Annotated in this window: 57 protein-coding genes and 1 pseudogene (1 of these 58 running past the window's edge); 20 read left to right on the forward strand and 38 right to left on the reverse strand. The window is 32.3% G+C overall.

The window, feature by feature from the left end; translation table 11 throughout:
• The 9 genes and pseudogenes from BP92_RS17030 to BP92_RS0110235 form a co-directional block, all read right to left on the reverse strand.
• Nucleotides 1–147 (reverse strand): annotated as a pseudogene (locus BP92_RS17030) (IS982 family transposase); the annotation flags it as partial.
• A gap of 485 nt (nt 148–632) precedes the next feature.
• Entirely contained in the window at nt 633–3,971 is a 3,339-nt protein-coding gene (locus tag BP92_RS17460) for a PA domain-containing protein (protein WP_160169124.1), read from the reverse strand.
• Between the two features lie 90 nt (nt 3,972–4,061).
• Nucleotides 4,062–5,402, reverse strand: coding sequence for a dGTP triphosphohydrolase (gene dgt / locus BP92_RS0110205; protein WP_026725981.1), 1,341 nt, complete (start codon nt 5,400–5,402; stop codon nt 4,062–4,064).
• A 72-nt stretch (nt 5,403–5,474) separates the two neighbouring features.
• Nucleotides 5,475–5,987 (reverse strand): RDD family protein, encoded by a 513-nt coding sequence (locus BP92_RS0110210; RefSeq protein WP_026725982.1) that lies wholly within the window; start codon nt 5,985–5,987, stop codon nt 5,475–5,477.
• 5 nt (nt 5,988–5,992) lie between these two features.
• A complete protein-coding gene (locus BP92_RS0110215) occupies nt 5,993–6,217 on the reverse strand; it encodes a hypothetical protein (RefSeq protein WP_026725983.1) in 225 nt (74 codons plus the stop codon).
• 110 nt (nt 6,218–6,327) lie between these two features.
• Nucleotides 6,328–7,230 (reverse strand): hypothetical protein, encoded by a 903-nt coding sequence (locus BP92_RS0110220; RefSeq protein ID WP_150111912.1) that lies wholly within the window; start codon nt 7,228–7,230, stop codon nt 6,328–6,330.
• Nucleotides 7,231–7,615: 385 nt separating this feature from the next.
• Entirely contained in the window at nt 7,616–10,051 is a 2,436-nt protein-coding gene (locus BP92_RS0110225; protein WP_026725985.1) for a ribonucleoside-diphosphate reductase subunit alpha, read from the reverse strand.
• A 123-nt stretch (nt 10,052–10,174) separates the two neighbouring features.
• Entirely contained in the window at nt 10,175–11,152 is a 978-nt protein-coding gene (locus tag BP92_RS0110230; RefSeq protein WP_026725986.1) for a ribonucleotide-diphosphate reductase subunit beta, read from the reverse strand.
• Nucleotides 11,153–11,419: 267 nt separating this feature from the next.
• The gene (locus BP92_RS0110235) at nt 11,420–11,986 is read right to left on the reverse strand and encodes a DUF3109 family protein (protein ID WP_026725987.1); all 567 of its coding nucleotides are present in this window, start codon (nt 11,984–11,986) and stop codon (nt 11,420–11,422) included.
• Between the two features lie 352 nt (nt 11,987–12,338).
• Between BP92_RS0110235 and BP92_RS0110240 the strand changes: the two genes are divergently transcribed.
• From BP92_RS0110240 to BP92_RS0110250, 3 genes are read left to right on the forward strand one after another with little or no spacing between them, the layout of a single operon-like run.
• Nucleotides 12,339–12,920, forward strand: a complete 582-nt coding sequence (locus BP92_RS0110240) for a MarC family protein (RefSeq protein ID WP_026725988.1) — start codon at nt 12,339–12,341, stop codon at nt 12,918–12,920.
• Between the two features lie 12 nt (nt 12,921–12,932).
• Nucleotides 12,933–13,130 (forward strand): hypothetical protein, encoded by a 198-nt coding sequence (locus BP92_RS0110245; RefSeq protein ID WP_026725989.1) that lies wholly within the window; start codon nt 12,933–12,935, stop codon nt 13,128–13,130.
• Nucleotides 13,130–13,738 carry an FAD-dependent oxidoreductase gene (locus BP92_RS0110250; protein ID WP_026725990.1) on the forward strand — a complete coding sequence of 203 codons (609 nt, stop codon included), beginning with the start codon at nt 13,130–13,132 and terminating at the stop codon, nt 13,736–13,738. The genes BP92_RS0110245 and BP92_RS0110250 overlap by 1 nt, the downstream gene beginning before the upstream one ends.
• Before the next feature lie 4 nt (nt 13,739–13,742).
• Here the strand turns inward: BP92_RS0110250 and BP92_RS16105 are convergent, their stop codons facing one another.
• The 4 genes from BP92_RS16105 to BP92_RS0110270 are packed head-to-tail and all read right to left on the reverse strand — an operon-like array spanning nt 13,743 to nt 16,861.
• Nucleotides 13,743–14,258, reverse strand: a complete 516-nt coding sequence (locus tag BP92_RS16105; protein WP_051604442.1) for a hypothetical protein — start codon at nt 14,256–14,258, stop codon at nt 13,743–13,745.
• Nucleotides 14,259–14,270: 12 nt separating this feature from the next.
• Nucleotides 14,271–15,839, reverse strand: a complete 1,569-nt coding sequence (locus BP92_RS0110260) for a S41 family peptidase (RefSeq protein ID WP_026725991.1) — start codon at nt 15,837–15,839, stop codon at nt 14,271–14,273.
• Nucleotides 15,840–16,268 carry a deoxycytidylate deaminase gene (locus tag BP92_RS0110265; RefSeq protein WP_026725992.1) on the reverse strand — a complete coding sequence of 143 codons (429 nt, stop codon included), beginning with the start codon at nt 16,266–16,268 and terminating at the stop codon, nt 15,840–15,842. It lies immediately after the preceding gene.
• Nucleotides 16,268–16,861, reverse strand: a complete 594-nt coding sequence (locus tag BP92_RS0110270) for a HupE/UreJ family protein (protein WP_026725993.1) — start codon at nt 16,859–16,861, stop codon at nt 16,268–16,270. The genes BP92_RS0110265 and BP92_RS0110270 overlap by 1 nt, the downstream gene beginning before the upstream one ends.
• Nucleotides 16,862–17,002: 141 nt before the next feature.
• On the opposite strand from BP92_RS0110270, the gene BP92_RS0110275 reads away from it, so the two are divergent.
• On the forward strand, nt 17,003–17,437 hold the full coding sequence (locus tag BP92_RS0110275) for a tellurite resistance TerB family protein (protein ID WP_026725994.1): 435 nt from the start codon (nt 17,003–17,005) through the stop codon (nt 17,435–17,437).
• Nucleotides 17,438–17,510: 73 nt separating this feature from the next.
• On the opposite strand, the gene BP92_RS0110280 is transcribed toward BP92_RS0110275, so the two are convergent.
• Together BP92_RS0110280 and fbp are read right to left on the reverse strand one after the other, a co-directional pair.
• A complete protein-coding gene (locus tag BP92_RS0110280; protein WP_026725995.1) occupies nt 17,511–18,038 on the reverse strand; it encodes a hypothetical protein in 528 nt (175 codons plus the stop codon).
• Between the two features lie 117 nt (nt 18,039–18,155).
• On the reverse strand, nt 18,156–19,163 hold the full coding sequence (fbp, locus tag BP92_RS0110285; protein ID WP_026725996.1) for a class 1 fructose-bisphosphatase: 1,008 nt from the start codon (nt 19,161–19,163) through the stop codon (nt 18,156–18,158).
• 114 nt (nt 19,164–19,277) lie between these two features.
• Between fbp and BP92_RS0110290 the strand changes: the two genes are divergently transcribed.
• The 7 genes from BP92_RS0110290 (at nt 19,278) to BP92_RS0110320 (ending at nt 29,500) form a co-directional block, all read left to right on the forward strand.
• Nucleotides 19,278–19,754: a GNAT family N-acetyltransferase gene (locus BP92_RS0110290; RefSeq protein WP_026725997.1), complete on the forward strand. Its 477-nt coding sequence runs from the start codon at nt 19,278–19,280 to the stop codon at nt 19,752–19,754.
• A gap of 9 nt (nt 19,755–19,763) precedes the next feature.
• A complete protein-coding gene (locus tag BP92_RS0110295; protein ID WP_026725998.1) occupies nt 19,764–21,017 on the forward strand; it encodes an aspartate kinase in 1,254 nt (417 codons plus the stop codon).
• 167 nt (nt 21,018–21,184) lie between these two features.
• A complete protein-coding gene (locus BP92_RS0110300) occupies nt 21,185–24,589 on the forward strand; it encodes a hypothetical protein (protein WP_026725999.1) in 3,405 nt (1,134 codons plus the stop codon).
• Nucleotides 24,590–24,656: 67 nt separating this feature from the next.
• Nucleotides 24,657–28,106 carry a T9SS type B sorting domain-containing protein gene (locus BP92_RS0110305; protein ID WP_026726000.1) on the forward strand — a complete coding sequence of 1,150 codons (3,450 nt, stop codon included), beginning with the start codon at nt 24,657–24,659 and terminating at the stop codon, nt 28,104–28,106.
• A 2-nt stretch (nt 28,107–28,108) separates the two neighbouring features.
• Nucleotides 28,109–28,864 (forward strand): enoyl-CoA hydratase/isomerase family protein, encoded by a 756-nt coding sequence (locus BP92_RS0110310; RefSeq protein WP_035693284.1) that lies wholly within the window; start codon nt 28,109–28,111, stop codon nt 28,862–28,864.
• Nucleotides 28,861–29,040, forward strand: a complete 180-nt coding sequence (locus tag BP92_RS0110315; protein ID WP_026726002.1) for a hypothetical protein — start codon at nt 28,861–28,863, stop codon at nt 29,038–29,040. Before BP92_RS0110310 ends, BP92_RS0110315 begins: the two co-directional genes overlap by 4 nt.
• Before the next feature lie 7 nt (nt 29,041–29,047).
• On the forward strand, nt 29,048–29,500 hold the full coding sequence (locus BP92_RS0110320) for a 6-pyruvoyl trahydropterin synthase family protein (protein ID WP_026726003.1): 453 nt from the start codon (nt 29,048–29,050) through the stop codon (nt 29,498–29,500).
• Between the two features lie 27 nt (nt 29,501–29,527).
• On the opposite strand, the gene BP92_RS16110 is transcribed toward BP92_RS0110320, so the two are convergent.
• From BP92_RS16110 to BP92_RS0110350, 6 genes are all read right to left on the reverse strand, one after another.
• Nucleotides 29,528–30,001: a hypothetical protein gene (locus BP92_RS16110; RefSeq protein ID WP_051604443.1), complete on the reverse strand. Its 474-nt coding sequence runs from the start codon at nt 29,999–30,001 to the stop codon at nt 29,528–29,530.
• Between the two features lie 78 nt (nt 30,002–30,079).
• Entirely contained in the window at nt 30,080–30,883 is an 804-nt protein-coding gene (locus BP92_RS0110330; protein ID WP_026726004.1) for a TIGR00266 family protein, read from the reverse strand.
• 107 nt (nt 30,884–30,990) lie between these two features.
• Nucleotides 30,991–31,311: a hypothetical protein gene (locus BP92_RS0110335; RefSeq protein WP_150111914.1), complete on the reverse strand. Its 321-nt coding sequence runs from the start codon at nt 31,309–31,311 to the stop codon at nt 30,991–30,993.
• Nucleotides 31,312–31,352: 41 nt separating this feature from the next.
• Complete coding sequence (locus BP92_RS0110340) at nt 31,353–32,177, reverse strand: SDR family oxidoreductase (protein ID WP_026726006.1); 825 nt, start codon at nt 32,175–32,177, stop codon at nt 31,353–31,355.
• Nucleotides 32,178–32,187: 10 nt separating this feature from the next.
• Entirely contained in the window at nt 32,188–32,925 is a 738-nt protein-coding gene (mtgA, locus tag BP92_RS0110345) for a monofunctional biosynthetic peptidoglycan transglycosylase (protein WP_026726007.1), read from the reverse strand.
• Between the two features lies 1 nt (nt 32,926).
• Nucleotides 32,927–34,039 (reverse strand): NAD(P)/FAD-dependent oxidoreductase, encoded by a 1,113-nt coding sequence (locus BP92_RS0110350; RefSeq protein ID WP_026726008.1) that lies wholly within the window; start codon nt 34,037–34,039, stop codon nt 32,927–32,929.
• Between the two features lie 90 nt (nt 34,040–34,129).
• Here BP92_RS0110350 and BP92_RS16770 point away from each other — a divergent pair, with 90 nt between their 5' ends.
• Complete coding sequence (locus BP92_RS16770; RefSeq protein ID WP_051604444.1) at nt 34,130–35,590, forward strand: TlpA family protein disulfide reductase; 1,461 nt, start codon at nt 34,130–34,132, stop codon at nt 35,588–35,590.
• On the opposite strand, the gene BP92_RS0110360 is transcribed toward BP92_RS16770, so the two are convergent.
• On the reverse strand, nt 35,591–36,274 hold the full coding sequence (locus BP92_RS0110360; protein ID WP_026726009.1) for a DedA family protein: 684 nt from the start codon (nt 36,272–36,274) through the stop codon (nt 35,591–35,593).
• Nucleotides 36,267–37,511 carry a dicarboxylate/amino acid:cation symporter gene (locus tag BP92_RS0110365; RefSeq protein WP_035693287.1) on the reverse strand — a complete coding sequence of 415 codons (1,245 nt, stop codon included), beginning with the start codon at nt 37,509–37,511 and terminating at the stop codon, nt 36,267–36,269. Before BP92_RS0110365 ends, BP92_RS0110360 begins: the two co-directional genes overlap by 8 nt.
• Nucleotides 37,512–37,777: 266 nt before the next feature.
• Between BP92_RS0110365 and BP92_RS0110370 the strand changes: the two genes are divergently transcribed.
• From BP92_RS0110370 to BP92_RS0110380, 3 genes are all read left to right on the forward strand, one after another.
• Complete coding sequence (locus tag BP92_RS0110370) at nt 37,778–40,996, forward strand: reprolysin-like metallopeptidase (protein WP_026726011.1); 3,219 nt, start codon at nt 37,778–37,780, stop codon at nt 40,994–40,996.
• Nucleotides 40,997–41,089: 93 nt separating this feature from the next.
• A complete protein-coding gene (locus BP92_RS0110375) occupies nt 41,090–42,994 on the forward strand; it encodes a S9 family peptidase (protein ID WP_026726012.1) in 1,905 nt (634 codons plus the stop codon).
• A gap of 71 nt (nt 42,995–43,065) precedes the next feature.
• Complete coding sequence (locus tag BP92_RS0110380; RefSeq protein ID WP_084329722.1) at nt 43,066–43,581, forward strand: hypothetical protein; 516 nt, start codon at nt 43,066–43,068, stop codon at nt 43,579–43,581.
• A 37-nt stretch (nt 43,582–43,618) separates the two neighbouring features.
• Here BP92_RS0110380 and accC read toward each other — a convergent pair whose 3' ends face one another.
• The 6 genes from accC to pdxA all read right to left on the reverse strand — a co-directional run bounded on the left by accC (nt 43,619) and on the right by pdxA (nt 48,609).
• Entirely contained in the window at nt 43,619–44,968 is a 1,350-nt protein-coding gene (accC, locus tag BP92_RS0110385) for an acetyl-CoA carboxylase biotin carboxylase subunit (RefSeq protein WP_026726014.1), read from the reverse strand.
• An 88-nt stretch (nt 44,969–45,056) separates the two neighbouring features.
• Nucleotides 45,057–45,545 carry an acetyl-CoA carboxylase biotin carboxyl carrier protein gene (gene accB, locus BP92_RS0110390; RefSeq protein ID WP_026726015.1) on the reverse strand — a complete coding sequence of 163 codons (489 nt, stop codon included), beginning with the start codon at nt 45,543–45,545 and terminating at the stop codon, nt 45,057–45,059.
• 27 nt (nt 45,546–45,572) lie between these two features.
• The gene (locus BP92_RS0110395; protein ID WP_026726016.1) at nt 45,573–46,568 is read right to left on the reverse strand and encodes a beta-ketoacyl-ACP synthase III; all 996 of its coding nucleotides are present in this window, start codon (nt 46,566–46,568) and stop codon (nt 45,573–45,575) included.
• A 166-nt stretch (nt 46,569–46,734) separates the two neighbouring features.
• Complete coding sequence (gene rpmF, locus BP92_RS0110400; RefSeq protein WP_008255033.1) at nt 46,735–46,929, reverse strand: 50S ribosomal protein L32; 195 nt, start codon at nt 46,927–46,929, stop codon at nt 46,735–46,737.
• 9 nt (nt 46,930–46,938) lie between these two features.
• A complete protein-coding gene (locus BP92_RS0110405) occupies nt 46,939–47,478 on the reverse strand; it encodes a YceD family protein (RefSeq protein WP_026726017.1) in 540 nt (179 codons plus the stop codon).
• An 81-nt stretch (nt 47,479–47,559) separates the two neighbouring features.
• A complete protein-coding gene (pdxA, locus tag BP92_RS0110410; protein ID WP_026726018.1) occupies nt 47,560–48,609 on the reverse strand; it encodes a 4-hydroxythreonine-4-phosphate dehydrogenase PdxA in 1,050 nt (349 codons plus the stop codon).
• Between the two features lie 58 nt (nt 48,610–48,667).
• Between pdxA and BP92_RS0110415 the strand changes: the two genes are divergently transcribed.
• Nucleotides 48,668–49,258: a riboflavin synthase gene (locus BP92_RS0110415; RefSeq protein WP_026726019.1), complete on the forward strand. Its 591-nt coding sequence runs from the start codon at nt 48,668–48,670 to the stop codon at nt 49,256–49,258.
• Nucleotides 49,259–49,268: 10 nt separating this feature from the next.
• Here the strand turns inward: BP92_RS0110415 and BP92_RS16120 are convergent, their stop codons facing one another.
• The 5 genes from BP92_RS16120 to BP92_RS0110440 all read right to left on the reverse strand — a co-directional run bounded on the left by BP92_RS16120 (nt 49,269) and on the right by BP92_RS0110440 (nt 52,015).
• Nucleotides 49,269–49,478, reverse strand: a complete 210-nt coding sequence (locus BP92_RS16120; protein ID WP_051604446.1) for a hypothetical protein — start codon at nt 49,476–49,478, stop codon at nt 49,269–49,271.
• A 326-nt stretch (nt 49,479–49,804) separates the two neighbouring features.
• Nucleotides 49,805–50,272 carry a hypothetical protein gene (locus tag BP92_RS0110425; protein ID WP_150111915.1) on the reverse strand — a complete coding sequence of 156 codons (468 nt, stop codon included), beginning with the start codon at nt 50,270–50,272 and terminating at the stop codon, nt 49,805–49,807.
• The gene (locus tag BP92_RS0110430) at nt 50,269–50,694 is read right to left on the reverse strand and encodes a hypothetical protein (RefSeq protein WP_026726021.1); all 426 of its coding nucleotides are present in this window, start codon (nt 50,692–50,694) and stop codon (nt 50,269–50,271) included. Before BP92_RS0110430 ends, BP92_RS0110425 begins: the two co-directional genes overlap by 4 nt.
• 10 nt (nt 50,695–50,704) lie before the next feature.
• Nucleotides 50,705–51,208: a hypothetical protein gene (locus tag BP92_RS0110435; protein ID WP_026726022.1), complete on the reverse strand. Its 504-nt coding sequence runs from the start codon at nt 51,206–51,208 to the stop codon at nt 50,705–50,707.
• Between the two features lie 39 nt (nt 51,209–51,247).
• Nucleotides 51,248–52,015, reverse strand: a complete 768-nt coding sequence (locus BP92_RS0110440; protein WP_160169125.1) for a hypothetical protein — start codon at nt 52,013–52,015, stop codon at nt 51,248–51,250.
• Between the two features lie 5 nt (nt 52,016–52,020).
• On the opposite strand from BP92_RS0110440, the gene BP92_RS0110445 reads away from it, so the two are divergent.
• Nucleotides 52,021–52,311: a helix-turn-helix domain-containing protein gene (locus BP92_RS0110445; RefSeq protein WP_245598376.1), complete on the forward strand. Its 291-nt coding sequence runs from the start codon at nt 52,021–52,023 to the stop codon at nt 52,309–52,311.
• Nucleotides 52,312–52,367: 56 nt separating this feature from the next.
• On the opposite strand, the gene BP92_RS17435 is transcribed toward BP92_RS0110445, so the two are convergent.
• The 4 genes from BP92_RS17435 to BP92_RS0110465 form a co-directional block, all read right to left on the reverse strand.
• A complete protein-coding gene (locus tag BP92_RS17435) occupies nt 52,368–52,499 on the reverse strand; it encodes a hypothetical protein (RefSeq protein ID WP_262486609.1) in 132 nt (43 codons plus the stop codon).
• Between the two features lie 262 nt (nt 52,500–52,761).
• On the reverse strand, nt 52,762–52,944 hold the full coding sequence (locus BP92_RS0110455) for a hypothetical protein (protein ID WP_026726024.1): 183 nt from the start codon (nt 52,942–52,944) through the stop codon (nt 52,762–52,764).
• A gap of 92 nt (nt 52,945–53,036) precedes the next feature.
• A complete protein-coding gene (locus BP92_RS0110460) occupies nt 53,037–53,471 on the reverse strand; it encodes a JAB domain-containing protein (RefSeq protein WP_026726025.1) in 435 nt (144 codons plus the stop codon).
• Between the two features lie 77 nt (nt 53,472–53,548).
• Nucleotides 53,549–53,944 carry a hypothetical protein gene (locus BP92_RS0110465; RefSeq protein ID WP_026726026.1) on the reverse strand — a complete coding sequence of 132 codons (396 nt, stop codon included), beginning with the start codon at nt 53,942–53,944 and terminating at the stop codon, nt 53,549–53,551.
• Between the two features lie 302 nt (nt 53,945–54,246).
• On the opposite strand from BP92_RS0110465, the gene BP92_RS0110470 reads away from it, so the two are divergent.
• The 3 genes in view from BP92_RS0110470 to BP92_RS0110480 are tightly spaced (at most 2 nt apart) and all read left to right on the forward strand, a layout consistent with a single transcriptional unit that may run on beyond the window.
• Nucleotides 54,247–57,240 carry an Eco57I restriction-modification methylase domain-containing protein gene (locus tag BP92_RS0110470; RefSeq protein WP_026726027.1) on the forward strand — a complete coding sequence of 998 codons (2,994 nt, stop codon included), beginning with the start codon at nt 54,247–54,249 and terminating at the stop codon, nt 57,238–57,240.
• A gap of 2 nt (nt 57,241–57,242) precedes the next feature.
• Nucleotides 57,243–57,395: a DUF1737 domain-containing protein gene (locus tag BP92_RS17035; RefSeq protein WP_150111917.1), complete on the forward strand. Its 153-nt coding sequence runs from the start codon at nt 57,243–57,245 to the stop codon at nt 57,393–57,395.
• Nucleotides 57,392–57,671, forward strand: the 5' portion of a protein-coding gene (locus BP92_RS0110480; protein WP_026726028.1) for a hypothetical protein. Its footprint extends 2 nt past the window's final position; 280 of the gene's 282 nt are visible here — the first part of the coding sequence; the start codon lies at nt 57,392–57,394; the stop codon is cut by the window's right edge — 1 of its three bases falls inside, at nt 57,671. Before BP92_RS17035 ends, BP92_RS0110480 begins: the two co-directional genes overlap by 4 nt.

Consider the following 57,671-nt stretch of genomic DNA (forward strand, 5'->3'; position numbering starts at 1 on the left):
CATAAATTCTGCTGTCAAACTCAAGGCAACTACTTCTATGTCAGACATTTTTGGCTTTCTGCCAATTCCTGATTTAAAATCCAACTCAAAATTCAAAGAACTTATAACTTCTAATACTCTAAAATAATTTTTAACTATATTTGTCATAAATGTTGGTTGTTTTGCGACTTCAAGATACTGATTTTCAGTATCTTGACCAACATTTTTTCAATTTATTTTACTTCAAATAATTTCACCCAACGGGTTATCTTATTCTAATTTTAGGATTTATTATCTCGAAATATAATAAAACATTTATTTTGGCAACAGTTATGTAAATTGATTTTCAATGCTATAGCTAGTTTATTAAATTTACATTTACACAAGATTGAAATAAACGTTCAATAAAATTAATCTCTTCATACTTTATTCAAAAACAAATGAATTATCATTAATAGTGTTCTGATTTTCGATATTATAATTTTAAAAATATCTTGAGAAATTATAAAAGATGTTTATTTTACCACTATAAAAAATCTATTTATTCAAATAGCTTTTTTTGCAATTAACAAACTCATTCAAAATAAAATTATAAAAAAACGGTTCAAAAAATATTTTTTTGAACCGTTTTAAATGAAATAGAATTAATCTACTCAATTAACAATAATTTTTTGAAAGTAAGATAAATCTTGCCCTTTTAATTTCAAGATATATATACCTGATTGTAAATCACCAATATTTAATGATTTAGTTCCAGAAAAATCAACATCCGTTGTTAAAGCTAATCTACCATTTATATCATATATCTCAATATTTAAATCACCTGTAAAATTAGCAATCCCAATATTTATTGTAGATTTAGCTGGATTTGGATAAATATTGATTCCTTTTAACAAAGCAACATCTTCATTTGAAAGCGTTACACTAGTTAATGCTCCTGAGAAAACTCCTCTACCATAAGTAGCAGCAAAAACATTGTAAGCAGTTGGTGCTGTTGGTGAATTAGGCTGTAAATCAAGATCCGTTACTTTAACGTTCATCATCCCGTTAAAAGAAGATTTCCACGCTAAAGATTGATTAGCATTAGTAGCTGGATTAAAGGTATTTACATACCATACTCCTAAATCAGTTCCAATCATTAACTCAGCTGAATTTAATGGATTTTGTAAAATAGCATGAACAGGCATATCAGGTAAATCACCTTCAATGTTGTACCAGTTAGTACCGCCATTGTTTGTATACCAAATATTAGTTGTACCGTAATTTTTTAAAGTAACAAAAATTTGGCTATCGTCAGCTCCAAATTCAATATCTGAAATGGTTCCTACAAATGAAGCTGTCGCAGAAATATCTGACCATGTCCCAGCTGTATTATTAGCTCCAGTAACTTTTAGAAGTTTTGAATTAGCTGTACCAATGTATAAAGTTGTCTTTGTAACTTTACCAGTATTTAATGCTGTTGGATAAGAAGTCAATAAAGCATTAGACAAATCTGTTCTTGCAGGTGCTGGACCTCCCATGTATGAAGCATATCTTCTAACAACATAAACTCTATTTGCACCATCAGAAAAATCAGAATAAACAATATCATTACTAGAGTCTAATGTCACAGCTGGATAAAACAATCCACGATTTGCAGTACCATCACTAAGTGTTTTTTGTATTGACCCATTTAAACCTCTCTTATTCATGTTATTATTATATACATAATTTGTAACATAATAAGCTGTTGAACTTGATGTTGGATTCTGTTTAAACAAAGGTATTCCACCGTCTCCACCTTGAACTTCAGAGCTACCGCTTATTCCAGCTGCTGCCCCAGTAGTTGTATTTAGAGTTGATGGGAAATAATTTGATCCGTTATCTTGTGCTCCTGCAACAAAAAAGTCTCCAGATAAACCTGTTACACCTAATGGCTGAACCGCAACACCAACAAATTGAGTTACATTAAACCCATTATTTCTAGAAGCAAATGTTGTAGCAGTTGTAGCAGTTGATAAAGCTGCATTGTAATAAATACCTCCGTCGTTACCAACAACAGCAACATCTGGATTATTTGGTTTAAACACCATTGCATGTTGATCAGAGTGAACTAAATTACCACTATTCCATCTAGAAATAGCTGTCCATGCAGCTCCACTATTGGTTGATCTATAAACATTTAAACCACCAATAAATACTTTGGCATCATTTGTTGGATCTGTTTCAATAAATAAATTATAAAATGCTTGTGCACCTGTAAATCCATATGTTCCAATTCTTGAATCTGAAGCATCAGTAGGAAGTGTTAATACTGTAGGAGCTGTTGAAAAACCATTAGTAGTTTTTAACATTTGAACCTCAATATTTGATGGAGATACTGGTGTTATTTGTGATAAGACATAAATAACGTCTGCAGTTGTATTTGAAGCTTCAATCTCTGTTCTCTGACCTCCACTTACAGTGTAAGCTGTTGTGAAAGTTGCACCTTCATCATTTGAGACAAAAATCTTTCCACCACCGTCACCAAATGTAGAACTATCAGTTGAAGACACCCATATTTTACCACCTACAGCTATTTCAATATCCATCGGACACGTTTTATTTCCACTAGGAGCTAAAGGCAATGTTAAAGCCGTCCATGTTGCACCACCATCTGTTGATTTATACATTCCATAATTAGCTGAATTATGATAACCAGCATTATAAGAATCTCCTACTGCAGCATATATGTGAGATACTCCACCAACATTTTTAATTGCAATATCATTAATAAATTGAAATCCAGTTACAGCAGTTCCTGAAAATTGGCCAGGTAGAGCCCCAGCAAAATCACCTGTTAGATTTGTTAAATTAGCTACTAACAAATCACCATCTTCTTTTGAAACACTCACAGTTGGTATTGTTGCTCCTAACGCTGAATCTGCCATACCTACTGGTCCTGCACCTGCAACATTATTCATAATAATAACACCTACTGCTCCAGCAATTTCTGCTGCCAATGTTTTACTTTCAAAAGTACAAGTACCTCTTCTAATCAAAGCTATTTTACCCGTTAAAGACCCTGCTGTTAATCCTGTACAAGCATCATCAGTTGGTGCAACACCATCATTAACAAGCACAATAGGTTTATTACCTCCGAAACTTGCTGGAGGAGCACCAAAACCTGCTAATCCAGTACTATAACCTCTTATTACTCCTGCATTAGAAGGAGCTGTTATATATAAATTAAATAATTGACTTTGTGTTGAGGAAACAGTTCCTCCACCAAAAACTCTAGTCCAAGATAAACCAGCATTTGTAGTTTTCCAAATACCATTACCATTTGCATCACCAGTATAAGATTCTCCAGTCCCCACATACCAAGTACTAGAATTATTAGGATCAACTGTTATATTCTGAACATTTATGTGTTCTGGAAATGTCGATATTCTTGTCCATACAGTAGCACTACTAGTAATGTTCGTATTTTTCCAAAGACCTCCACTTACACCACCAGCAATAACAGTATTAAAAGTTGCATCAGTAGGATCAAAAATGATACCTTTTGTACGACCTCCCACATTGTTAGGCCCTCTTTCAACCCACAAGTTATCTGTAGCATCACCAGGTGTTCTACCTGCAGCTAACATAGCTTGTCTTTCTTGACTTAATCTTTGTCTAATAACCTCCAAATTTTCAGGAGTAGGTGATCCCAAAGCAGGATTCATAGATAAAATCCATTCTTGTTCGTTATACTTATTAGGAGGAATCCCTTCTGATTTTCTTTCTCTTTTAGACATTAAAAATGTCTTTTTGAAAGGATTATTTTCTAAATGCTGTTCATGCTTTTTTCTTAATTCTAAAACCTCCTTAGTTGGTTTAGGATTAACGACTACAACATCAGCAGATGGCTTAGCATCATTTTTTGTTTCTGTATTCTGCTTTTGCTTTTTAGTGTTTTCCTTTTCTTGAGAAAAACCTAATGTTACAAAAAGAAATGAGAATACAACCAATAGTAATTGTTTTTTCATGGTAATCATTGGGTTAATATTATTATAATTTGAACAAAATTAACAATTTACAGATAATTTCAAATTTTTTTACGAATTATTTTTTCATATTCATTTATTTGCCTGAATTGTCTTATATAATTCTAAAGCTTTACCGTCTGTTAGTAAGGATACAAAATGGCAAATGTGTAATAATCTATCGTATAAATTTTCTTTTTGAAATTGAAAACGTTCTGGCAGTAATTTCAGTAATAATTCATCATAGTTAGAAGCTGTTCCGTTTTCTTTTTTATTATAAGCCGTACAAAATCCATCCAATAGATTATTGATGATTTTATATCCCATTACTTCTTTCTGAATTACTTCCTTACTTTGATATACGTTTTTAATACTGATTTGGATAATGTCATTCATTTGCGCTTTGTACTGACTTTTATCCATCAAAGCAAATGGAAATTCTCCTGCCAAAATAGCTTGTTCGTTTTCCATAAAAACTGCTACAGCATCGTTGATTAAACATCCAATAGCTAAGGCACGCAAATAACTAATTCTATCTTCTTTAGTAAGTAACTCGTTATATTTTTTGGTGTCGATTCCGTTTTTGACTAATTTGATTAGGTATTCTAATGCGTATTCTTCCGAAATCCAACCTAAGTTAATACCATCTTCAAAATCAATAATGGTGTAGCAAATATCATCAGCTGCTTCTACTAAATACGCTAGTGGATGACGCTCGAAACCGATATCATTTCCTGATTTATTCGTAATCAAACCTAACTCATTAGCAACCTCAGCAAAAAAAGCTTTGTCTTGCTGAAAGAAACCATATTTTTTATCACAGATTTTTTGCGTTGGTTTTTTAGGCAAACTTTCTTTCGGATATTTCATAAAAGCACCCAAAGTCGCATACGAAATACGCAAACCGCCTTCAATTCCTTCACGGGAAGAAGCTAAAACTGAAAATCCATTGGCATTTCCTTCAAAATCGATTAAATCTTGCCATTGCTTTTCGGTTAATTGGTCTTTGTATTGCAATCCGTTTCCAGTTTTGAAATATTCTCCGATGGCTTTTTCACCCGAATGCCCGAATGGTGGATTTCCAATATCATGAGACAATGCCGCAGCAGCCACAATCGCACCAAAATCATTCGCTTGATAACCGTGAACTTCTTGCAAATGTGGATATTTTGCAATGATTTGCTTTCCAACTAAACGTCCTAGTGAACGTCCAACAACAGAAACCTCCAAACTATGCGTTAGTCGGTTGTGAACGAAATCGGTTTTGGAAAGTGGAATGACTTGCGTTTTATCTTGCAGACTTCTAAAAGCGGCAGAAAAAATAATTCGGTCATAATCGACTTCAAAACCTAAACGGGTGTCGTCTTGCTCTTTTCGTAAACGTTTACTTGTGTCGCCTTGTCTTTTTAAGGACAATAATTGTTCCCATTGCATCATAAAATCATCTGTTTTTGACTGATCATTAATTTTATAGAATCGTGAAAATATTTTCTATTTTTCAATATGTTATTCTTGATTTTTACCAATCTCATCTAATTCATAAAATTGATTTTTTCGCTCGTCTAATAAATCTTTCTTTACTACATACGTATCAGACAGAGAATCATGCCAACCTCTTGTATTTCCTCCCAAAAAAGAAAAATGATTAAACGGAATTAATCTACTGAAAGTACGTTTAAGAATTTTTACACCATCTGGCTTTTCTCCGTTTATATCAACGACAACAGTTTTTGTAATTAACTTGCCTATTGTTCTTGAAAAAAGGGTCTCTGCTGTTAAATAATAGATCACAGTAATAATTATTCCTATTAAATACTCACCTAAACCTCCAATGTTTTCAGCCCAACCAAGAAATGCATCAACACCAAAAAATGCTGCAAAAAGACCTAGAACTAGAGATAACACAAAGATTATAATATACTGAAAAATTAAATCAATGAAATAATTTCCAAGTCGTTGCCCTTGGGAAGCTAACATATTACTAGTTACGACAAATTCTTGCTTTTGATTTTGCTCCATAAATTTTACTCTTTTTCGTTAGCCAAGAAGAAATTTCTTGATTTTTTAGGATACTGATTGTAACTTTTATCACTCGGATTTACGATAACCGATTTGATATTGATTTCGTCTCCTACTTTGAAGTTTTTCTCTGTGTATTGGTAATCTAACAAATATTCACCACAGAAATAATTTCCATCTGCGTCTTTTTCAATGATTCCAGTGTAAACGCCTTTTTTATCTTTTGACATAATTGTATTTTTTTCAAATGTACGAATTGGATTGTAATTATTTAAAAGAAAAACAGCCATCGTGTGATGGCTGTTTAAAAAGCATTTTGTTAAAGTCAACAAAATGGTATCTAAGCTGCTTGATTAATAATTTCTAATGAAACTTCAATTAAAGAAACTAGATTTGGAATTTCATTATCAAAATTAATCAAATTAGAAACATCAATATTCGATCGTATTTTATCTTTCCGTTTTATATAGAAAGTTTTACAAATTCCGTTATAATCTAAAACAAAAGAGATTTCATCAAAATTTCCATAATTCAAAAATGAGATTTTTTGATTATCTTCTATTTTAGTTTGGTATAATTGAAACAAAACCTCTTTTATAACTTTTGAAAAAGCGTCTTCTTTTTTTAATTTAAGAATTCTTTCTTCCTTTTGTAAAGTCATCTCAGTTCTTTCTACATTTTCCCTAATCAATCTCACCTCCTTCACTTCACCTTTATTTAAGAAATTCGACAAGTAATATCTTGGAGGTGCTTGACGTAATTCAATTTTATAATTTGAAACTCCTTTATAAAGCATAAAATTATTAAAAGCCGTTTCGAAAATTGTTTTCACTCCATGATTTTCCTTTTTTTGAATAACCAAAAAACCAAATTTAGACCCTTTTGGAACATAAATTAGATAGAAAAATTCCTTACTAAACAAATCATTTCTGTCTAAATTGTATTTAACTCCATTTGTTTTTCTGTCTTTAATTTTACCGTACTCACCCGTATAAGCTGAATCAAGAAAACCATGTATAATTCTATCGTCTTTTTTAATTATTGGCAAAGTTGCCAAAGTAAAAGTTCTGAATTTACCTTGATTATCTGTATATTTTTTCACATTTTCAAAAATATGAATACAGAAATCATTTAATGTATCAAGTAAGTCTTCTTCTTCATTATAAAAACTTAAAACTTGTTGTTCTTTCGTCTTATTAATTAACGAAAATCTATAAAATTCTAAAATTGTATTATTTTTCATTCCTTTATTATTTAAAATTAACAAATTGAAAATACACTAAAGTCAAGCTGCATAAAGGCCAGACTTTCATCTATTCAATTTTAACATTTTCTACAACAAAAAAACTTGGTGTTACGATTTCGATTTTATACTTTTGAAGTATGAAAAAAGTAGGTGAGGTAACCTCATCATCTTTATAACTTAACAAATAACAGGCCGGCAAGCTTTTATAAATTAAGTTCCAAGTTAGGGATGTTGTAAAGCGTCCCTTTTTTTATTTCTTTTTTTTCCTCAGCATTTATTTTAAAAATATATTCTTGAAAAAGGGCTCTTTAAAGAACCCTTTTTATTTATTACAAAAATAATAGAAAATATCTATTTTATAAAATTAAGTTATCAACAAAGTTTATGATCCACACATTTCACAATCTTCTGGACCTGCGTTTCTAGCCATTTCAATCATTGCTCTGTATTCTTCAGCTGTCATTTCTGCTGGTTCTTCTAAAACTGCGATAGCTTCTACTTTTTTCACTTCAACATGTTGTTCTTTAACTTCAATTGGAGCGGCCACTTTATCGTTATTTAAAGTAAACTTAATCGCATCCACTGCTGCTTTTGTTCTTAAGTAGTACATTCCTGTTTTTAAACCTGATTTCCAAGCATAGAAATGCATCGAAGTTAATTTCGCATAATTTGCATCTTGCATAAACAAGTTCAACGATTGCGATTGGTCAATGAAATATCCTCTTTGACGCGACATATCGATAATATCTTTCATCGACATTTCCCAAACCGTTTTGTACAATTCTTTTAAATCCGCAGGAATTCTTTCAATATGTTGCACCGAACCATTGTGACGCATGATTTCTTGCTTCAATGTTTCGTTCCACAAACCTCTTTCTACTAAATCGTTTAATAAGTGTTTGTTTACCACGATGAATTCTCCCGAAAGTACTCTTCTTGTATAAATATTTGAAGTATAAGGTTCGAAAGCTTCGTTATTTCCTAAAATTTGAGAAGTTGAAGCGGTTGGCATTGGTGCTACTAACAACGAGTTTCTCACTCCGTTTGCCATTACTTCTTTTCTTAAACTTGCCCAATCCCAACGACCAGAAAGCTCTTCGTCTTTTAAGCCCCAAAGGTTGTGTTGGAATTCTCCTTTAGAAATTGGCGAACCTTCAAAAGTTGAATACGGCCCTTCTTCTTTTGCCATTTCCATAGAAGCGGTAACTGCTGCGAAATATAAGGTTTCGAAAATTTCTTGGTTTAATTTTTTCGCTTCGTCACTTGTAAACGGCATTCTCATCATGATAAAAGCATCAGCTAAACCTTGCACTCCTAACCCTACTGGACGGTGGCGCAAGTTTGAATTTTCTGCTTCTTTAACTGGATAGTAATTTCTGTCGATTACTTTATTTAAGTTGCGAGTAACACGTTTTGTTACGTTGAATAACAATTCGTGATTGAATGCTCCGTTTTCAACAAACATTGGTAACGAAATAGACGCTAAGTTACATACCGCAATTTCATCTGGAGACGTGTACTCCATGATTTCAGTACATAAGTTAGACGAACGAATCGTTCCCAAATTCTTTTGGTTCGATTTTCTGTTCGCTGCATCTTTGTACAACATGTATGGCGTTCCTGTCTCAATTTGAGATTCAAGAATTTTTTCCCAAAGTTCACGTGCTTTGATGGTTTTTCTACCTTTTCCTTGTGCTTCGTACGAAATATATAAAGCTTCAAATTCTTCACCATATACTTCATCTAAACCTGGGCACTCGTTTGGACACATTAAAGTCCAAGTCGTATCTTCCTCTACACGTTTCATGAATAAATCAGAAGTCCACATCGCGAAGAATAAATCTCTTGCACGCATTTCTTCTTTACCGGTGTTCTTTTTCAAATCTAAGAATTCGAAAATATCCGCATGCCAAGTTTCTAAATAAATAGCAAAACTTCCTTTGCGTTTTCCTCCACCTTGATCTACGTAACGAGCGGTATCATTGAAAACACGTAACATCGGAACAATTCCGTTTGAAGTTCCGTTTGTTCCACGAATATACGAACCTGTAGCTCTTACATTGTGAATAGCCAAACCAATTCCTCCCGCTGATTGCGAAATTTTTGCTGTTTGTTTTAAGGTATCGTAAATTCCATCAATACTATCATCCTTCATGGTTAATAAGAAACAAGATGACATTTGAGGTTTTGGAGTTCCCGCATTGAATAATGTTGGAGTAGCGTGTGTAAAGAACTTTTTCGACATTAATTCGTAAGTTTCAATTACTGCTTCCATATCATTTAAGTGAATTCCAACTGAAACACGCATTAACATGTGTTGTGGACGCTCCACGATTTTTCCGTTGATTCTTAACAAATACGAACGCTCTAAGGTTTTGAAACCAAAGTAATCGTAATTGAAATCACGGTTGTATATGATGTGAGAATTTAAAAATTCTGCGTTTTCTTTAATTACTTCATAAACCTCATCCGAAATCAAAGGCGCTGCTTGATTCGTTCTTGGGTTTACATAGTGGTACATTTCACTCATCGTTTCCGAGAATGATTTGTTGGTGTTTTTGTGTAGGTTAGAAATTGCTATACGAGCCGCTAATTGAGCATAATCTGGGTGTGTTACGGTCATGGAAGCTGCGGTTTCTGCTGCTAAATTGTCTAATTCAGAAGTGGTAACTCCATCGTATAATCCTTCAATTACACGCATTGCCACTTTCACAGCGTCTACCATGTCATTTAATCCATAACATAATTTTTTAATTCTGTCCGTGATTTTGTCAAACATTACTGGCTCCTTATGGCCATCTCTTTTAACTACATACATAATTTTCTGGTTTTTTGAAATCAGACAATCCCTTATCTGGTTTCTGGTTATTTGTAATCTTTTTTTGAATTGAGTTTTACTTCCTAATTCTAATCGGAACTATATTTAATTTCAGTACACCAATTAAAAATCAGCGTCAAAACTAATTTTGCTTGATTCTGAATCGGAGTTCATTACTCCTGCTTTTTGATATTCTGCTACACGTTTTTCGAAGAAATTCGTTTTTCCTTGTAACGAAATCATGTCCATAAAATCGAATGGATTTGAAGCATTGTACACCCTATCGCATCCTAATTCTACTAATAATCTATCGGTTACGAATTCTAAATATTGTGTCATCAAAGTAGCGTTCATTCCAATTAAACTCACTGGAAGCGACTCGGTAATGAATTTTCTTTCAATGCGTAATGCATCTACAATAATCTCTGTAATTCTTTCTTTTGGCACTTTGTTTACGATGTGATTCGTATGCAAGTGAACCGCAAAATCACAATGCATTCCTTCGTCACGAGAAATTAATTCGTTTGAAAAGGTTAATCCTGGCATTAATCCACGTTTTTTCAACCAATAGATAGAACAAAACGAACCAGAGAAGAAAATTCCTTCAACTGCTGCGAAAGCAATTAATCTTTCTGCGAATGAATCAGATTCAATCCATTTTAAAGCCCAATCCGCTTTTTCTTTAATCGCTGGAAACACTTCAATGGCATGAAACAATTGATTTTTTTCAGCTTCATCTTTTACATACGTATCAATCAACAACGAATAGGTTTCGCTGTGAATGTTCTCCATCATGATTTGGAAACCGTAGAAGAATTTCGCTTCTGGATATTGTACTTCATTAACGAAGTTTTCCGCTAAATTCTCGTTTACAATTCCGTCAGAAGCAGCAAAGAATGCTAAAATATGTTTGATGAAATATTTCTCATCATCGTTTAATTTATTGTTCCAATCATTTAAATCGGTATGTAAATCTATTTCTTCTGCTGTCCAAATACAGGCTTCTTGTTTTTTGTACCATTCCCAGATATCTTGATGTTTGATAGGAAAGATTACAAATCGATCTTTATTTTCTTGCAAAATAGGTTCCACTACAGCCATAGCTATTTGATTTTAAAAATGTTAATGATTGGTTAATTTGACTCATTTGGGGATTACAAAGTTTGTCATTTGAAACGAGAAAAGAAAGTCAAACTTATTCACAATTGGAGCAAGTTTTTAACAAAGCGAATATTTGTCAGTAAAATAACATAGGATTTTAAATTACTGAAAATCAATAACTTAAAAACAAATAAAACAACTGTTAAAACCTTGTAAGTGATTGATAAATCAACGGCTCACACCGATTTTTAAACCTTAAAAAATGAATTATTTTTTCAACTCTTTTGCTACTTTGTCTAATTCATCAAACCATTGTTGTCCGAATTTTCTAACTAGTGCTTCTTTGACGAATTGGTACACTGGAACTCCTAATTCTTGTCCTAACGAACACGCGTCATCGCAAATATGCCATTTGTGATAATTCACCGCTGCGAAATCCGAATATTCTTTAATTCGAATAGGATATAAATGACAAGAAACTGGTTTTTTCCAATCTACAATCCCTTGATTGTAGGCTTGCTCGATTCCACAAAGTGCCGTTTTTCCGTCAAAAATTACGTAGGCGCAGTCTTTTCCGTCGATAAGTGGTGTTTCTAATTCGCCAAAATCAGAAACCACGTGCGTTCCTTGTTCTTCAATGGCTTTTATTCCTTCAGGACGAAGAAAGGGTTTTACTTTTGGAAAAATTTCAGCTAAAATTTTGGTTTCTTCCTCATCTAAAGGAGCACCTGCATCGCCATCCACACAACAAGCACCTTGACAAGCTGACAAATTGCAAACGAATTCTTTTTCTAAGATTTCTTCGGAAACGATGGTTTTATTTAACTGAAACATATTGGGTAAATTTAAAGTGCAAAGATACGATTTTGAATTCAGAATTTAGAAATAAGAATTTAGAAGTTTTGGAACACGGATTTTAGAAATTTGAGAAATTGCTAAAATTCTTTACACAGAGTTTCTCAGAGTATTTTTTGATTTTGATTGTGTTGAAAAGAGATACACGGAGACGTTTTACTTTTCTCATTGCGCTCTTTGCGAAAAAACTTTGCGACTTTGCGTTTAAATCTTCACATTGCTTGAACTTGCTCTTGTTCTTGATTTTTGACCTTGCAATTGATAATGTATCGTTAAATTAGAAACGTTCTTGATTCAATATCCTTATATTTGCACAAATATTCAGCGTTTTATGGAACTAGGAGTCAATTGGAAAGACATTTTTACCATCAGCATGATTTTGTTTGCTGTGATTGATATTGTGGGAAGTATTCCAATTATTGTGGACTTACGCAGTAAAATGGGTCATATTCAATCGGAAAAAGCGACTATTGTTGCAGCGGTGATTATGATTGCCTTTTTATTTGTAGGTGAAGAAATTCTGAAATTAATTGGTATTGATGCGAATTCATTTGCAGTTGCCGGTTCGTTTGTCTTGTTTTTCCTTGCTTTAGAGATGATTTTAGGCATTCGATTATACAAAGAAGACAATCCGAGTACAGCTTCTATTGTTCCTATTGCGTTTCCCTTAATTGCCGGAGCAGGAACTATGACAACAATTTTGTCGTTACGAGCAGTTTATGATAAAATAAACATTATCATTGCAATACTTATTAATGTAATTGTAGTGTATGGCGTATTAAAATCGTCTGGAAAAATCGAACGCTTGTTAGGAGTTAACGGATTAGGAGTTATTCGTAAAATATTTGGCGTTATTTTATTAGCGATTGCTGTAAAATTATTCGCCGCAAATGTTAAAGGATTATTTATTTAGAAATTTATTGAAATGAAAATATTTACTTATGTGGCAGTTGCCATAGCTTTAGTTTTAATTGTTTTTAATCTTTTTCAAATTGATTATAACAATCCGTTTGAAGGAAATAGCACAATTGCCATTATTGGTGTAGTTGCTGGAATTTGCGCAATTCTATTATTAGTACTATTGCGTTTTTCAAAAATGATTGAAGAAAAAACCAAACAATAATGGTAGACGTTTTAATTATTGGCGCTGGAGTTTCAGGTGTTTCGTGTGCTTTGATTTTGGGTTCGGCCCAAAACAAACCGTTTGCAATGGATAAAAAAATTGCAATTGTAGCGCACCAAAAAGCCTCTTCACTACAAAATGCCATTTTTAATAACGCATACGGAATTCCCGCAGGGAAATTAGGCAGTGAATTATTAGAAGAAAGTTTGAAACATTTGACCAACTTGTATCCGCACGTAGAACAAATTCATGGAGAAAAAGTGCTTTCCATTTCAGGAGAAGCAGGAAACTTCACTGTTACCACTAACAAATCAATTCTTCAAGCTAAAATAGTTGTAATTGCAATTGGTGCTGGAAATCCTTTTACCATTGAAGGTTTGGAATCGTTTGTAATTCCGCATCAAAAAGCCGCTCCAGAGAAAAACAGAATCCAATTAAAAAATATTGACCATTTGGTTACCGAAGGTATACACGCAGCAGGTGTTTTAGCCGGTCATAGAAGTCAGTTAAGTATCGCCGCTGGAAGTGGTGCTTCGGTTGCAACGGATATTTTAACGTTGTGGAATAACGGAAATCCGGTACAGGTGCATGATGCTTTGGGAAAATAGCTTTTTATTCTTCTGAATCATCTTCTTCATCATCGAAATTCATTCCTTCTAAAAAATCATCCCAATTGATTGGATCTTGATATTCATTAGGGTCTGGCGGAATAGCTCCCGGCGGATTAAACAATTCCCATTCGTCCCAATAATAATTACTCTTGTCAAAACTAGCTACCCAATTGATAAACAATTCTCTGAATTCGTCGATTTCTTTTCTAATCAACGTAACATAATCGGTATCTTTAAAAGAATCGTGAAATCGTAAACTTCCTACTTGAACATATAAATGCATTGCATGATCTCTGATGATTGCCGCATTTTGCATTCGGATGCTATACATATCTCCGCCTTCAGCACCCGCAATTTTAGCACAAATTATCGCAGCATCATCTCGCATCATATATTTTGTGGCATTCAAATACCCATCTTCTTCACTTATGGCATTTAAAAGACTGTTTACCAAATCTAAAATTAATTCGGCTTTTTTATAAATTGGCAAATCGAATAATTTATCTCTTCTACTCATTTTATAACATTTTTACTTACTCAGCACCTTATTCACCATATCGTCTTTTTTCAAAATCAATTGGTAATATGCTTTTTCATTAAAAAGTTGACGAACAAATTCTGCTTGAAGATAGAATAATACTTTTTCTTTCTGAGTATCTAAATTGAAAAGCAATCCGCCTTTTGCCATGTAGATCTTGAAGTTATTGAAATAATTTCCAGAACGTAATTCTTTTTCTAACGCTTCCATCGAAATTTTGTCAAACTTTTTGCGGTTTTGATCTAATTGTTCAAACACAAAATAATTCACTAATCCCGATTGCATCAACATTGTTAAACCTTCAGCTCCGTGCGAATCTTCTAATGGAACAAAAATATCTGGCATAATTCCGCCACCACCATAAACGATGCGGCCTTTCTTGGTTTTGAATTTTAGACTATCTGCAATTTTGGCTTTATCTTTTTCGTACAATTCACCACTTTCGAAGCGCTTGTCGAATTCATTGAAATAGTTTTCTCCTTTATCTTCATACGGTTTTTGAATCGAACGACCTGATGGTGTGTAATATCTAGCAATGGTTAATCGTACTGCCGAACCGTCACCTAATGGCATTTCGCGTTGCACTAATCCTTTTCCGAAAGAACGTCTTCCGTAAACCAAACCTCTGTCGTTATCTTGAATGGCTCCTGCTAAAATTTCACTTGCCGAAGCACTATTTTCATTGACTAAAACACTGACTTTACCGGTTTCAAAAATCCCTTTTTCAGTGGCTAACGTGCTTTCGATTTTATCTTTTTTGTTTTTCGTTTTAACGATTAACTCTTTGTTTTTCAAGAATTCGTCTGCAATTGCAACGGCTGATTCTAAGTAGCCACCACCGTTATCTCGTAAATCGATGATTATATGTTTAGCACCTTCTTTTTTTAATTGGGTTAAACCCGATAAAAATTCGTCATAGGTTTTTTCGGCAAAGCGATTGATTTTGATATAACCCGTAGTTTTATCCACCATTTGCGAAACATCTACACTCTTAATCGGAATGACATCTCGGGTAACATTTACGGCGAATTTCTTTTTTTCAGACTTTCGATAAACGGTTAGTTTTACATTAGAACCTTGTTCGCCTTTTAAGATGGAAAATAACGAATCGGTTTCTAGTTTTTTATTGTACAATTGTAACTTATCGGCGAAAAGAATTCGGTCGCCCGATTTCAAACCGGCTTTTTCTGAAGGACCGTTCGCAATGGGCTTTATAACAGCTAAGGAATCATTATACATGTAAAAATTAATTCCAATTCCCACAAAATTGCCTCGCATTTCTTGTTCGACTGCTTCTAATTGACTTTTAGGAATATAAACCGAATGCGGATCAAGTTTTTCAAGAATTCCGTTTACCGTTAAATCGACAATAGAATCGGTATTTAAACTATCAACATATTCTTTTTCAATAAAATCGATAAGTTTGTTTAGTTTATTTTTATTGGCGTTTCGGTTTAAAAAAGCTGTTTCTGTAGAAGGATTGAGTTTACTTCCCAATAACAAACCCACCGCAACAGCTACTGCGATTACTATTGGAAAATATACTTTATTCATTTTCATTTAGCTCAAATCTTCGATTAATTCAACCTCAACACCTGCTTTTCTTAAGAAATCAACGCCTGAAGTATCTTTATATTCTTGATGATACACCACTCTTTTAATTCCCGATTGATGAATTAATTTACTACAATCTTTACAAGGTGAAAGGGTAATGTATAATGTTGCTTCTTCACAAGATTGCGTAGAACGTGCTACTTTTAAAATAGCATTCGCTTCGGCATGCAGCACGTACCATTTGGTTACATTATCATCGTCTTCGCAACAATTTTCAAAACCAGATGGTGTTCCGTTGTACCCATCAGAAATAATCATTTTATCTTTAACGATAATAGCTCCAACTTTTTTTCGTTGGCAATAGGATAAATTTCCCCATTCTTTGGCAATTCGCAAATACGCTTTATCGTATTTTTCTTTTTTTTCTTTCTTCATTATCGGTTCCAAATTTCGCTTTCAATAATCATTGGCAAAACTACACCAATTATAAATGCTGACATAACTAAAGCCCAATCTCTTTTTGAAAAACGGAAAAAAGTTTGCACGATATAGGAAATAATTAAAAATACTACAACTACGATTATTTGTGCTGCTTCAATTCCTAATGCGAATTCTAAAAGTGGCAATAATTTATCCGAAGCAGTTCCGGGTAATATGGTTTTAAAGTAATTTGAAAAACCTAATCCGTGAATAATTCCGAAAAACAAAGTTACAATTGCAACAAAGGTGATACTTTCATTTTTTGACGATTTCCCAGCTGTAAAAAGATGAAAAACAGCCGTAATTAAAATGGTAATTGGAATTAAAAACTCAACCAAACTGGCTTGAATTTGAACCACTCCGTAAACCGACAATAGTAAAGCTAACGTATGTCCGATGGTAAAAAGCGACACCAAAACAAAAACATTTTTCCAATCTTTAAAAGCATATGGAATTACCAACGCCATTAAAAATAAAACGTGATCATAAGCATTGATATCCAATACATGTTTAAGACCAATATTAAAATACATCCAAAATTCCGACATAATAATTAAGTTTTATTGGGGGAAATTCAAACTTACGATTTATTTTTAAATGATACCAAATTCTGTATCACAAAAGCAAATAAAATTGTTTCAAAAAAATAGTTTTTTTATGTAATTTTGCAAGAATTAAAAATAAACAACATGTCAATTTCAAATTTATTCGATAGCGGTTTTAGAAACAGAAACAAAGGTCATTTTTCAGCAATTGTAAGAGTAGCTTTGTCTGACGGAATTATTGGTCCAGAAGAAAAATATTTTTTAGACAAATTAGCTATCAAATTAGAAATTTCTCAAGCAGAATATGAGGAAATTTTAGAAAATCCATTAAAATACCCTGTAAATCCGCCTTTATTGCATACACATCGTTTAGAACGTTTATATGATTTATCAAGAATGGTATATGCAGATGAACATGTTTTAGGTGAAAAAGAACACGAATTACTTAAAAAATTCGCTTTAGCATTAGGATTTACTGCAGGAAACGTAGGTTATATAGTAGATAAAGCATTAAAATTAGTAGATATGAACGTAGATTTAGATACGTTCACTTATGAAATGCAACACATGAACAGATAATTCAACCTGTTTTAAAATACAAAAGCACAAATTCTAATGAGTTTGTGCTTTTTGCTTTATTGTATTTACCTACTTATTCTTTCGGATACATTCTAATATCTAAAGCTCCTAAACTATCCGCAATCTTTTCGTTCTTTTCAACACCAATTCCATTTCGATACAATTTTTCTAAAGTTTTAACACATGAAGGAATTCTTTTAGCAGCTCCTTTTTTTAAATAAAACAATGCCAAATCTTTATGAGGTTGTTTCAGGTTTAATAAGAAAGAATCATTATAAATTCCATTATTATATATTTTGATTATGGTTTCATATATCACAATATTTGACTTTAAATTATCATATTTTTCATTAACAATCATCGAGATAGGCAATAATTCATAATATCTAGATTCATTTGCAGAATAATAAACTAATAAATCATCATAAGCATTAGAATTTCCCTTATTTAAAGCTTTATCCTTTAAATCCAAGAATTGGTTATATGAAAAATAATTTGATTCAAAATGTTTGTTTTTTAGTTGTATTTCATTTTCATCTGTCTTGTTATTACAACTCAGAAATAGAAATATTAGAGCTAAAAATAAAATCGTTTTTTTCATATTGAAAACTTAAGAAATTACATTACTATTCAAAACAAATAATTTGAAAACTTATTGTACAAAAAAAGCACAAACTCTTAAAAATTTGTGCTTTTTTGTTTTATATATTTCAGAAATCTACTTCGCTTTCGCCATAAACTCTTCTGCTTTTTCTACCATGTTTTTGCTTCCGCAGAAAAACGGAACGCGTTGATGTAATTCTGTTGGTTGAATTTCCATGATTCTTTTGTAGCCATCTGAAGCTTTTCCTCCTGCTTGTTCAGCAATAAATGCCATTGGATTACATTCGTATAACAAACGTAATTTTCCGTTTGGTGCTTTTGAACTAGTTGGATATAAATAAATTCCGCCTTTAATCATGTTCCTATGAAAATCAGAAACTAAACTTCCAATATAACGAGAGGTATAAGGTCTATCGCCTTCTTCTAACTGGCAATATTTGATATAATCTTTCACACCTTGTGGAAAATGAACGTAATTCCCTTCGTTAATCGAGTAAATTTTTCCGTCTTCCGAATATTTCATATCAGGATGCGACAAATAGAACGTTCCGATGGCTGGATTCAATGTAAATCCGTTTACACCATCACCTGTCGTATATACTAACATGGTTGATGTTCCATAAATTACATAACCTGCTGCTACTTGATTTACACCTGGTTGCAAGAAATCTTCAATAGTTACCGGAGTTCCAACTGGTGTAATTCTTCTGAAAACTGAAAAAATCGTTCCTACCGAAACATTCACATCAATATTTGAAGAACCATCTAAGGGATCCATCAAAACCACGTATTTGTTATTGTGTGAATTATCCGAACCTGCGACAGTAATGAAATCATCATTTTCTTCCGAAGCAATTCCGCAAACAATCTCACGATTGATTAAGGTTTGAATAAAAACTTCGTTGGCGTAAACGTCTAATTTTTGTTGATCTTCTCCTTGAATATTTTGTTCTCCAGCAGCTCCAACAATATCAACCAATCCCGCTTTATTTACTTTGTAATTTACCACTTTTGCGGCTAATCGGATAGAGTTGATGATTCGAGATAATTCTCCTGTTGAGTACTGAAACGAATTTTGATGCTCAATAATAAATTCGCCTAAGGTTCTATTTCTTTCTTCCATTTCGAAAACGATGTAGTTGTGTTTAAGGCACAAATATCGTGTTTTTTGTGAAATCATGTAAAATATTTGAAAAGATGTTTAAGTTAATTTTACTTTTGTAAAAAATTTGAAAAAATGATTATCAGAAAAGCTACAAAAAACGACATGCCTTCGGTTTTAGAATTGATTCAGGAATTAGCCACTTTTGAAAAAGAACCTGATGCTGTTGTGGTTACCGTTGATGATTTGGTTCGCGATGGTTTTTCAGAAAATCCGCTTTTTCAGTGTTTTGTTGCCGAAGTTGATAACGAGATTATCGGAATGGCTTTGTATTATAATCGTTATTCCACTTGGAAAGGAAAAACCATTCATTTAGAAGATTTAATTGTAAAAGAAAACAAACGCGGAACAGGTGCCGGATTTGCACTTTACAAGGAAATCATCAAACAAGGAAAAGCAGAAAATGTCCGCAGAATCGAATGGAATGTTTTAGATTGGAACACACCAGCTATTGATTTCTATGAAAAATCGGGCGCTAAAGTTTTAGGCGATTGGCGTGTAGTTCATATGGACGACAAAGGAATTGAACAATTTTTAAACACAACTATATAATTCTTCAAAATGAAAATTTTTAAATTTGGAGGTGCATCGGTTAAAGATGCCGAAGGCGTAAAAAACGTATTACATGTTTTAAACACAGTAGGACACGAAGATGTTTTGTTGGTAATTTCTGCCATGGGAAAAACCACAAATGCTTTGGAAGTAGTCATCAAAAATTACTTTGATAAATCAAAGGAATTGCACGCCTCGCTTCAGGAAGTTCGCAAGTACCACAACCAAATTTTATTAGACTTATTTGAAGACGAAGAGCACGATGTGTTTTTTGATGTCAATGCGCATTTTGATGATTTAGAATATTTTATTCGTAGTAATAAATCGCCAAATTATAGTTTTGTTTACGACCAAGTGGTGAGTATTGGAGAATTAGTTTCTACCACAATTGTAAGTCATTATTTTAATTATAGCGGCTTAAAAAACAATTGGATTGATGTTCGCCCATTAATTAAAACCGATAATAATTATCGTGATGCACAAGTAGATTGGGAAACCACTCAAAAATTGATTTCAAAAGGGGTTAAAAAGAAAATTTTAAACATCACACAAGGATTTTTAGGTTCAGATGAGAATAATTTCACTACTACTTTAGGTCGTGAAGGTTCGGATTATACTGCTGCAATTTTTGCTTATTGTTTAGGAGCAGAAAGTGTTACTATTTGGAAAGACGTTCCAGGCGTTTTAAATGCCGATCCAAGATATTTTGAAAATGCGATTTTGTTGAACCAAATTTCGTACAGAGAAGCAATTGAATTAGCGTTTTACGGAGCTTCGGTCATTCACCCGAAAACCTTACAACCTTTACAGAAAAAGGAAATTCCGTTGTATGTAAAATCGTTTGTTAACCCGACATTACCAGGAACCAGCGTTTCAAAAGGTGCTGATTTAGAGCCAAAAACCTCTTGCTTTATCGTAAAGAAAAACCAATTGTTATTATCATTATCGTCTATTGATTTCGATTTTATCATGGAAAATCACATTAGTGAGATTTTTGGTTTGTTCTCGAAATATAAAATCAAAGTGAATTTAATTCAAAACACAGCAATTAGTTTCTCCGTTTGTATCGAAGATAAATACAACACTTTCGAAGAGTTAAGAAAAGTATTAGCAAAAAAATTCAAAGTTTCTTATAACGAAAACGTATCGCTTTACACCATCAGACATTTTGATGAAAACGCTGCAAAAGTAGTAGAAACAAACAAAACGATATTGTTGCGCCAGATTTCGAGAGAAACGATGCAGGTGATTACGAAGGAGTAGTTTTAAAATGTTTAACCGCAATCTTGTCATGTTTACGCAAGAAAACATCGCATTATGTGATTCCTCATGCTTCAGAATGACAAGATTGTGTTTTTTACTTTCGGAAAAATAACTCAAAACTTTCCAACAATAAATACTACTTTTGAAGATTCGGAGTTATAGTATTTATGCAAAAAATTGTTTTTTTAGTGGGATTTTTATTGTGTTTTTTGGGCGGTTTTGCTCAGGAAACGTTGCAATCGTATCCAACTAAAAAAATTGCGTTTTCAAAAGATACGATTTCAATAGAAAAATTCAGTTTAAATACTTCCTTTTTTGAAATAAAAGATAAAAATGGAAAAGTCATTGATACTAGCTTTTACAAAGTAAATTTCCAAAAAGGAACGTTAGTTTTCACCAAAGAAATCAACACTTCGGATTCTCTAATTGTCCGATATTCAAAATTTCCTGAGTTTTTAACCAAAACGTATTCTATTTATGATGACGACAAAGTGGTTTCAAACGAAGCAGGAAAATTAGTCGTTTTCAAAAAAGACAAAAACACTAAATTCAAACCTTTCGATGGATTGAATACTTCGGGAAGTATTACACGTGGCGTTACCATTGGAAACAATCAAAACACGGTGGTAAATTCGAATTTAGATTTGCAAATCACAGGAAAAATTTCCGATAAAGTCAGTTTGCGTGCTTCGATTCAAGACAGTAATATTCCTTTGCAAGAAGGCGGTTATTCGCAAAAACTGGATGAATTTGACCAAATTTTCATCGAATTATTTTCAGATAAATGGAACATTCGAGCTGGAGATTTATTTCTGGAAAACAGAAAATCAGCTTTCTTGAATTTCAACAAAAAAGTACAAGGTTTAGCCACTCGCTTCACTTTTGGAACACCTGATAAAAGAACGGAAGTCATTGCATCTGGTGCTTTGGTTCGCGGACAATATGCAAGAAGTACTTTTACCGGACAAGAAGGCAATCAAGGGCCATATAAATTGCGCGGCAATAATAACGAATTATATGTTTTAGTAATTTCAGGTTCGGAACGCGTTTATGTCAACGGAATTTTGAAAACTCGTGGTGAAAACAACGATTACATCATCGATTACAACGCTGGAGAAATTATTTTCACCTCTTTATTTCCGATTACTTCCGAAATGAGAATCAATGTTGAATATCAATACACCGATAGAAATTATACACGATTTATCACGTATGGCGGAATTTCGCACGAGCGAGAAAATTGGCAAATTGGTGGTTATGTTTATTCGGAAAGTGATGTTAAAAACCAGCCATTGCAACAAAATTTATCTTCGGAACAAATTGATGTTTTACAAGCCGCTGGAGATGATACTTCAGCGATGATTAGCGAATCGGCTTATTTGGATAGCTATTCTGAAAATAAAATTCTGTATAAAAAAGTGTTTGTTGGATCAGTTGAAGTGTTTGAATATTCGAACAATCCAACCGATATTTTATATAATGTAACGTTTTCTTTGGTTGGGAATAATCTTGGGAATTATATTTTATCGAATAATCAAGCCGTTGGAAAAATTTACGAGTACATTGCTCCAATTGCTGGTGTTCCGCAAGGAAATTATGAACCGATTATCCGATTGATTGCGCCAACAAAAATTCAAATGGCAACCGTTTTTGGAACATATAATCCAACTGAAAAAACAAATTTGGATTTCGAAATGGCATTGAGTAATAACGACCGAAATTTATATTCTGCTATTGATGACAATAACAATAAGGGTTTTGCTGGAAAATTTAATGGCAAGCAACGTCTTATTGACAAATCCATAAAAATGGATGCTTTTATGAATTTTCAATTTGTACAGGAAAATTTCAAAACAATTGAGCGTTTATACAACATTGAATTCAATAGAGATTGGAACATTTCGGCAACGCCATTGGGTAATCAAAGTATTGTAACTTCGGGATTGGATTTCAATTTCAACAATAAAGGAAAAGCACTGTATCAGTTTGAAAATTTGACTTTTGGCGATGTTTTTTCGGGAAATAAACATACGTTATCTGGAAGATATGCTTCAAAAAACTGGATGATTTGGAGTAATTCGAGCGCGATGAAAAGTGATGCAACAGCTTCGGAATCAAAGTTTATACGAAGTCAAAATCGTACTTCTTATAAAATAAATAAAAATTGGATTGGTGCTACTTTAAACTTGGAAGACAATTCGGAAAAAATAAAAGCTACGAACACGTTTTCTGCATTGAGTCAGCGCTTTACCGAATATGGTGCTTTTGTAGGACGAGGAGATTCGACCAAGGTTTTTGTAGAATTAGGTTATTTGCAACGTAAAAACGACAGTTTACAAAACAATTCGATAACACGTGTAAACACTTCTAATTCTTATTATTTAAAATCGCAATTACTGAAAACCGAAAAAAGCAACTTAGCCGTTTTTGTCAATTATCGAAGATTGCAATGTGAGGATTCTAACAAGAAAGATGAACCTTCATTGAATTCAAGAGTTTTGTATAATGATCGTTTTTTTGGACAGAAATTGCAATTGACAACCGTTTATGAAACCTTATCTGGAACTATAGCCCAACAAGAATTCACCTATTTAGAAGTTGATCCTACGCAAGGAACTTACATGTGGAACGACTATAATGGCAATGGAATTCAGGAATTACAAGAGTTTGAAATTGCTCCATTTCCAGATTTAGCGAAATATGTTAGAGTTTACTTACCGAATCAGGTTTTTATTAGAACACATCAAAATAAATTTTCTCAAACTGTAAATCTGAATTTTTCAGAATGGCAAAAGACAACTGGAATTAAGAAATTAGCTTCTCATTTTTACAATCAAACCTCTTATTTAATTGATAGAAAAAATTTTAGAAATGGTGCTAATTTTAACTTGAATCCATTTGAAAATAAAGAAGCGGATTTAGTAGGAATGAATTTAAATTTTAGAAACAGTTTGTTTTTTAATCGAGGAAAACAACACCATTCTACTACATATTCTTATTTATCAAACGAATCCAGAAGTTTACTTTCTATAGGAAGTGTAGCAGCTTATAATCAATCGCACCAATTACAATACCAACACTTGATTCGTAAAAGTTGGTTAGTAAACCTATCTGGAAACACTACGAAAACAAACTCAACTTCTGAGAATTATCCAAGTCGCAATTATGAAATTAAAAGTTACCAAATAGTGCCAAAAATTGGTTACTTGTTCTCTAAAAATGCGAGTTGGGATGTATTTTACGAATATCAAAACAAGGAAAATCAAATTGGCGCATTAGAAACATTAGTTCAAAGCAGATTTGGAACCTCTTTTACAGTAAACAGCACAAAAGGATTTAGTTTGAATGGGGAGTTTTCCTATTATAAAAACACATTTAACGGCAATAATTTAGCGCCAGTTGCGTTTCAGATGCTTGAAGGTTTACAACCTGGAAAAAATCAAACTTGGCGATTGCTTTTACAAAAAAATCTTACCCAATATTTAGATATCAACATCAATTATCAGGGAAGAGATAGCGAAACTAGTAAAACTATTCATACAGGAAATATTCAATTACGAGCGTTTTTTTAGTTAATATTTAGATTAGTTCTAAATTTCTGATTAATTTTACGAGCTTATTATTACCCGATATACTATTATGTTTAAAAAAATATTTATAACTGTAATTTTATTAATAACCTCATTAGGTTTTTCTCAATTGAGCAATAAGCATTGGATTCCGCCTTTGCATTCTCGATCGGAAACTGCAATCCAAGATCATTATCTTTATTTATCAACACCCGAAGTTACTCCTTTTTTAGTTACAGTAACCGATGGTAATGGTGCGCCATTTCCAGGTTCTCCATTCAGTTTATCGCAAGCTACACCAGTTGTTATTACTATTGGAAATGGTCAACCTACAAAAATGTTTTTAGATATTGCAGATGTAAACACAGTAGTTTCAAATAGTGGCATTATAGCACAAGGTTCAAAAGATTTTTATGCGAGTTTTAGAATGAGACACACCAGTCATGCCGAAACTTTAATTTCAAAAGGCAGACCCGGTATAGGTACAAGCTTTAGATTAGGTTGCATGATAAATGAGACATTAGATAATCGAAAATCTTTTGTAAGCAGTGTAATGGCAACTGAGGACAACACAACTGTTACATTATCAAACTACGATACAGGTGTCATTTTTACTTCAGGAACCGGTGACATTACTAGCGATTCACAAACATTTGTTTTAAATGAAGGACAAAGCGTTGTATTTAGTGGATATAGTATGTATATAGAAAACCTAGAAGGAATTATTGGCGCTTTAATAAGTTCTGATAAACCTGTTGCTGTAAATACAGGAAATGCTTTAGGTGGAATTGATGAAGGAAGAGGCGATTTCACATTGGATCAAATTGTTTCTGCCTCTCAAATTGGAACAGAATATATTTTTATTGAAGGAAATGGAACTCCTGAAATGGAAACCCCATTAATCGTAGCTCATGAAGATGGAACAGAAGTTTTTATTAATGATGATACTACACCAGTTGTAACAATAAATGCAGGTCAATTCTATTTGGTGCCAAATTCAAGATATCAGGGAACAATAAATAGAAACATATATGTAAAAACAAACAAACCTGTTTTTGCATATCAATTAATTGGTGGTGGAAACGATACGGCAACTTCTGGAATGAATTTTATTCCGCCTTTGAGTTGTTTCTTTCAGAATTCCGTTAATATTCCTGCTGTTGATCAAATTGGAAGCACTAGCTACACATCTGATTTAATGATTTTAACATATTCAAATGCTACTCTAACTGTAGATGGAAATCCTGTTCCTAATACGCAAGCACAAAATGTTTTAGGAAATACTGATTGGGTTACATACAGAATAAGTGGAGTTACGGGCGACGTAAATGTGGTATCAACAGGTCCTCTTGCCGTTGGGGTATTTGGTTTTTTAGGTAACGCTTCAGGATATGCAGGATATTATTCTGGATTTGGCAGTACTCCTCAAGATTCAGATATTACCGTATGTTCTGTTTCAACAGCCAACTTATTTGATGCCATAAATGGAAATCCTGGAACTGGCGGAACCTGGACTGTGCCAGTTGGTGGAGCGCCATTGAACGGTAATATTTTTGATGCTACAATAAATGTTCCAGGAGAATATATTTATTCTTTTACAAAAGACTGTAATGCATCTTTAACAACTATTAGTGTAAAAGTTAACGTTACTATTCAACAAGCAGGAAATGCAGGAACTAACAATGCTATTGCAACTTGTAGAGACAACGCTCCATTTGATTTATTTACTCTTTTGGGAACCGGAGCTCAAACGGGTGGTATTTGGTCTCCAGCATTAGCTTCAGGAACCGGCATATTTAATCCAGCTGTTGATACAAGTGGTACCTATACCTATACCATCCCTTCTGTTGGTGTTTGTCAAGGTGTTTCTGCTGCAATTACAGTAACAAATAATCCGTTACCGATAATTTCACCAATAACAGATTTAAAAGAATGTGATAATACCGCCGATGGAAATGATACTAATGGATTTGTTACCTTTAATTTAACAACCAAAAACAACGAAATACTTGGATCGCAATCTGGAATTGTGGTTACCTATCATACTGACCCAAATGATGCTATTTTAGGCACAAATGCAATAACTTCTATTTACACAAATAGTAGAATAATTTATGTACGTTTAACAAATACTTCTACATCTTGTTACAGTACTACTTCATTTAATCTAGTAGTAAATCCAAGACCTGTAGTTAATAATGAAGTTACGCTAAAACAATGTGATACGGATACAGATGCAAGAACTGATTTTAATTTAACAGAAGCTAATGTTTTAATTTCTAACGATGCTACCTATACATTTAGTTATCATAATACACAAAACGGAGCAGAGAATAACACAAATCTTGTTACTAATGAAATCTTATTTAACGCATTTAATGGAGCTGTAGTTTGGGCAAGAATTGTTAATTCAGAAGGATGTTATAGAACTGCTAAAGTAAATTTAATCGTTTCGGCTACTACAATTGCTCAAAGCTATCGATACCAAAATGAAGAATGTGATGTTTTTCTTAACACAAGTGATCCAAGTGGAGATGGAATACATTATTTTGATCTAACTGGAATTGAAAGCAACTTAACCTCTTTATTTCCTTCAAGTCAATCTTACAATTTTTCATACTATCTAACAGAAACAGATGCTATTTCAGAAATAAATAGAATTACAGATGTTACAAATTTTAGAAATACAATTCCAAACAACCAACTTATTTGGGTTAGAATGGACAGTAATTTAAATAATGAATGTGTTGGTTTAGGACCTTGGCTTGAACTAATTATTAATCCATTACCTATAATCGATTTAGGAGTTAATTTCACTTTATGTTTAGATCCAACAACTGGTATTGGATCACAACTTGTTGATGCAACACCAACTGTTCCAGGAAATTATTCATATACTTGGACTCCCGCAAACCCTAATGGTAACTCACCTATATATGACATAACAGTTGCAGGAACCTATTCAGTAATTGTAACTAATACCATTACAGGTTGTTCAGAAACCGACAGTGTTACTGCAACTTTTTCTTCAGAACCCGAATCGGTTTATGCAACTCTAATTACGCCAGCTTTTTCTATTGGGTTATCGACCATTACTGCAACTGCAGTTGGTGGATTTGGAACTTATGAATATAGTTTAAATGCTATAGATTGGCAGTCAAGTCCAATATTTCCCGATTTACCAAATGGAAGTTACTCAATTTATGTAAGAGATATTCAAGGTTGTGGCTTATTACAAACTAACATAATACAAACCATAACATACCAAAATTATTTCACACCAAATAATGATGGCTATAACGACAAATGGAATATCTATTTACCTGAATCTTATGAGGGTGTAATTTATATCTATGACAGATATGGTAAATTATTAAAACAAATTAGTCCTTATGGAGAAAGTTGGGATGGAACATACAATGGAAATTTATTACCTTCTACTGATTATTGGTTTAAAGTAGAATATTTAGAAAATAATCAAAAGAAAGAATTTAGATCACATTTCAGTTTAAAAAGATAAAAATGGAATTAGGTTCAATTAAGACAGAAATAGCAAATAATATTGCCAAGGTTACTTTTTCTCACCCAGCTAGTAATTCATTTCCAAGCTCATTATTACAACAATTAACAGATGAGTTAGCATCGCTAAATAAAAACGAATCTGTAACGGTAATTATTTTACAAAGTGAAGGAACTGGTGCTTTTTGTGCAGGAGCTTCTTTTGATGAATTGGTAGCAATATCGAATTATGAAGACGGAAGTAAATTCTTCTCTGGATTTGCTAATGTAATTAATGCCATGCGAAAATGTTCTAAGTTAATCATTGGAAGAATTCATGGAAAAGCTGTTGGTGGCGGTGTAGGCCTTGCTGCTGCTTGTGATTACACTTTTGCAACACAAAAAAGCGATATCAAATTATCAGAAATTGCTATTGGAATTGGTCCATTTGTAATTGAACCAGCTGTGAGTAGAAAAATAGGAAAAACCGCTTTAGCTGAAATGACCTTAACCCCAACTTTATGGAAATCGGCCAATTGGGCAAAAGAAAAAGGTCTATTCACTGAAGTTTTTGAAAACATAGATGATTTAGATGAACGTCTCGAAAATTACACAAACGAACTTGCGCAATATAACAAGGAAGCATTATCCGATTTAAAACAAGTATTGTGGGAAGGAACCGATAATTGGGATAGCTTATTATATGAAAGAGCTGCTATTTCAGGAAGACTAGTTTTGTCTGATTTTACAAAAAAAGCATTAGAAAAATTTAAGAAATGAGAAACTTAATTATTTTTTTACAACAAGTAAATGTAGAACAAAAATTAAAAGAAGCTCCAGATAGTCAATATCAAATAGGAGTTTTAATTGGATCATTTGTACCTTTTATTGTATTGGCAGTAATAGCTTATACACTATATTACAGAGCTAAAAAGAAAGAACAAAATTTAAAATAAAAACACCATGTCTAATATAAGAATCACCAAACAATTCAACTTTGAAACAGGTCATGCTCTTTATGGTTATGACGGGAAATGTAAAAATGTTCACGGACATAGTTACAAATTATCGGTTACTGTTATTGGGAAACCTATAAAAGACTCTTCCAATGTGAAATTTGGAATGGTAATCGATTTTGGTGATTTGAAAAAAATTGTAAAAGAACAAATTGTTGATGTTTTTGATCATGCCACAGTTTTTAATAAAAACACTCCACATATAGAACTAGCTCATGAATTAAAATCAAGAGGACATGATGTTATTCTAGTAGATTACCAACCTACTAGCGAAAACATGGTAATTGATTTTTCAAATAAAATAAAAAATCTTTTACCTGAAAACATAAAACTACATTCCTTACGTTTGCAAGAAACTGAGACTTCTTTTGCAGAATGGTTTGCAAGTGATAATGATTAGCACTAAACCTGCATTACAAGTGCGTCCCTATAATGGAGACTTTGCTGTTTTTGGCTTTTTAATTATTGTTTTAATTTTATTGTCACCATAAAATTGTATCATTACAAAAGCGCCAATTAAACTTGAAGCAACACCTTCAAAGAATAGAACGCCACAATACTGAATGATATTTATTTTTCCAACAAAAAAGAAAGTATCAGACAATGTTGTTAAATAGCTTTCTCCTCCTTTTATATAGATGAATGCGATTAAACCAACTATTCCAAGGAAAACGCCTAACACTCCTGTTACAAATCCAGAAAATAGATTTTCAAAATAGTCCATTTTTCCTTTATCGTAATTATACTTAATTGTTTTATGAATTCCGTATAAAACTATAAAAGCGTTTAACGAGCGTAAGTAATTTTTACTTGCCAATCCTAAAAAATCCATTAATAGGAAAAACAATCCGATACCTAAAAAAATTAGGAATGCATTTTTTAATACTGTTTTATTTTTCATGATTTCCAGAGTTTAGACTAATAAAATTACAAATTTTAATCTAAACTACTGAAAATCAATATATAAAAATAAGTTAAATTAAAATCGATTGTCGCCGTCAAGCATTCTTCCTAATCCTCCAAGTAAACTTCCCTCTTCTCTACTGCTTCCACCAGCTTTAGGTGCCGATGCTATAATTCTATCTGCTAAACGAGTAAATGGTAACGATTGAATGTAAACAATTCCAGGACCACGAAGCGTTGCAAAGAAAATCCCTTCACCTCCAAAAATGGTGTTCTTGATACCTCCAACAAATTCAATATCGTAATCTACATCTTTTGTAAAACCTACTAAACATCCAGTATCCACGCGAAGTAATTCACCAGGTTGTAATTCTTTTTTAGCCAAAGTTCCTCCTGAATGTACAAATGCCATTCCGTCACCTTCAACTTTTTGCATGATAAAACCTTCACCACCAAATAATCCGGTTCCGATTTTTTTAGTGAATTCGATTCCAACTGAAACGCCTTTTGCAGCGCATAAAAATGAATCTTTTTGACAGATGAATTTTCCACCTAATTGTTGTAAATCGATAGGAACAATTTTTCCTGGATATGGCGACGCAAATGAAACTTTTCGTTTTCCAAAATCTAAGTTTTGATAAGCCGTCATAAATAAACTTTCACCAGTTAAAACTCGTTTACCAGCAGATAATAATTTTCCAAAAATACCTTGTTGTTGATCTTGACTTCCATCGCCAAAAATAGTTTCCATTTTGATGCCGTTTTCCATCATCATAAAACTTCCGGCTTCGGCAATAACTACTTCTTGCGGATCTAACTCTATTTCTACATATTGCATTTCTTCACCATAAATATGGTAATCTATTTCGTGTGCTCTCATAATTTTTAGTTTACCTAATTAGTCGAACAGATAAATAAAATGTTACTGTAAAAACAAAAAACCGAAAACAACAAAGCTTTCGGTTTTAAATTATATTTAGAAATATCTTATTTAGTCAACTCAGATAATTTTAAGGTTTTTCCGCACATATCGGCTGTAATTTTAAAGATTACATCTCCTTTTTTACCTTCATTTGCCCAACGTACTTCTTTACCAACATTACACCCAATACTTGTTTTTGAACCTTTATTCAAAGACACAAAACCTGTTCCGGTATGAATTGAAATTTTGTCTTTTGAATCGTTTATAAGTGAGAAACTTTCGCCAATTACAACTTCTGAATTTGACGTTTTGTTTAAACTTACTTCTTCTAGAGTTCCAAAAGAGGTTAACATTACAAAGCTTAGAGCTAAAATGACTAATTTCATAGTATTACGTTTTAAATTATTGATTTTTAGATGATATAAAATTAAAAATGTCCTAAAACCGATTTTCGAATTAACGAATTAAATAACTTATATCCTAGTAAACGTCTTATGAAACTCATAAAATTAGCATCGAAACCAATCGTGTAACGGTTAAATTTTTTCTTTGGATTTTCAGCAATATTGAATAATGTTTTAGTAATAATAGGAGTAAGATTGGTGTTCTTCTTCGTTTTTTTCTGTAAAATCGCTGTCACTTTTTCCATTAATTTATTATAAGAATCAATTGGAGTAGCACAACATTTTGTCACATTGGACTGAAAAGAAGTAGGTGCATTACCAAATTGAACCGTACTAACGCTAATATTAAAATCTAAAAGTTCATACGCCATACATTCCGAAAAACTCTCAACCGCTTGCTTTGTGGAATGATAAAAACTTCCCAAAGGTAAGTTAACCAATCCCGCAATGGAAGAAATTGTAATGAATTGCCCGAAATTTTGTTCTCTAAAAACAGGTATAAAGGCTCTACACACTTTAACCGCGCCCAACCAATTAACATTGACAATGTTATCAATTTTATTGTCTTCAGACAACTCTACAAAACTTCTGTAGCCTAAACCAGCATTGTTTAAAACAACATTAATGGTTTTGTGGTCATTTAAAATTTTATCTTTTGCTTTTGTTATACTTTCAGAAGAAGTCACATCGAGTTCATAACAAAAAACATTGGGAATCGCACCTAAATCATCCGCTAAATCAAGTGAAATCATAGTAGCAATTACCGTCCAATTATTATTTGCAAAATATAAGGTAGTTTCTTTCCCAATTCCGCTTGAAGCACCTGTGATAAGAATAGTTTTTTTCAAATTTATATTTTTAATAATCTAATTTCACGTAACCAATTTCACGACTTATTCTTGCTTTTCTACGATTAATGTATGATGATGAATTTGAAGCTTTGTACTTTCTTGGATTTGGTAAAATTGCAGCTATTCCGGCCGCTTCATAACGGGTTAAACTAGCGGCATCTTTTCTGTACCAATGTTTTGCAGCTGCTTCTGCTCCATAAACACCATCACCCATTTCTATACTATTCAAATAGACTTCCATGATGCGTTTTTTGCCCCAAATTAGTTCAATTAAAACCGTATAATAAGCTTCTAGACCTTTTCGAACATAACTTCTACCTTGCCACAAGAAAACATTTTTTGCAGTCTGTTGAGAAATAGTACTTCCTCCTTTTAGCCTTTTACCTTTTTGATTATTCTTGAACGCTTTCTGCATAGCTTCAAAATCAAAACCAGAATGTTCTAAAAAACGACCATCTTCGCTAGCGATAACTGCTTTTTGAAGGTTTAATGAAATTTCATCAATTGGCACCCATTCATGACTGCATGTCATTTCTTTCCCAGCTTCATTATGTTCTAAAGCGCGCATACCCATTAAAGGTGTAAACGGAACTGGAACAAATTTGAAAAGTAAAACAACCGAAAAACTAATGATATTGAACCATAAAAAGAGCAACCAAAAGAAACGTAATATCTTTTGCCCTGTAGTTCTTTTTTTAGCTGGTGCTTTTGGTGATTTATTTTTTGTAGTAGTTTTTTTTGCCATTCTATATTAAATCTGCTAATTCTTGTCCGACCAAACTGCCAATGGCAACTCCCATTCCGCCCATACGAACTCCGCAATACACATGGTTTGAAAGTTGTTCTACTATAGGTTTTTTGTGTGTTCCCACGCCCATAGTGCCGCTCCATCGGTGTTCAATCTCGAACTCCTGATGTGGCAAAATTACTGTTTTTAATAACTCTTCCAAACGATTTTGAATCAATTCGGTTGTGTCGTGAGAAGTTGTGGTTTCACCTTCGAAATCTAAGTTTCTTCCACCGCCAAAAAGGATTCTATCATTGATATTTCTAAAATAAAAATAGCCTCTATCTAAATGAAAAGTACCTTTAATATCTAAATTCGGAATTGGTTTTGTGATTAAAACTTGTGCTCGAGCCGGTTTAACTTGATTATTAGTTATTTGTGATGCAAAACCGTTTGTGGTGAACAATAATTTATTGGTTTTAAAAGAAATTCCATTGGTCTCCACCTCAACACCATCGTTTACTTCTTGAAAACTTGTTACGGTTTGACTGTTTAAAATCAGAATGTCATTTTGATGTGCTTTTTTTAGTAAAGCTTGCATCATGTTCCCAGTATCGATTTGCGCTTCAAACGGATTGAATATTAAATTTTCGAAAACACCTCCAAAATTAAATCGATCTATTTCTTTTGAAAAAACATCGGTTTTAAAAAGTGGTTTTATGATATCATTGATGAATGGAATTTTCTGAATGCATTCGTTATAAAACGATTCGTCTTCTTTTAGAAATAATTCGTAACCGCCATAAGGTTTCAAATCAATTACCGAATCACCGAGATTTTTTCGAAGCAATTGCAATCCTGCATATCGTTTTTGAATGAGTTGAATGACTTCTTCTTCGGTATGGGTTTTTAAATCGTCTATGATTTCGGAAATACTTCCAAAGCAGGCAAATCCAGCATTTTTTGTACTCGCACCTTGAGGCAAAACACCTTTTTCGAGAACTAGAATTTTGGCAGAAGGAAATCGCTCACGCAAAGCTAATGCTGAATGTAAACCCACAATTCCACTACCTACGATAGTAAAATCGACGTTTGAAAACCAATTTTTTATTTCCCAATAACTGAGTTGCATTGTTCTAAATTTAAAAAGTAAATGTAAGAATTTGTTTTTAGTTACACACTAAATCTCGTTATTTGCGTTATGATATAAAAATCTGAAAAAATGAGAATTTATTTACTTTTTACAACGTTGTTTTTTAGCCAAATTATTTCTGCTCAAAATTCCTCAAAAAGCATAACGCTAATTTTCAAAAAAAGTAATTACCATTTTGAAGAAACTTCAGGATTTAAGAGAATGAATTCGCTGATAAATTATTCAGAATATAATTCGTACAGAGAAACTTATCTTTCACCAAATAATAAAGAGAAAAGCGACACAATACAATTGAATATTGAATCGGATAAGATTTTTTTAATCCACAATTGGAAAGAATTGAATAAAAGCTCAAGAGTTATTTTATATGCAAATGATGTAGTTGAAATTGATTACGAAAAAGGATTTCCTAATTTCAAAATTCAAAACAGAGACGTAAAACCATTTGATTTGAATTTAGAACACCAACTAAATTTAAGTTTTCCGATTGATAATTTTGTCTTTTTTCAAACCAACAAAAGAAGTCGAAATTCAAAAGAAGAAAAAGAATATAAAACGGAGTTAGCCAGCTTTATTCAAGGCTCTAAAGTAGCATTAGATGAACTTCTAAACTCAGATAAAATTTCACAAGAAACGTATGATTCGCAGTTGAATTACATCACTTTTTACACCCTAAATACAGATGCTAAAACAAATTTTTCTGATTATAAAAACAAACTTAAAAACGACGAATTAATTTGGTTAAAGTCGTATCGCTATTTTTTGGAATTATATGTAAAAAACGAGTTTAAAATTAAGAAGCACTCAAAAGAATTAAAAGATGTTGAACTAAAAACTGCAAACAACAAAACCAAAACAAGAGATATTAGCATGCAATATGAAGATCATGAAGATAGCTTTATTCAAATTGAAGAATCGGACTTGTTTTCTGCTAAAGCAAAAGAATATTTGTTGTACGTTTATTTGAATCGAATTGCAAAATCAGACTCACAAAAATTATCAACTTATATTACAATTTTTAAAAAATATTCAAATGATAAAAAATTAATTGAAGGTTTTGAAAATGCCTTTTTAGTTGACATTGAAGCCTTAAAGCAAAATACTTCTGAAGTTGTTTTATATGACGAAAACAAAAAGGCTACTACATTATCCGCAATTATTGAAGCTAATAAAGGTAAAATAATCTATATAGATTTTTGGGCGAGTTGGTGTGCGCCATGTAGAGCAGCACTTCCAAGTTCGAGAAAATTACACGAAGAATTCAAAGAAAAAGAAATTGTGTTTTTATACTTATCCACAGATGCTAACTTTGAAGCTTGGAAAAAAGCAAATCAATTTGAAAAACTAACCGAAAACAGCTATTTAATAATTAATCCAAAAACTTCAGAATACTTAAAAAAACTAGGAATTGATTTTATCCCAAGATATGTTTTACTAAATTCGAATGGTGAAATTTCAAATCCAAAAGCGCCTTCTCCTGATTCTGAAAAAATCAAGCAAGAATTGAATAGCTTGTTACAAAGTAAATAATTAATCAGTAGTCTTTTTTCTAGATTTAATTGCTTTCATTATCAATGGAAATGAAGTAACAGCAATTAAAATTAAGATAATAGTTTCGATGTGTTTCTTTAAATCGATGCCAAATTCTTCGTTAAAGAATCCGTATAAATAATGACCCGCAAAAACTAGAAGAAAGGACCACAAAATAGAACTCAACACGTTATAAAACATGAATTTGCTTTTCTCCATATGAACAATTCCTGCTATAATAGGCACGAAAGTTCTCACAATTGGAAGAAAACGAGCGAAAATAATGGCTTTACCTCCGTGTTTTTCAAAAAACGCTTGAGACTCATATAAATATTTCTTTTTGAAAAAGAAACTATCTTGTTTGTTGTATAAGAATTGACCACTAGTGGCTCCAAACCAATATCCAAAAATATTACCTAGAGTAGCCGCTGAGGCAATTAATAACGCCAAAATCGAAACATTAGACAAATCACTTGGAATCATGAAAAAAGTTTCAACTAATTCACGACTGTAAATTCCTGACAAAAACAAAAGACTGTCACCAGGAAGAAAGAATCCAGCAAACAATCCTGTTTCAGCAAAAACGATAAATAAAACCATGTAAATTCCGATGGGCACACCACCTATTTCCATAGTAATATAGAATTCGGGATTAAATAGTTTGGTCCAATGAAAATTATCCATGATGTTCTTCAGGTTTAGATTCCCATTTATCAATTGCAGCAGTTGACAAGGCGTTTCCTAAAACATTCGTCATACTTCTTGCCATATCACAAAAATGGTCGATAGGTAAAATTAATGCAATTCCTTCAGGCGGAATACCAAACATAGCACAAGTTGCCACAACCACAATTAAAGAAGCTCTTGGAACGCCAGCCACACCTTTACTCGTCAACATTAAAACCAATAACATAGTTAATTGCTCTCCTATTGACATATCGATCCCATACACTTGAGCAATAAAAATACTAGCAAATGTCATATACATCATACTTCCATCTAAGTTAAAAGAATAACCTAAAGGCAATGTAAATGATACGATTTTTGGTTGACATCCAAAGCGCTCTAATTCTTCTACCATTTTAGGGAACACTGCTTCACTACTTGTTGTTGAAAAAGCTATCAACAATGGACTTTTAATTCTCTCTAGTAACACAAATAATCGCTTTCCTAAAATTAAATATCCTACAAACAATAGCAATAACCAAAGAACTAATATACCAACAAAAAAGGCACCTAAATATTTTGCGTATAGCGTAAATACTTCGAAACCATGTTTTGCGATAGCTCCTGCAACTGCACCTAAAACCCCTAATGGTGCTGTCCACATGATATACGTAACCATTTTTAAAACTACGTGAGACACTGTATCTAGTAATTTTAAAATAGGTTTTGCTTCTTTTTTTGAAAAGGCAGCCAAAGCGACACCAAATAAGATAGAAAAAATTACGATTTGTAAAATTTCATTGGTTGCCAAAGCTTCAAACAAACTTTTTGGAATAACGTGCTTCACAAATTCTTCTAATGAAAATCCTTTTGAATTTTCTAATAATTCAGAAGCACTAGAAGTATCTTCTAGCTTGATAGAAGTTCCTTTTCCTGGTGCAAAAAAGTTAACTAACACCATTCCAAGAAGTAAAGAAATCAATGATGCGGAAATAAACCATGCCATTGCCTTTCCTCCAACACGACCAACCATTTTCATGTCGCCCATTTTAGCAATTCCAACCACTAAAGTTGAAAAAACTAATGGAGCAATAATCATTTGAACTAATCGGATAAATATGGTTCCAAGTAATTTTATATTTTTTGAAAAAGCATCAATTGAATCTGGAAACTGATAATGTACAATTCCGCCCATTGCAACGCCTATTACAAGCGAAATGATAATTAATATGAATAGTTTATTATTCTTCACAATCTTTAAATTTTAAGATTGTGAAAATAGGTATATTTTTTTTAACCTTAAAATGATTATAGAATATTATTTTAAGGTGGTAGTTAAAATATTGCAAACTAACACTTTGCTTTAAAAGTAAAATAACCAATACTTTATTAACATATGTTTAATTTTTTTGTTTTAAAATTATAAATATGATATTTTTTAAATAATTTTTTTTAATTATTCGTATTGCAATATTAAAAAACTTAAATATATTTGCTCAACTAAAACCCAAACTATAACTTATGAAACAAAAATTTCTCTTTATTGCTTTATTAGCAACTACGAGTTTCCTACAAGCTCAAGACAAAGGAACCTTTTGGAAAACAGCTCAAAGTAAAAGCAAAGTGGCTTTGGAAAGTAAATTAGACCTTCCAGAAAAACAACTTTTAGATTTAGATGTTCCAGCAGCAGCAAATTTTTTAAAAAATGCTCCCAATCGTTTTTCTAATCAAAATTCAAATGTAATTCTTGCTTTACCTAATCCTGATGGGACAATGGAAAATTTCAAAATCTATGAAAATTCCAACATGGAACCTGAATTAGCAGCAAGATATCCAGAAATCAAATCGTATATTGGGATTGGAATTGACAATCCAACAGCAAGCGCTTACATCAGTACTTCGCCACTTGGATTTAAGTCTATGGTATTAAATCCAGGAAAACCAGCTGTATTTGTCGAGCCTTATTCTCAAGATTTACAAACGTATACCGTTTACACAAAAGCAGACAAGAGAACTGCTTTTACTAAATTTGAATGTTCTGTTTTAGATAGAATTACGCCAACCGATGGAAGTAATTTAAGACCAAATGCAGACGATGGAAGCTTAAGAACTTTCCGTTTAGCAATGTCAGTTACAGGAGAATATACTGCTTATTTTGGCGGCACAAAAGCTCAAGCATTGGCTGCTATTAACAACACTATGACGCGTGTTAATGGTGTTTTTGAAAAAGATTTTAATGCTAGAATGGTATTAATTTCAAATACTGACTTAGTAATTTACACAAGTGCTTCAACAGACCCATATTCTGCATCAAGTTCGATGTCAAATTGGAACCAACAATTGCAAACCACATTAACTAACACTATCGGAAATGCTAATTACGACATTGGTCATTTATTTGGTGCAACTGGTGGTGGTGGAAATGCAGGTTGTATTGGATGTGTTTGTGTGAATCCAACTTCAACTGTTCCATTAGGAAAAGGAAGTGGTTATACTTCTCCAGCAAACGGAGTTCCTTCAGGAGATGCTTTTGATATTGATTATGTAGCTCACGAAATGGGTCACCAATTTGGAGCTAACCACACTTTCTCTATGAATAACGAAGGAACAGGAGCTAACATGGAACCTGGTTCTGGTTCAACTATCATGGGATATGCTGGTATTACGAGTCAAGACATTCAAATGAATTCTGATCCATATTTTCATGCAATCAGCATTCAACAAGTTACAAATAACATTAAAACAAAAACGTGTCCAACTTTAACAGCAACTGGAAATTCTGTCCCAACAGCAAATGCTGGATTAGATTATACAATTCCAAAAAGCACACCATTCATGTTAACTGGTTCTGGAACTGATGCTAACGGAGATGCTTTAACTTACATTTGGGAGCAATTTGACAATGCTTCTTCAACTCAAACTGGAGCAAGCTCTGCTGCAAGTGCTACTAAAACATCTGGACCAACTTTCAGATCATACAGCCCTTCAACATCTACTACAAGATATTTTCCAAGAATGCAATCAGTTTTAACTGGAGCTACTACTACTTCTGGTTCAGAAATTGTGGTTGAAGCTGTTCCTTCGGTAGCTAGAACTATGAATTTTAGATTTACAGTAAGAGATAACAGAGCCGGTGGTTCAACAAACAACAGTGATGATATGATTGTAACTGTAAATGGAACTGCTGGACCTTTCGTAGTTACTGCACCAAATACAGCGGTTTCATACGCAGGTGGTTCAACGCAAACCATTACTTGGAACGTTGCAGGAACAACTGCAAATGGGGTAAACTGTGCTAATGTAGATATTTTAATCTCTACTAACGGGGGGACAACTTGGTCGACTTTATTAGCTGCTACTCCAAATGACGGAACTCAAGCAGTAACAATTCCAAATACAGCTGGAACTCAAAACAGAATCATGATTAAAGGAACAAATCATATTTTCTTTGATGTATCCAATACAAATTTCACAATTACTGCTGGAACTTCTGACACAACTGCACCTTCAACTCCAACATTATCTGCTTCTGGAACTACTCAAACAAGTACCAACTTGTCTTGGACAGCTGCAACAGATAACGTAGGTGTAACAGGTTATGACGTATATAGAGGAACTACTTTATTAACGACAGTTACCGGAACAACTTATACAGCTACTGGATTAACAGCTTCAACTGCTTATACTTTTTCAGTAAGAGCAAAAGATGCTGCAGGAAATGTTTCAGTTGCTAGTAATACAGTTAATGTAACTACATTAGCAGCAACAACTACAGACACAACTGCTCCATCAACTCCAACATTATCTGCTTCTGGAACAACACAAACAAGCACTAACTTGTCTTGGACTGCCGCAACAGATAACGTAGGTGTAACAGGTTATGACGTATATAGAGGAACTACTTTACTAACAACAGTTACTGGAACTACATATACCGCAACTGGACTAACTGCTTCAACTGCTTATTCATTTACAGTTAGAGCTAAAGACGCTGCTGGAAACATCTCAGCTTCAAGTAACACCGTAAACGTAACCACTTTAGCAAACACAACCGTAACGTATTGTGCTTCTCAAGGTAATAGCACTGCTGATGAAAGAATTGGAAGAGTTCAATTTGGAACTATTAACAATGCTTCTACAGGAACAGCAGGTTACGAAAACTTTACAGCAATTTCAACAAATGCTGTTAGAGGAACTGCATACACAATTACTATTACTCCATCTTGGACAAGCACTGTTTACAGTGAAGGTTATGCTGTATTTATCGACTACAATAACGATGGTGATTTCATTGATGCTGGAGAAACAGTATTTACTAAAGCTGCTTCAAAAACAACTCCTGCGAGTGGAAGTTTCACAATTCCTGCAACAACAACTGTAGGAGCGAAAAGAATGAGAGTTTCTATGAAATACAATGGTGTACCAACATCGTGCGAAGCTTTCTCATACGGACAAGTAGAAGATTACACCATTAACGTAACTTCAACTGCTAGAGAAACTGAAGCTGCAACTCAATTAACTTTCAGTTTATATCCAAATCCTGTAAAAGGAGACGTATTAAACATTTCAGACTTTGAAGGCGAAGCTTCTTACAGAATTTTCAGCGCTATGGGTCAAGATTTAGGAAATGGAAAAGTAGAAAATAACACGATTAGTGTTGGCCACTTAGCGACAGGAACTTACATGATTGAAGTTACTACTGCTAATGGAACAAACATGAAACGTTTCATCAAACAATAATTCCAATAAATGGAAATCTAAAAACCGCTCAGTCATGGAGCGGTTTTTTTATGGCTATATTTTTGTATTTTTATGCCATTAATATTTACAATTATGAAAAAATTAGCTTTACTAATTACTTGTATTATGAGTATAACTGCTACAAGCGCACAAAACGTAATGACTCCCGAAACCTTATGGCAATTAGGAAGAGTTACTCCTTTAGGAATTTCGAAAGATGGAAAACTTTTAGTTTACAAAGTAGGAACACCTTCTATTGAAGAAAATAAAATCAATTCAAAATATTATACAATTCCTGTTCAAGGCGGAAATGCTACTTTGGTAGAAGATTATAAATCGATATTAAATGACAAAAATATTTCTCCTGATGGAAAATTTCTGTTATTTTCAAAAGAAGTTAAGGTAGAAAAATTATTAGGAAAAGACCTTTATCCAGAATTATCAAAAACTACGGCACAAGTTTACACAGGCTTAGATTATCGTCATTGGGATACATGGAATGATGGAACGCACAACCACGTTTTCTATTCAGAAAATAAAAAAGATGCCGTTGGAATTGATATTATGCCAAACGAACCTTATGATGCGCCTCAAAAACCTTTTGGTGGTGACGAAGATTACATTTGGTCTCCAGATGGAACAAAAATCATCTACGTTTCTAAAAAGAAAGCGGGAACTGCTTATGCAACCAGTACCAACACCGATTTATACGAATACGATTTAGCAACAAATATCACAAAAAACCTTACCGAAAGCAACTTAGGCTACGATACCCATCCGATTTTTTCTCCAAAAGGTGATTTGTCTTGGCTGCAAATGAAACGCGATGGTTATGAAGCCGATAAAAATGATATTATTGTTCGTCATAGAGGATTAGACATTAATTTAACTGCGGGTTGGGACGGAACAGTTGATAGTTTCACTTGGAGTACCGATGGGAAAAAAGTATATTTTGTTGCACCAATTAAAGGAACGAAGCAACTTTTTGAAGTTAATTTTCCTGGTTTAACTAGAATTGCAGTACGTGTAACTCAATTAACAGATGGTGATTTTGATGTGAATGGAATTGTTGGTTTCTCAGGAACTTCGGTTTTAGTGACTAGAAATGATATGAACCATGCGCCAGAAGTATACTCGTATGATTTAACTAAGAAAACTTGGAAACAAATTACGAAAGTTAATGATGAAGCTTATGCTAAAATCGCTTCTTGTAAAACAGAAAAACGTTGGGTTACGACTACCGATGGTAAAAAAATGTTGGTTTGGGTAATTTTACCTCCAAATTTCGATAAAACTAAAAAATATCCAACGCTTTTATATTGCCAAGGCGGACCACAAAGTGCGTTGACACAATCGTATTCTTTCCGTTGGAATTTCCAATTGATGGCTTCGCAAGGTTATGTAATTGTGGCACCAAACCGAAGAGGAATGCCAGGACACGGAACCGCTTGGAACGAACAAATTTCTGGCGATTGGGGCGGACAAGTGATGGATGATTATTTAGCAGCAATTGATGATGTAGCAAAAGAATCGTACGTAGACAAAACACGCTTAGGTGCTGTTGGTGCAAGTTATGGAGGTTACTCTGTATTTCAATTAGCTGGAATTCACAAAAACCGTTTCAAAACCTTCATTTCGCACTGTGGTATTTTCAATACAGAAAGTATGTATGGAACTACAGAAGAAGTTTTCTTTACGAATTGGGATTCAGGTGGCGCTTATTGGGAAAAAGACAATACTACAGCGCAAAAAACCTATAACGAATTCAATCCAATTAAGTTAATCAATAACTGGAATACTCCGATTTTAATTATCCAAGGTGGAAAAGATTATCGCGTGCCAATTGGACAAGGACAAGAAGCTTTTCAAGCGGCTCAATTAAAAGGAATAAAAAGTAAATTCTTATTGTTCCCAGATGAAAACCATTGGGTGTTAAAACCACAAAATGCATTAGTTTGGCAAAGAGAATTTTTTGGTTGGTTAAAAGAAACGCTTTAAAAGTTCAAGGACAAGAGCAAGAACAATTTGAAAATTGAACTTGCTCTTGAATTTGATTTTTGACCTTGAAAATGATGCCATTCGAAGACATAGAACTCACCATAAAAACCTTTCATAAGCATGGCTTAACGAAAGAGGCAGCACTATGGCTTTTAAAAGTATATAAATTAGAACACCCGAATTTTGCAGGTTTTGAATTTAGAGAAGCCGCAAAACCCGATTTTATTTTAATGACTGCCGAAGGTGAAATTGGAGGTAAACAAATTATACGCATTCCAGAAAATACGTTTGAATTTCCGTTGGTTTTGATGTTGAATTTATTGGCACATGAAATGATGCACGTAAAACAAAAAGCACCAGAAATAGCGATGCAAGACAAAAACGAACGCGAATGGCAAGCCTATTACGAAATGTTGTTTCACAAAGAGTTCCCTTTAATTCCAAAAGCGTCTATTTTTCATCAAAAGTTTTTTGCAGAAAAAGCGATGGTGTATTACGACCGTTCTGAAAAAGAAGCCAATCCGTTGCGATTGAAATATAAAAATCAGAAATTAGAGATTGACGAATTAATTAAAAGTTTAGGGTAAAAAAAGCGATTTCAAATTGAAATCGCTTTTTTAGTTATTATTCTTGAGGATCTTTCATTACAAAAGATTCCATGAATTTTGTAGTGTAATTTCCAGCCACATAATCGGGTTCGTCCATTAATTGTCTGTGGAATGGAATGGTAGTTTTGATTCCTTCGATTACGAACTCATCTAAAGCACGCTTCATTTTATTGATAGCCTCTTCTCTTGATTGTGCTGTTGTAATCAACTTAGCAATCATAGAGTCATAATTTGGTGGAATTGTATATCCAGCGTAAACGTGTGTGTCTAAACGTACTCCGTGTCCTCCTGGCGCATGTAAAACTGTAATTTTACCTGGCGAAGGGCGGAAGTCGTTATAAGGATCTTCAGCGTTAATACGACATTCTATTGAGTGTAATTGTGGATAATAGTTTTTTCCTGAAATTGGAATTCCAGCCGCTACCATAATTTGCTCACGAATTAAATCATAATCAATTACTTGTTCTGTAATAGGATGTTCTACTTGGATACGTGTATTCATTTCCATGAAGTAGAAATTTCTGTGTTTATCAACTAAGAATTCAACCGTTCCAGCTCCTTCATATTTAATATACTCAGCTGCTTTCACTGCTGCTGTACCCATTTTTTCACGTAATTCATCTGTCATGAAAGGCGATGGAGTTTCCTCAGTTAATTTTTGGTGACGACGTTGAACCGAACAATCTCTTTCTGATAAGTGACACGCTTTTCCAAAAGAATCTCCAACAACTTGAATTTCGATATGACGTGGCTCTTCAATCAGTTTTTCCATGTACATACCGTCATTTCCAAAGGCTGCTGCTGCTTCTTGACGTGCACTTTCCCATGCTTTTTCAAGTTCTTCTTCTTTCCAAATAGCACGCATTCCTTTACCACCACCACCAGCAGTAGCTTTCATCATTACAGGATATCCAATTTCTTTAGCCACTTTTTTAGCTTGTTCGAAATCTTCTAAAATCCCTTCAGAACCAGGAACACATGGAACTCCAGCTTCAATCATAGTTGATTTTGCTGTAGCTTTATCTCCCATTTTTTCAATCATTTCTGGAGAAGCACCAATAAACTTGATACCATGCTCTTGACAAATTTTTGAAAACTTAGCATTCTCAGATAAGAATCCGTATCCTGGGTGAATAGCGTCTGCATTTGTAATTTCGGCAGCAGCTATAATATTTGACATTTTTAAGTAAGAATCCTTACTTGGTGCAGGTCCAATACAAACCGCTTCATCAGCAAATTTTACGTGTAAACTTTCCGCATCAACAGTTGAATAAACCGCAACCGTTTTGATGCCCATTTCTCTACAAGTTCTAATTACACGTAGTGCAATTTCACCTCTATTGGCAATTAATATTTTTTTAAACATGTTCTTTTAATTAGACAATTAGACAATGTGTCAATTAGACAATTATGAAGCAAAAAATCTTACTTCTAACCTCTAATTTCTAACTTTATTAAGATGGATCAACTAAGAATAATGGTTGATCAAATTCAACTGGAGATGAATCATCTACTAAAACTTTTACAATTTTACCAGAAACTTCAGATTCGATTTCGTTGAATAATTTCATTGCTTCAATTACACAAAGAACATCTCCTTTTCCGATAGTTGAACCTACTTCAACAAACATTGGTTTGTCTGGAGCTGGTTTTCTATAGAAAGTACCAATAATTGGTGATTTTACTGTAATATATTTTGCATTATCATCAGCTGCTGGAGTTGCTGCTGGAGCATCTGCAACCACTGGAGCTGCTGCTATTTGAGGAGCTGCCATTTGTGGAGCCGCTTGCATAGGCATTTGCTGTACATAAGTTGTTGTACTTTCTGTTCCTTCAGCTGTTGTTTTTATGGTGATTTTAAAATCGTCCATTTCTAATTTTACTTCTGTAGCACCTGATTTAGCTACAAATTTGATTAGGTTTTGAATCTCTCTAATATCCATAATATTTGATTTAGTTTAGTTTTGTTTTTATTTAGTGTAAGCCCATTTTAAATAGATAGCACCCCATGTGAATCCGCCACCAAAAGCTGCAAAGATAATGTTATCTCCTTTTTTCAATTGGTTTTCGAAATCTGATAATAATAAAGGTAGGGTTGCCGAAGTGGTATTTCCGTATTTTTGAATGTTGATTAAAACTTTAGCTTCGTCTAATCCCATTCTATTTGCAGTAGCATCAATAATTCTTCTGTTGGCCTGATGTGCTACTAACCAATTGATATCGTCGTGAGATAAATTGTTTCGTTGCATGATTTTTTCACTTACATCTGCCATTCCAGAAACGGCATATTTGAAAACCGTTTTTCCATCTTGGAATACAAAATGTTGTTTGTTTTTTACGGTTTCCTCAGAAGCAGGCAAAATAGAACCACCTGCTTCAATTTTTAAGAATTCTCTTCCGATTCCATCACTTTTTAAGATTTCATCTTGAAGCCCTAATCCTTCTGTATTTGGTTCAAACAACACAGCTCCTGCTCCATCACCAAAGATGATGCAAGTAGCTCTGTCTGTATAATCGATAATCGATGACATTTTATCAGAACCTATCAATAAAACTTTTTTGTATTTTCCAGATGCGATATAAGCTGAAGCTGCAGACATTCCGTAAAGGAAACTCGAACAAGCGGCTTGTAAATCAAATGCAAAGGCATTCGTTGCTCCAATTTGTGTAGCTACATAAACTCCCGTTGAAGCTACTGGCATATCTGGAGTTGCCGTTGCCATAATCACTAAATCAATATCTTTAGGATCTAAATTGGCTTTTTCTAATAAGTTTTGAGCGGCTTTAATCGCCATGAAAGAAGTCCCTTTTCCTTCTTCTTTTAACAATCTTCTTTCTTTAATTCCGGTACGAGTGGTAATCCATTCATCATTCGTATCTACTAATGTTTCCAATACTTGATTCGACAAAACAAAGTCGGGAACATAAGAACCTACTGCCGTAATTGCTGCTGTTATTTTATTCATCTTCGATTAATTTTTCCTTCTGAATTTTTAGGATTCAAAAAGTGGTGGAAATTACAAAAAAAATTTCAAACGAATCCTATTCGTTTTTATTAATTTAAAACGAATGGGTACTTAACAAAAAAACTCTCACAATGTGAGAGTTTTCTCTATTTTTTTGTTGATGCAATTAAGCTACTGCTTCATTTTTATCAATTACAACTTGACCTCTGTAGTACATTTTACCTTCATGCCAGTAAGCTCTGTGGTATAAGTGTGCCTCACCAGTAATTGGACATGTTGCGATTTGAGCAACTGTCGCTTTGTAATGTGTTCTTCTCTTATCTCTTCTTGTAGACGACTGTCTTCTCTTAGGATGTGCCATTGTTCTATTTTATTTATCCGTTAATAGTTTTTTTAAATTCTCCCATCTAGGGTCAATATCATTATTTTGTTGTTCTTCTTTTTTGTTTTCTTTTGGAGAAAGCGATTCTAATTTTTCAATTACATCAGACAGCGAACCATCTTTAACACCAGGATGTACTCTACGTAAAGGCACCGACAATATAATTGATTCATATATATACTGTGCTACATTTACTTGAAACTCGCCATGTGGTAAAATGAGCAACTCCTCATTTTCATCATTAAAGGCATCTCCAAACTTAACTAAAAGTTTTAATTTTCCTTTAATTGGCAAATCAAACTCTTCACCCGATACATCACAAGGTACATTTACAGTTCCTTTGTGTTTAAAATCGAGTTCAAGCATGGTGCTTTTTTTCTCTAAAACAATATCTACTTTAACCGAAACGTCATTAAATTCGTCGTAATCAAAGTTTTTAAAGAACGTATTATCTATTTGATAATCAAACTGATGCTTCCCTATTTTTAATCCCACAAAAGGAATTAAATATTCTTTTAAATTGTTCATAACAACAGTTTTACCTTTTTAAAAGGTGTGCAAAGATATAAAATATTTATAAATTCAAACTAGTTGTAAACATTTTTTTGTTTATAACTGTTTTTCTTTTGTTTTTAAAGGGTTTTTAATCAGCTCTTGATAGTCATTTCTTTTGTTATAAATATCAATTGCTAAATAAACTGCCTCTTTAAATGACTCGTGATTAGCAACTTTCTTACCTGCAATTTCATAAGCCGTTCCATGATCAGGCGAAGTTCTAATTTTATTTAACCCAGCAGTATAATTTACTCCATTACCAAAAGATAACGTTTTAAACGGAATTAATCCTTGGTCGTGGTAAGTTGCAATAACTGCATCGTATTTTTCATATTGAGCCGAACCAAAAAAACCATCCGCAGGAAAAGGTCCGAAAACCATATTTCCGGCATCAAATAATTTTTTCAATGCAGGCTTAATAATTTTTTCTTCTTCTTGTCCTATAACTCCATTATCTCCAGAATGTGGATTTAAACCTAAAACCGCCACCTTTGGCTTTTCTATTTCAAAATCCTGAATTAAAGTTTGGATTATGGTTTTTATTTTACTGGTAATTAATTTTTCATTTAAATGTTTTGCAACTTCGTTTACAGGAACATGATCAGTTAATAATCCCACACGTAAATCATCATGAACCATCAACATTAAAGCATTACCTTCCAACTCTTTATCTAAATAATCAGTATGTCCAGGGAATTTAAAATCTTCTGATTGAATATTATACTTATTAATAGGTGCTGTTACTAAAACATCAACCAAACCTTCTTTTAAAGCTTTTGTTGCAGCAACAAAAGATTTAATTGCATAACTTCCTACTACATCATCATTTTTACCTAATTCAAGATTTACTCCTTCACGCCAAACATTTAGTACGTTGATTTTTCCAACAACCAATTGCTCTATTTTATCAATTCCGTGAATGGCAATATCAATATTTAATTCTTTTCTCAAAAAAGAAACAATCTTAGCATTTGCAAAAATTACTGGCGTACACAATTCTAACATTCGAGTATCTTCAAATGTTTTTAAAATAACCTCGCTTCCAATACCATTTAAATCTCCAATCGAAATTCCAACAATTATATTTTCTGCTTTTTTAACCATGACAAGTGTGATTTATTGCTTACTTTTGATGTGCAAATTTAGTAAAATTAAATCAGTTATGTTTACCGGAATTATAGAAACCCTTGGAATTATAAAAGAAATCGAAAAAGATCAGGAAAACCTGCATGTAACGGTGGAGTCCGACATTACTCATGAATTAAAAATTGACCAAAGCGTAGCGCATAATGGTATTTGTTTAACGGTAGTGAAAATCGAAAACAAAAATTACACCGTAACCGCTATTAAAGAAACGATTGATAAAACTTCGATTGGAACTTGGAAAGTTGGAGATGTTGTGAATTTAGAACGCGCGATGAAACTTGGCGACAGACTAGACGGACACATTGTTCAAGGCCATATTGACCAAACTGGAACGTGTACAAACATTAAAGAAGCTAATGGAAGTTGGGTTTTTACATTTGAATACGACGCTTCTTTAAACAATATTACTATTGAAAAAGGTTCAATAACCGTAAACGGAACTAGCTTAACAGTTGTAAATTCAGGATTAAACACCTTTAGCGTTGCCATTATTCCTTACACATTTGACCACACTAATTTTAATACTTTTAAAATTGGCACAAAAGTAAATTTAGAATTCGATGTGATTGGAAAGTATGTAAGTCGATTAAACGAATTAAGAAAATAAAAAAAGGCTCTTATATAGAGCCTTTTTTTGTAGATATATATTTCTTAGATAAATAATAACCTGAAAGTAACGCCAAAAAGAATAAAACAACCAATCCTCCATCAATAGGCAAACCAGGACCAGGTGGTGGTGGTGGAGTTGGCGGCGGAGGTGTTGGATCTGCTGCTAAAACACCTTGAATACTAAAAAGTACTACTAAAATTGTTATAATTTTATTCATAATTGTTCTCATTGGGCGCAAAAGTATAATTTATATCATTCCCTTACTAATAAAAGAAATTATTTAATAATAAGTTAATATTATGTAACACAAACTTATTAGAAAACACGAAAATATAAATATTTTTATACTTTACAAGTTATTTTTAGAAAAAAACTTAAAAAAAACTTAAATTTTGTTAATTGTGAGTTTTTTCTTCTTAAATCTTAACAATAAAAGTGGTCCCACCTGGGCTCGAATGCTTTGAGTGTAAGCCACTATATTTTTGATGTGGCAAATATATAACTTTTTTTGAAACCTAAAAGTATACCTTAAATTAATTTCTACTAGCATAATAGAGAATTAATAATATCCAGTGAATACTTGATATTAGATACTAATAAATATAAGTTTGATGTAGTTTCTAGAATCCAAACTTCATTTGATTTAGTTACAAATCTACAAATTTTAACTTCATTATTTTCTAAAGTTTCACAAAGGCAATTCAATTTTAAGTTTACTATTTCAGATAATTCATTATAATCTGAATTTGAGCTTTCAAATGAAATTAAAACTGCCTCTAAAATATCAAGGTTAAAAATTAGTTCAGTTTTATATTTACTATAATTCAGAAACTTATTAAACTTCTTACCTATATAAATGTAGCTATCAAAACCCTGCATCCTGTCCTTTATTACTTTCAAATCAAACTCCCAATTATCATATTGCATACCTAACTTGAAAGGTATATTTAATTGTTTCATAACTTTTGGGTATAAAAAAACCACCTTGTTATTGGTGGTTGATTTGTTCATGGGTAATATCTTTTTGTGACTATATTATCCTTTGAATATATTATTACTTCAATTATAGATTTTATAGCACCTCCCTTTTCATCAAAGAAAAAATAATACCCTCTAGTTTCATATTTTTTTGTTGATTCAATAAATGTCCCTGAACTTTTAGAAATGTTATATTTTTCGAAATACAAACCATCTTTATTTCCTGATTCAATTAATTCTAATGGATAATCTTCAATTAACCATTTGTCAATATCTCTATTTTTAACATAAAGTGTTGCATAGTTATTACTGGTAATCATCATAAAACTAATCTTACTATATATTACAGATTGAGTGCCATCTATTTTATAATGTGAAGTTACATAAACATGACTATCTTGTGCTTTAGTAGTTGCAAAAGTCAGGAAAAACAAAAGGGAAATAATACTTTTCATTTGAATTTAATTAAAAATTAATGATTTGATTGTATTCTAATTCATTGAAGATGTTTTGAAATTCAATGATGTTTTTGAACTCATTTTCATTGAGTATAATTTTTGAAGTTTTATATGGCTCTAATTCTAGCATTATTGATATTTCTGTATCAAAAGCTAATTCAGAAGCTAACTTTTTGTATTTATTGAACCATTCAGATAAAGCAATTTTATCACTACTAATTTGCCTGTATTCTTGTACTAGGATATTAAAGTATTCCTCTTTCTGATGTAGTTGTATAACTCTGTCTAATTGGTAATAGGTTTCAATAAATATGCAGTTTTGCTCTCTATTTGAACATACACAAGGGTACATATGAGTTGATTTATCTTCAAGCCATATACTCCATTTATTGCAACTACTTTGACTAATTAGAAAATTGAAATAGTTTTCATTTTCAACTAACCAAGTTTTAATTTGTTCTGCTTTTAGGGGGTGGTGCTTTTTGAGTTCATCTTGAAGTTTGATATTCATTGTAAGAGCATTTTAGTATTGAAATAAGATTTATTAACTTTAAAAAGGTTTTGCATCACATTCAAATAATAATTCTTTGTAAGCTTTTAAGCTTGACTGCTCTAATCCTAAATAACTTGATATTAAATTTTCTAATTGAAAAATCTGAATTTTGAATATTTCTTGACAATGTGAGTTATAATTTCCAAAAATTCCACTTACAATAACAGGATTTAAGTGAACATTGTAGTTTTCTTTTAATATTTCATAATCATATTTAATACCTATTCTAAATGAGTCTCCTGAGTAAATATCACTATTTGAAAAGTGTGGAATTGTGCTACCAATAATGTAATCACAAAATAGAAACATTTTTGGTTCTTCTAAATAAGTTAAATAACACAAGTTTATAACTTTACCATTCTTAATTATAGAAATTGGAGATTTAGGATTTTGTGATTTCAATTCTTTATAATTCCATATAAAATTGAGGTGTTTTGATTCAAAATTGTGCATTGAATTTTTTATTATATCACGCTTATACTTTAATTGAGAAACAATTTGAAGCTTAACATTTTCCCTGTTTTCGTGTAATGCATCACCTATAATCCAAATTTCATCTTTTTCATTTTTGAAGTAAAATCTGAACAACTCGTTTTTATTGTTTTCATTTAGATTAGATAAGATGATTGTATTATTTAATTCATCAAATGGACAAAATCCAACAAATCTATACTTCTCAGAATCTCCATCTTTTATAATAGTGATGATACTTCCTTTTGCAATGTCTTTTAAAAGGTCTTTGTTGTAAATTATATTCAAATTCATATTTATTGAACTTGCCATATATGGCATTAACTTACAAACATATAAATCTTTTCTTGACTTGCCAAATATGTCAAGTTATGGATAAGCAAGAATTATTAAAAAGTGTGGGTAAAAGAATCCAAGATATTAGAATTAGCAAGGGTTTAACTCAAGTGGATTTAGTAGGTAAAATTGATGGAGATATTGATACAACTAATATTTCAAGAATAGAATCAGGCAGAACTAACCCTACAATTTATACATTACACAGAATAGCTGTTGCATTAGATGTTAAATTAGAAGAATTGGTAAAATAAAAAAGGTTATCTATTTAAAATAAATAACCCATTTTTGAAGATTTTAAAATTCAGAATTAACCCTGATACTTATCATTATTAGGATTCAATTGGTCAGCCCTATTGTCCTGATTTTGTTGATAGGTTTCATTTGTACCTGATGTACCTGAATTAGAATTACTCATGTCTGCTTCGTGATTTCTTGGCATAATTAATAGATTTTAAGTTTATTAAAATATATCAAATTGTGTACCATATTTAGTAACTAAAAATACATTTTGGCTATTTGTTAGTTAGCAGCCTATTTGCTTGGGAAATAGTATCTAGAGCAATAAAAGTATTCAAATTGCTTGATAAAACAAGTCCATTTTTCAACTTTTGGCTATATTATTATATCTTGGAATTTTAGTAAAGATTTAATTTATACCTTTTTCATTGATATTTAAACTCCAGTACACTTTTACAATTAATTTACATTTCTTGAAATTTATCCAACTCCACTTCGAGTATGACAACTTCAGTATTATTTGTATAGCAATTATTATCTTTTGCGTATTGATTGGCTAAATTAAAACTACTAAACACTCCCAAAAATATTTTGCTGAATTTAGATTTGTGCAAATCTGTTTCAAATAGTACATATACAGTTTTCATTAATCTAAAATTTAAAAATTACTACCATAATAGAGAAATTAATACAAGTTTTAGAATATTGCAGAAGTTGCAGAAACTGCAATATTTGCAATTTATAAAGTACCTTCATCTGCAAAGCTGTAATACCCAAATTTAGATATAATTAAGTGGTCTAATAAATACACCTCAAGCAAATTACAAGCTTCTTTTAACTTCTTTGTAATAGCTTTATCAGGTTCACTTGGGACTAACTTACCACTTGGATGATTGTGTACTAAAATAATAGCTGATGCATTGCATTTTAAAGCCACACCTAGAATAATTCTAATATCTACCACAGTTCCTGAAATACCACCTTTAGAAAGCTCATATATACCTAATACAATATTTGCCCTATTGAGCAATATTACTTTCACTTGTTCCTGATACTCCAAAATATCTAAATCCCAATGTTTCATAATCACTTCAAATATCTTTTGGCTATTTGTGACTTGAACTCTATCAGGATTAGTATTTGAATAGGAAACTTTAATTTCAGCTACTTCCATAGGAATAGAAAATAAAAAACTCGTCCATAATTTGAATAACTATTATATAGCTAAACAGAAAATGGACGAGTTAAATTTTACATTACAAATTCTTCTTTGTGATGTCCATTACTTGAAAAAGTCTGTTCCTCAGCTAGAAGTCTTTGAATAGATTTGTCTTCTTTAGATGTAATAGCTTCTTCTTGTGTGTAAACATATCTGTAGCTTAACATCATTACTTCTCCTGAGTCTTTATTTACATACTCATAAGGCTCACATTCTTGTTTCACTACATTACCTGGCATTTCAGTACCAATAAGAGCTTTACAAGTTTGCTCATCAAATGTTGATGAAATAAATGCTTTTTTAGCAGTTGCATAAAACTGATTAGAGGTTTGGCTTTTTACCATTTCAATACCTCCCGAAATTTCTAAAACAAAGAATTCTTTTCCTTCTTCTGTTTGTCTTTTTAAATAGTTAACAATTCGTACCATTGATTTAATTTTTTTGAGTTGAACTTTGCCAAACTTTAAACACACCTCTGAACTTAAAAAATTACAACTATCACCTTGAATTTATGTAAGCTAAAATTTAGAATGAAAAAAATATGGCACAAGAAATCTTTTCTTGCTCAAAATAAGTGGGGGTATTTAGTGGGTTTTAGAAGTGGCGGGGGTGTCTTGTGCGGAGGCTTGCGTGTGTATAAAGTTGTTGGTATCTAATTTTTTTTCAAAAAAAATTATTAACAAAAAGTGGTATAATTTTCTTAAATTTAACACTTTTAAAGTTTTAATAAATGTCATTATTTCAAAAGTCTGTAGTTTCAAAATATATACAAGCCCAAAACAAAGAAGTTTTATCTAAAAAATGGAATGATTTTACTAATCATTTCCACAATGCTACCATTCAAGGTAATATCAGAAACAGCAAAGAAGAACAATACCAAGAAGGCTTTTTAAGAGATTTATTTGTATCTATTTTAGGGTACACTTTAAATCCTGATGCAAATTTTAATTTGACAACAGAATTAAAAAACATTAAGGATAGCAAAAAAGCTGATGGTGCTATTATTATTGCAGATAAAGTAAAAGCTGTAATTGAACTGAAAGGTACTAATACCACAGATTTAGGTAAAATTGAAACTCAAGCATTTGGATACAAGAACAATCAAAAAGGATGCACCTATGTAATCACTTCCAATTTTGAGAAAATACGTTTTTACATTGATAATGCTATTGAACATATCGAGTTCAACCTATTTACACTAACCCAAGAAGAATTTAATTTATTATTTCTTTGTCTAGCTTATGAAAACATCAATCTTGATATAGCTAAAAAAATAAAAGATGAATCAGTTAGTGAAGAGGATGTAATAACTAAAAAACTTTATAAAGATTATTCACTTTTCAAAAGAGAGTTGTATCATAATTTGGTGGCACTAAACCCACAATATGAACCTTTGGAGTTGTTTAAAAAATCACAAAAATTATTAGATAGATTTTTATTTATATTTTTTGCAGAAGATAGAAACTTACTCCCTACCAACTTAATTTTTAGAATCAATAAAGAGTGGAAACAATTGCAACAAATGCGTATTGAAGTTTCACTATATGAGAGATATAAAATATACTTTAATGACTTGAATGTAGGAGCTAAAGTAGCTTTGCCAGCATTTAGTCAAACACACGGAACTGAAAAAGAAGAACATCAAATATTTGCTTATAATGGTGGATTGTTCAAAAATGATGATTTATTAGATAGCTTATTAATTGATGATGAAGTATTATACAATCATACAGAAAAGCTAAGTCATTATGATTTTGCAAGTGAAGTTGATGTTAATATTTTAGGACATATTTTTGAAAACTCTCTAAATGAGCTAGATGAAATAAAAGCCCAATTAGAAGGTACTGCAATTGATAAATCTAAAACCAAGCGTAAAAAAGATGGTGTTTTTTACACTCCAAAGTATATTACTAAATACATAGTTGAAAATACAATTGGTAAACTTTGCGAAGCTAAGAAACTAGAATTATCAATCAATGAAGAAGATTATACCATTGATAAGAAAAGACAGAAAAAAACCATTCAAGGTCTAGTTGAAAAAATTGATTCATACAGAAAATGGCTGTTACAAATAACTATTTGTGACCCAGCTTGTGGTAGTGGAGCTTTCCTGAACCAAGCATTAGATTTTTTGATTGAAGAACATAAATATTTAGATGAGTTACAAGCCAAATTATTTGGTGATGCTTTGGTTTTAAGTGATATTGAAAATAGTATTTTAGAAAATAACTTATTTGGAGTTGACCTTAATGAAGAAAGTGTTGAAATTGCCAAGCTATCTTTATGGTTAAGAACTGCTCAACCTAACAGAAAATTAAATGATTTAAGTGCCAATATTAAATGTGGCAACTCCTTAATTGATGCTGTTGAAATAGCTGGAGAAAAAGCTTTTAATTGGCAACAAGCCTTTCCTAAAGTGTTTGAAAAAGGTGGTTTTGATGTGATTATTGGAAATCCTCCTTATGTGGTTTATATTAAATCAATTGTTGGAAATTCTACCATAGATTATATTATTAAAAATTATAAGTGTGCAGAATATAATCCAAACACGTATGCTCTATTTACTGAGCTTGGAACTAAAATTTTAAAAACTAATGGTTTCTTAGGTTTCATAATTCCAAATAGTTGGATGCAAAACAAATATTTTTCAAATATGAGAGATTTTGTTTATGGATTACAAGTGAATGAAATAGTATATTTAAAAAATACTGCTTTTCAGGAAATTGTTGAAACTGTAGTATTAATATTTGAAAATAGAATTAGAATTTCAGAAAAAATTAAGCTTACTAGTGAAATTGTTGAAGATAAATTTATTTTTCAAACTTTTGATATTCAAAAATATAAAAATGGTTATAATCCATTTATTGAGACAACAGATAGTATTATTGATAAGATGAATATCAATACGAGTCTTAAAAATTATGCAATTATCTACAGAGGTCTTGAAACAAAAGATAATCAAAAATGGATTGTTACTGATAAATTAGATGATAACCACAAGCCTATTTTGTTAGGTAAAGATGTCAATAAGTATTCAACAAATTATAGTGGTTCATATGTCAACTTTATCAAAAAAGAAATGAAAAGTAATGCTAATGAAGAATATTATAATAGAGCTAAAATATTTATGAGAAGGACAGGCTCTTACATAATTGCAGATATTGATTTGACAAAGGCTATGGCATTAAAGAACTTATATTTAATTATTCCAAATGATGAAGATAATATCTACAGTATTGTAGCTCAATTGAACTCTAAACTTTTCAATTATTACCATAAAGCAAAATCTTCAGGAGAAAATAAAGCATTTGCTCAATTTACAGGTGAATATATTGAATCATTTCCTTGCAAAATGAATAATGAGTTCAACAACAAATTTAAAAATCTAGTGCAAAAAATAACATCAAGCAATTCAGAATTACTTGAACAATCCCAAAAATTCCAAAGAACCATTAAAAGAAAATTTGATGTAGTGAGTTTGCCTAAAAAATTGCAAGAATGGTATTTGTTGGGCTATCCTGAATTTATTAAAGAATTGGGTAAGCTAAAAGCAAAATTAACTTTATCAGAAGAAGCTGAGTGGGAGGAGTATTTTGTTTCAGAAGCTACCAAAGTGATGAAAATTAGATATGAAATTTTAACCACTGATGAAGCTATAGATAAAATGGTTTATGAGTTATATGGATTAACAAAAGAAGAGATTAGTATAATTGAAAATAGTTAATTATGGAAAAATATATTTTAGTAGAACATCAAAACAATAAAACTTTCACAGAGTTAGTAAATCAAAAAATTGCAGAGGGTTATTTGCCACAAGGTGGTATTGCAGTTTATGACAACTTCTTTATTCAAGCTATGATTTTAAAAGAACATTTATGATACAAAAATATACCAAACAAGAATTTGAAGCATTAGATTTTGATACAAAATGTGTAGTGATGGAAACATTACTAACAGATGATTATTTTTCAGGTCAAATGGATATTGATTTCTATTTTGTAGAAGATGAAAATAGTACAATTCTACCACCTAAAACAAAAGAACAAGAGGACAGAGAAGAGAGAGAATTCAATGCGTTGATACAAAAACTAACTGATAAATTATTTGGCAACAATGATGAAATTGAATTAGATATTGAAGAAATTTTGAATAGTT

It is taken from the genome of Flavobacterium sasangense DSM 21067 (assembly GCF_000686885.1).
GTDB lineage: Bacteria > Bacteroidota > Bacteroidia > Flavobacteriales > Flavobacteriaceae > Flavobacterium > Flavobacterium sasangense.

Coding starts and splice junctions, on each gene's coding strand:
- BP92_RS17460 (WP_160169124.1), bottom strand. CDS start 3,971: ATGAAAAAACAATTACTATTGGTTGTATTCTCATTTCTTTTTGTAACA.
- dgt (WP_026725981.1), bottom strand. CDS start 5,402: ATGCAATGGGAACAATTATTGTCCTTAAAAAGACAAGGCGACACAAGT.
- BP92_RS0110210 (WP_026725982.1), bottom strand. CDS start 5,987: ATGGAGCAAAATCAAAAGCAAGAATTTGTCGTAACTAGTAATATGTTA.
- BP92_RS0110215 (WP_026725983.1), bottom strand. CDS start 6,217: ATGTCAAAAGATAAAAAAGGCGTTTACACTGGAATCATTGAAAAAGAC.
- BP92_RS0110220 (WP_150111912.1), bottom strand. CDS start 7,230: ATGAAAAATAATACAATTTTAGAATTTTATAGATTTTCGTTAATTAAT.
- BP92_RS0110225 (WP_026725985.1), bottom strand. CDS start 10,051: ATGTATGTAGTTAAAAGAGATGGCCATAAGGAGCCAGTAATGTTTGAC.
- BP92_RS0110230 (WP_026725986.1), bottom strand. CDS start 11,152: ATGGCTGTAGTGGAACCTATTTTGCAAGAAAATAAAGATCGATTTGTA.
- BP92_RS0110235 (WP_026725987.1), bottom strand. CDS start 11,986: ATGTTTCAGTTAAATAAAACCATCGTTTCCGAAGAAATCTTAGAAAAA.
- BP92_RS0110240 (WP_026725988.1), top strand. CDS start 12,339: ATGGAACTAGGAGTCAATTGGAAAGACATTTTTACCATCAGCATGATT.
- BP92_RS0110245 (WP_026725989.1), top strand. CDS start 12,933: ATGAAAATATTTACTTATGTGGCAGTTGCCATAGCTTTAGTTTTAATT.
- BP92_RS0110250 (WP_026725990.1), top strand. CDS start 13,130: ATGGTAGACGTTTTAATTATTGGCGCTGGAGTTTCAGGTGTTTCGTGT.
- BP92_RS16105 (WP_051604442.1), bottom strand. CDS start 14,258: ATGAGTAGAAGAGATAAATTATTCGATTTGCCAATTTATAAAAAAGCC.
- BP92_RS0110260 (WP_026725991.1), bottom strand. CDS start 15,839: ATGAAAATGAATAAAGTATATTTTCCAATAGTAATCGCAGTAGCTGTT.
- BP92_RS0110265 (WP_026725992.1), bottom strand. CDS start 16,268: ATGAAGAAAGAAAAAAAAGAAAAATACGATAAAGCGTATTTGCGAATT.
- BP92_RS0110270 (WP_026725993.1), bottom strand. CDS start 16,861: ATGTCGGAATTTTGGATGTATTTTAATATTGGTCTTAAACATGTATTG.
- BP92_RS0110275 (WP_026725994.1), top strand. CDS start 17,003: ATGTCAATTTCAAATTTATTCGATAGCGGTTTTAGAAACAGAAACAAA.
- BP92_RS0110280 (WP_026725995.1), bottom strand. CDS start 18,038: ATGAAAAAAACGATTTTATTTTTAGCTCTAATATTTCTATTTCTGAGT.
- fbp (WP_026725996.1), bottom strand. CDS start 19,163: ATGGAAGAAAGAAATAGAACCTTAGGCGAATTTATTATTGAGCATCAA.
- BP92_RS0110290 (WP_026725997.1), top strand. CDS start 19,278: ATGATTATCAGAAAAGCTACAAAAAACGACATGCCTTCGGTTTTAGAA.
- BP92_RS0110295 (WP_026725998.1), top strand. CDS start 19,764: ATGAAAATTTTTAAATTTGGAGGTGCATCGGTTAAAGATGCCGAAGGC.
- BP92_RS0110300 (WP_026725999.1), top strand. CDS start 21,185: ATGCAAAAAATTGTTTTTTTAGTGGGATTTTTATTGTGTTTTTTGGGC.
- BP92_RS0110305 (WP_026726000.1), top strand. CDS start 24,657: ATGTTTAAAAAAATATTTATAACTGTAATTTTATTAATAACCTCATTA.
- BP92_RS0110310 (WP_035693284.1), top strand. CDS start 28,109: ATGGAATTAGGTTCAATTAAGACAGAAATAGCAAATAATATTGCCAAG.
- BP92_RS0110315 (WP_026726002.1), top strand. CDS start 28,861: ATGAGAAACTTAATTATTTTTTTACAACAAGTAAATGTAGAACAAAAA.
- BP92_RS0110320 (WP_026726003.1), top strand. CDS start 29,048: ATGTCTAATATAAGAATCACCAAACAATTCAACTTTGAAACAGGTCAT.
- BP92_RS16110 (WP_051604443.1), bottom strand. CDS start 30,001: ATGAAAAATAAAACAGTATTAAAAAATGCATTCCTAATTTTTTTAGGT.
- BP92_RS0110330 (WP_026726004.1), bottom strand. CDS start 30,883: ATGAGAGCACACGAAATAGATTACCATATTTATGGTGAAGAAATGCAA.
- BP92_RS0110335 (WP_150111914.1), bottom strand. CDS start 31,311: ATGAAATTAGTCATTTTAGCTCTAAGCTTTGTAATGTTAACCTCTTTT.
- mtgA (WP_026726007.1), bottom strand. CDS start 32,925: ATGGCAAAAAAAACTACTACAAAAAATAAATCACCAAAAGCACCAGCT.
- BP92_RS0110350 (WP_026726008.1), bottom strand. CDS start 34,039: ATGCAACTCAGTTATTGGGAAATAAAAAATTGGTTTTCAAACGTCGAT.
- BP92_RS16770 (WP_051604444.1), top strand. CDS start 34,130: ATGAGAATTTATTTACTTTTTACAACGTTGTTTTTTAGCCAAATTATT.
- BP92_RS0110360 (WP_026726009.1), bottom strand. CDS start 36,274: ATGGATAATTTTCATTGGACCAAACTATTTAATCCCGAATTCTATATT.
- BP92_RS0110370 (WP_026726011.1), top strand. CDS start 37,778: ATGAAACAAAAATTTCTCTTTATTGCTTTATTAGCAACTACGAGTTTC.
- BP92_RS0110375 (WP_026726012.1), top strand. CDS start 41,090: ATGAAAAAATTAGCTTTACTAATTACTTGTATTATGAGTATAACTGCT.
- BP92_RS0110380 (WP_084329722.1), top strand. CDS start 43,066: ATGATGCCATTCGAAGACATAGAACTCACCATAAAAACCTTTCATAAG.
- accC (WP_026726014.1), bottom strand. CDS start 44,968: ATGTTTAAAAAAATATTAATTGCCAATAGAGGTGAAATTGCACTACGT.
- accB (WP_026726015.1), bottom strand. CDS start 45,545: ATGGATATTAGAGAGATTCAAAACCTAATCAAATTTGTAGCTAAATCA.
- BP92_RS0110395 (WP_026726016.1), bottom strand. CDS start 46,568: ATGAATAAAATAACAGCAGCAATTACGGCAGTAGGTTCTTATGTTCCC.
- rpmF (WP_008255033.1), bottom strand. CDS start 46,929: ATGGCACATCCTAAGAGAAGACAGTCGTCTACAAGAAGAGATAAGAGA.
- BP92_RS0110405 (WP_026726017.1), bottom strand. CDS start 47,478: ATGAACAATTTAAAAGAATATTTAATTCCTTTTGTGGGATTAAAAATA.
- pdxA (WP_026726018.1), bottom strand. CDS start 48,609: ATGGTTAAAAAAGCAGAAAATATAATTGTTGGAATTTCGATTGGAGAT.
- BP92_RS0110415 (WP_026726019.1), top strand. CDS start 48,668: ATGTTTACCGGAATTATAGAAACCCTTGGAATTATAAAAGAAATCGAA.
- BP92_RS16120 (WP_051604446.1), bottom strand. CDS start 49,478: ATGAATAAAATTATAACAATTTTAGTAGTACTTTTTAGTATTCAAGGT.
- BP92_RS0110425 (WP_150111915.1), bottom strand. CDS start 50,272: ATGAACAAATCAACCACCAATAACAAGGTGGTTTTTTTATACCCAAAA.
- BP92_RS0110430 (WP_026726021.1), bottom strand. CDS start 50,694: ATGAAAAGTATTATTTCCCTTTTGTTTTTCCTGACTTTTGCAACTACT.
- BP92_RS0110435 (WP_026726022.1), bottom strand. CDS start 51,208: ATGAATATCAAACTTCAAGATGAACTCAAAAAGCACCACCCCCTAAAA.
- BP92_RS0110440 (WP_160169125.1), bottom strand. CDS start 52,015: ATGAATTTGAATATAATTTACAACAAAGACCTTTTAAAAGACATTGCA.
- BP92_RS17435 (WP_262486609.1), bottom strand. CDS start 52,499: ATGCCAAGAAATCACGAAGCAGACATGAGTAATTCTAATTCAGGTACA.
- BP92_RS0110455 (WP_026726024.1), bottom strand. CDS start 52,944: ATGAAAACTGTATATGTACTATTTGAAACAGATTTGCACAAATCTAAA.
- BP92_RS0110460 (WP_026726025.1), bottom strand. CDS start 53,471: ATGGAAGTAGCTGAAATTAAAGTTTCCTATTCAAATACTAATCCTGAT.
- BP92_RS0110465 (WP_026726026.1), bottom strand. CDS start 53,944: ATGGTACGAATTGTTAACTATTTAAAAAGACAAACAGAAGAAGGAAAA.
- BP92_RS0110470 (WP_026726027.1), top strand. CDS start 54,247: ATGTCATTATTTCAAAAGTCTGTAGTTTCAAAATATATACAAGCCCAA.
- BP92_RS17035 (WP_150111917.1), top strand. CDS start 57,243: ATGGAAAAATATATTTTAGTAGAACATCAAAACAATAAAACTTTCACA.